General features: G+C 64.6%; 46 protein-coding genes and 2 tRNA genes (2 of these 48 cut by a window edge). 27 read left to right on the top strand and 21 right to left on the bottom strand.

Annotated elements, in window-relative coordinates:
- The 3 genes in view from HNR05_RS07520 to HNR05_RS07510 are tightly spaced (at most 49 nt apart) and all read left to right on the top strand, a layout consistent with a single transcriptional unit that may run on beyond the window.
- Nucleotides 1–715, top strand: partial view of an ABC transporter substrate-binding protein gene (locus HNR05_RS07520; RefSeq protein ID WP_179578454.1) — the 3' portion only. 218 nt of this gene lie to the left of the window's left edge; the window shows 715 of its 933 coding nt (coding positions 219–933); the start codon falls outside the window, past its left edge; the stop codon is at nt 713–715.
- A gap of 49 nt (nt 716–764) precedes the next feature.
- Nucleotides 765–1,700: an amino acid ABC transporter permease gene (locus HNR05_RS07515; protein WP_343062506.1), complete on the top strand. Its 936-nt coding sequence runs from the start codon at nt 765–767 to the stop codon at nt 1,698–1,700.
- Complete coding sequence (locus HNR05_RS07510) at nt 1,697–2,506, top strand: amino acid ABC transporter ATP-binding protein (protein ID WP_179578452.1); 810 nt, start codon at nt 1,697–1,699, stop codon at nt 2,504–2,506. Before HNR05_RS07515 ends, HNR05_RS07510 begins: the two co-directional genes overlap by 4 nt.
- Before the next feature lie 32 nt (nt 2,507–2,538).
- Here the strand turns inward: HNR05_RS07510 and HNR05_RS07505 are convergent, their stop codons facing one another.
- Entirely contained in the window at nt 2,539–4,089 is a 1,551-nt protein-coding gene (locus HNR05_RS07505) for a succinic semialdehyde dehydrogenase (protein ID WP_179578451.1), read from the bottom strand.
- A gap of 990 nt (nt 4,090–5,079) precedes the next feature.
- Between HNR05_RS07505 and HNR05_RS07500 the strand changes: the two genes are divergently transcribed.
- Nucleotides 5,080–6,753 carry an HNH endonuclease signature motif containing protein gene (locus HNR05_RS07500; protein WP_179578450.1) on the top strand — a complete coding sequence of 558 codons (1,674 nt, stop codon included), beginning with the start codon at nt 5,080–5,082 and terminating at the stop codon, nt 6,751–6,753.
- Nucleotides 6,754–6,990: 237 nt separating this feature from the next.
- Here HNR05_RS07500 and HNR05_RS07495 read toward each other — a convergent pair whose 3' ends face one another.
- From HNR05_RS07495 to HNR05_RS07485, 3 genes are read right to left on the bottom strand one after another with little or no spacing between them, the layout of a single operon-like run.
- Nucleotides 6,991–8,199 carry a P-loop NTPase gene (locus HNR05_RS07495; RefSeq protein ID WP_179578449.1) on the bottom strand — a complete coding sequence of 403 codons (1,209 nt, stop codon included), beginning with the start codon at nt 8,197–8,199 and terminating at the stop codon, nt 6,991–6,993.
- Nucleotides 8,144–8,740 (bottom strand): DUF1003 domain-containing protein, encoded by a 597-nt coding sequence (locus tag HNR05_RS07490; RefSeq protein WP_179578448.1) that lies wholly within the window; start codon nt 8,738–8,740, stop codon nt 8,144–8,146. Before HNR05_RS07490 ends, HNR05_RS07495 begins: the two co-directional genes overlap by 56 nt.
- Complete coding sequence (locus tag HNR05_RS07485; protein ID WP_179578447.1) at nt 8,727–10,088, bottom strand: magnesium transporter MgtE N-terminal domain-containing protein; 1,362 nt, start codon at nt 10,086–10,088, stop codon at nt 8,727–8,729. The genes HNR05_RS07490 and HNR05_RS07485 overlap by 14 nt, the downstream gene beginning before the upstream one ends.
- Before the next feature lie 56 nt (nt 10,089–10,144).
- On the opposite strand from HNR05_RS07485, the gene HNR05_RS07480 reads away from it, so the two are divergent.
- Nucleotides 10,145–10,765: a YflT domain-containing protein gene (locus tag HNR05_RS07480; protein WP_179578446.1), complete on the top strand. Its 621-nt coding sequence runs from the start codon at nt 10,145–10,147 to the stop codon at nt 10,763–10,765.
- Between the two features lie 194 nt (nt 10,766–10,959).
- On the opposite strand, the gene HNR05_RS07475 is transcribed toward HNR05_RS07480, so the two are convergent.
- Nucleotides 10,960–12,501 carry an aminopeptidase P family protein gene (locus HNR05_RS07475; protein ID WP_179578445.1) on the bottom strand — a complete coding sequence of 514 codons (1,542 nt, stop codon included), beginning with the start codon at nt 12,499–12,501 and terminating at the stop codon, nt 10,960–10,962.
- Nucleotides 12,502–12,583: 82 nt separating this feature from the next.
- On the opposite strand from HNR05_RS07475, the gene HNR05_RS07470 reads away from it, so the two are divergent.
- On the top strand, nt 12,584–13,453 hold the full coding sequence (locus HNR05_RS07470) for a PHP domain-containing protein (protein ID WP_179578444.1): 870 nt from the start codon (nt 12,584–12,586) through the stop codon (nt 13,451–13,453).
- On the opposite strand, the gene HNR05_RS07465 is transcribed toward HNR05_RS07470, so the two are convergent.
- A complete protein-coding gene (locus HNR05_RS07465) occupies nt 13,454–14,959 on the bottom strand; it encodes a DUF4127 family protein (RefSeq protein WP_179578443.1) in 1,506 nt (501 codons plus the stop codon).
- Nucleotides 14,959–15,696 (bottom strand): GntR family transcriptional regulator, encoded by a 738-nt coding sequence (locus tag HNR05_RS07460; RefSeq protein ID WP_179578442.1) that lies wholly within the window; start codon nt 15,694–15,696, stop codon nt 14,959–14,961. Before HNR05_RS07460 ends, HNR05_RS07465 begins: the two co-directional genes overlap by 1 nt.
- Before the next feature lie 172 nt (nt 15,697–15,868).
- Between HNR05_RS07460 and HNR05_RS07455 the strand changes: the two genes are divergently transcribed.
- Genes HNR05_RS07455 through HNR05_RS07435 form a run of 5 tightly spaced genes read left to right on the top strand, consistent with a single transcriptional unit; the run spans nt 15,869 to nt 20,563 of the window.
- On the top strand, nt 15,869–17,170 hold the full coding sequence (locus HNR05_RS07455) for an ABC transporter substrate-binding protein (protein ID WP_179578441.1): 1,302 nt from the start codon (nt 15,869–15,871) through the stop codon (nt 17,168–17,170).
- Complete coding sequence (locus HNR05_RS07450; protein WP_179578440.1) at nt 17,157–18,089, top strand: carbohydrate ABC transporter permease; 933 nt, start codon at nt 17,157–17,159, stop codon at nt 18,087–18,089. Before HNR05_RS07455 ends, HNR05_RS07450 begins: the two co-directional genes overlap by 14 nt.
- A complete protein-coding gene (locus tag HNR05_RS07445; RefSeq protein ID WP_343062503.1) occupies nt 18,076–18,984 on the top strand; it encodes a carbohydrate ABC transporter permease in 909 nt (302 codons plus the stop codon). The genes HNR05_RS07450 and HNR05_RS07445 overlap by 14 nt, the downstream gene beginning before the upstream one ends.
- Nucleotides 18,981–19,658 (top strand): N-acetylmannosamine-6-phosphate 2-epimerase, encoded by a 678-nt coding sequence (locus HNR05_RS07440; RefSeq protein ID WP_179578439.1) that lies wholly within the window; start codon nt 18,981–18,983, stop codon nt 19,656–19,658. Before HNR05_RS07445 ends, HNR05_RS07440 begins: the two co-directional genes overlap by 4 nt.
- Nucleotides 19,655–20,563 carry an ROK family protein gene (locus tag HNR05_RS07435; protein WP_179578438.1) on the top strand — a complete coding sequence of 303 codons (909 nt, stop codon included), beginning with the start codon at nt 19,655–19,657 and terminating at the stop codon, nt 20,561–20,563. Before HNR05_RS07440 ends, HNR05_RS07435 begins: the two co-directional genes overlap by 4 nt.
- A 91-nt stretch (nt 20,564–20,654) precedes the next feature.
- On the opposite strand, the gene HNR05_RS07430 is transcribed toward HNR05_RS07435, so the two are convergent.
- Nucleotides 20,655–22,361 carry a DEAD/DEAH box helicase gene (locus HNR05_RS07430; protein ID WP_179578437.1) on the bottom strand — a complete coding sequence of 569 codons (1,707 nt, stop codon included), beginning with the start codon at nt 22,359–22,361 and terminating at the stop codon, nt 20,655–20,657.
- A gap of 334 nt (nt 22,362–22,695) precedes the next feature.
- Between HNR05_RS07430 and HNR05_RS07425 the strand changes: the two genes are divergently transcribed.
- Nucleotides 22,696–23,319 carry a ferritin-like fold-containing protein gene (locus HNR05_RS07425; protein WP_218868839.1) on the top strand — a complete coding sequence of 208 codons (624 nt, stop codon included), beginning with the start codon at nt 22,696–22,698 and terminating at the stop codon, nt 23,317–23,319.
- A gap of 6 nt (nt 23,320–23,325) precedes the next feature.
- On the opposite strand, the gene zapE is transcribed toward HNR05_RS07425, so the two are convergent.
- From zapE to HNR05_RS07410, 3 genes are read right to left on the bottom strand one after another with little or no spacing between them, the layout of a single operon-like run.
- On the bottom strand, nt 23,326–24,408 hold the full coding sequence (gene zapE / locus HNR05_RS07420) for a cell division protein ZapE (RefSeq protein WP_179578435.1): 1,083 nt from the start codon (nt 24,406–24,408) through the stop codon (nt 23,326–23,328).
- A gap of 16 nt (nt 24,409–24,424) precedes the next feature.
- Nucleotides 24,425–24,733: a hypothetical protein gene (locus HNR05_RS07415; protein ID WP_179578434.1), complete on the bottom strand. Its 309-nt coding sequence runs from the start codon at nt 24,731–24,733 to the stop codon at nt 24,425–24,427.
- Between the two features lie 6 nt (nt 24,734–24,739).
- Entirely contained in the window at nt 24,740–24,964 is a 225-nt protein-coding gene (locus tag HNR05_RS07410) for a DUF3107 family protein (RefSeq protein WP_179578433.1), read from the bottom strand.
- A gap of 98 nt (nt 24,965–25,062) precedes the next feature.
- Here HNR05_RS07410 and HNR05_RS17925 point away from each other — a divergent pair, with 98 nt between their 5' ends.
- Together HNR05_RS17925 and HNR05_RS07400 are read left to right on the top strand one after the other, a co-directional pair.
- Nucleotides 25,063–28,413 carry a PD-(D/E)XK nuclease family protein gene (locus HNR05_RS17925; protein WP_179578432.1) on the top strand — a complete coding sequence of 1,117 codons (3,351 nt, stop codon included), beginning with the start codon at nt 25,063–25,065 and terminating at the stop codon, nt 28,411–28,413.
- The gene (locus HNR05_RS07400; RefSeq protein ID WP_179578431.1) at nt 28,410–31,739 is read left to right on the top strand and encodes an ATP-dependent DNA helicase; all 3,330 of its coding nucleotides are present in this window, start codon (nt 28,410–28,412) and stop codon (nt 31,737–31,739) included. Before HNR05_RS17925 ends, HNR05_RS07400 begins: the two co-directional genes overlap by 4 nt.
- Here HNR05_RS07400 and HNR05_RS07395 read toward each other — a convergent pair.
- The gene (locus tag HNR05_RS07395) at nt 31,658–32,977 is read right to left on the bottom strand and encodes a phosphotransferase (RefSeq protein WP_179578430.1); all 1,320 of its coding nucleotides are present in this window, start codon (nt 32,975–32,977) and stop codon (nt 31,658–31,660) included. The genes HNR05_RS07400 and HNR05_RS07395 overlap by 82 nt on opposite strands.
- Nucleotides 32,978–33,074: 97 nt before the next feature.
- Between HNR05_RS07395 and nudC the strand changes: the two genes are divergently transcribed.
- Together nudC and HNR05_RS07385 are read left to right on the top strand one after the other, a co-directional pair.
- Entirely contained in the window at nt 33,075–34,061 is a 987-nt protein-coding gene (nudC, locus tag HNR05_RS07390) for an NAD(+) diphosphatase (RefSeq protein WP_179578429.1), read from the top strand.
- On the top strand, nt 34,058–35,773 hold the full coding sequence (locus tag HNR05_RS07385) for an ATP-dependent helicase (RefSeq protein ID WP_179578428.1): 1,716 nt from the start codon (nt 34,058–34,060) through the stop codon (nt 35,771–35,773). Before nudC ends, HNR05_RS07385 begins: the two co-directional genes overlap by 4 nt.
- Here the strand turns inward: HNR05_RS07385 and HNR05_RS07380 are convergent.
- Together HNR05_RS07380 and HNR05_RS07375 are read right to left on the bottom strand one after the other, a co-directional pair.
- Nucleotides 35,664–36,578 carry a TOMM precursor leader peptide-binding protein gene (locus tag HNR05_RS07380; protein ID WP_179578427.1) on the bottom strand — a complete coding sequence of 305 codons (915 nt, stop codon included), beginning with the start codon at nt 36,576–36,578 and terminating at the stop codon, nt 35,664–35,666. The two genes, HNR05_RS07385 and HNR05_RS07380, sit on opposite strands and share 110 nt — an antisense overlap.
- Nucleotides 36,579–36,662: 84 nt before the next feature.
- A complete protein-coding gene (locus tag HNR05_RS07375) occupies nt 36,663–38,024 on the bottom strand; it encodes a zinc-dependent metalloprotease (protein WP_343062502.1) in 1,362 nt (453 codons plus the stop codon).
- Nucleotides 38,025–38,165: 141 nt separating this feature from the next.
- Here HNR05_RS07375 and HNR05_RS07370 point away from each other — a divergent pair, with 141 nt between their 5' ends.
- From HNR05_RS07370 to HNR05_RS07360, 3 genes are all read left to right on the top strand, one after another.
- Nucleotides 38,166–39,272, top strand: a complete 1,107-nt coding sequence (locus HNR05_RS07370; protein WP_343062501.1) for a YlbL family protein — start codon at nt 38,166–38,168, stop codon at nt 39,270–39,272.
- Between the two features lie 77 nt (nt 39,273–39,349).
- Entirely contained in the window at nt 39,350–42,262 is a 2,913-nt protein-coding gene (locus HNR05_RS07365; protein WP_343062500.1) for a UPF0182 family membrane protein, read from the top strand.
- Between the two features lie 133 nt (nt 42,263–42,395).
- Nucleotides 42,396–42,469 (top strand) — tRNA-Met (locus tag HNR05_RS07360).
- Between the two features lie 160 nt (nt 42,470–42,629).
- Here HNR05_RS07360 and HNR05_RS07355 read toward each other — a convergent pair.
- On the bottom strand, nt 42,630–42,983 hold the full coding sequence (locus HNR05_RS07355; RefSeq protein WP_179578426.1) for a cupin domain-containing protein: 354 nt from the start codon (nt 42,981–42,983) through the stop codon (nt 42,630–42,632).
- A gap of 115 nt (nt 42,984–43,098) precedes the next feature.
- Here HNR05_RS07355 and HNR05_RS07350 point away from each other — a divergent pair, with 115 nt between their 5' ends.
- From HNR05_RS07350 to HNR05_RS07335, 4 genes are all read left to right on the top strand, one after another.
- Nucleotides 43,099–43,431, top strand: a complete 333-nt coding sequence (locus HNR05_RS07350; RefSeq protein WP_179578425.1) for a cupin domain-containing protein — start codon at nt 43,099–43,101, stop codon at nt 43,429–43,431.
- 216 nt (nt 43,432–43,647) lie between these two features.
- On the top strand, nt 43,648–44,382 hold the full coding sequence (locus HNR05_RS07345; protein ID WP_179578424.1) for a succinate dehydrogenase cytochrome b subunit: 735 nt from the start codon (nt 43,648–43,650) through the stop codon (nt 44,380–44,382).
- Nucleotides 44,382–46,325 (top strand): fumarate reductase/succinate dehydrogenase flavoprotein subunit, encoded by a 1,944-nt coding sequence (locus HNR05_RS07340; protein WP_179580662.1) that lies wholly within the window; start codon nt 44,382–44,384, stop codon nt 46,323–46,325. Before HNR05_RS07345 ends, HNR05_RS07340 begins: the two co-directional genes overlap by 1 nt.
- The gene (locus HNR05_RS07335; RefSeq protein WP_179578423.1) at nt 46,322–47,080 is read left to right on the top strand and encodes a succinate dehydrogenase/fumarate reductase iron-sulfur subunit; all 759 of its coding nucleotides are present in this window, start codon (nt 46,322–46,324) and stop codon (nt 47,078–47,080) included. The genes HNR05_RS07340 and HNR05_RS07335 overlap by 4 nt, the downstream gene beginning before the upstream one ends.
- 43 nt (nt 47,081–47,123) lie before the next feature.
- Here HNR05_RS07335 and HNR05_RS07330 read toward each other — a convergent pair whose 3' ends face one another.
- Genes HNR05_RS07330 through HNR05_RS07320 form a run of 3 tightly spaced genes read right to left on the bottom strand, consistent with a single transcriptional unit; the run spans nt 47,124 to nt 50,066 of the window.
- Nucleotides 47,124–47,408 (bottom strand): MGMT family protein, encoded by a 285-nt coding sequence (locus tag HNR05_RS07330; RefSeq protein ID WP_179578422.1) that lies wholly within the window; start codon nt 47,406–47,408, stop codon nt 47,124–47,126.
- Nucleotides 47,409–47,462: 54 nt separating this feature from the next.
- Complete coding sequence (locus HNR05_RS07325) at nt 47,463–48,185, bottom strand: ferredoxin--NADP reductase (RefSeq protein ID WP_179578421.1); 723 nt, start codon at nt 48,183–48,185, stop codon at nt 47,463–47,465.
- A 30-nt stretch (nt 48,186–48,215) separates the two neighbouring features.
- Nucleotides 48,216–50,066, bottom strand: a complete 1,851-nt coding sequence (locus HNR05_RS07320; protein ID WP_179578420.1) for a transketolase — start codon at nt 50,064–50,066, stop codon at nt 48,216–48,218.
- A 168-nt stretch (nt 50,067–50,234) separates the two neighbouring features.
- Between HNR05_RS07320 and HNR05_RS07315 the strand changes: the two genes are divergently transcribed.
- The 4 genes from HNR05_RS07315 (at nt 50,235) to HNR05_RS07300 (ending at nt 56,134) form a co-directional block, all read left to right on the top strand.
- Nucleotides 50,235–53,054 carry an aconitate hydratase gene (locus tag HNR05_RS07315; RefSeq protein WP_179578419.1) on the top strand — a complete coding sequence of 940 codons (2,820 nt, stop codon included), beginning with the start codon at nt 50,235–50,237 and terminating at the stop codon, nt 53,052–53,054.
- Between the two features lie 122 nt (nt 53,055–53,176).
- The gene (locus HNR05_RS07310) at nt 53,177–55,564 is read left to right on the top strand and encodes an ATP-binding cassette domain-containing protein (RefSeq protein WP_179578418.1); all 2,388 of its coding nucleotides are present in this window, start codon (nt 53,177–53,179) and stop codon (nt 55,562–55,564) included.
- Nucleotides 55,565–55,604: 40 nt separating this feature from the next.
- Nucleotides 55,605–55,958 (top strand): GntR family transcriptional regulator, encoded by a 354-nt coding sequence (locus HNR05_RS07305; RefSeq protein WP_179578417.1) that lies wholly within the window; start codon nt 55,605–55,607, stop codon nt 55,956–55,958.
- 102 nt (nt 55,959–56,060) lie between these two features.
- Nucleotides 56,061–56,134: transfer RNA gene (locus HNR05_RS07300), tRNA-Met, on the top strand.
- A gap of 135 nt (nt 56,135–56,269) precedes the next feature.
- On the opposite strand, the gene HNR05_RS07295 is transcribed toward HNR05_RS07300, so the two are convergent.
- The 3 genes from HNR05_RS07295 to HNR05_RS07285 all read right to left on the bottom strand — a co-directional run.
- A complete protein-coding gene (locus HNR05_RS07295; protein ID WP_179578416.1) occupies nt 56,270–56,557 on the bottom strand; it encodes a DUF1905 domain-containing protein in 288 nt (95 codons plus the stop codon).
- Between the two features lie 33 nt (nt 56,558–56,590).
- A complete protein-coding gene (locus HNR05_RS07290) occupies nt 56,591–57,451 on the bottom strand; it encodes a TspO-related membrane protein (protein ID WP_179578415.1) in 861 nt (286 codons plus the stop codon).
- Between the two features lie 77 nt (nt 57,452–57,528).
- Nucleotides 57,529–57,671 carry the end of a DUF427 domain-containing protein gene (locus tag HNR05_RS07285; protein ID WP_179578414.1) on the bottom strand. Its footprint extends 355 nt past the window's final position, so 143 of the gene's 498 nt are visible here — the last part of the coding sequence; its start codon lies beyond the right edge, outside the window; it ends in the stop codon at nt 57,529–57,531.

The following is a 57,671-nucleotide window of genomic DNA, read 5'->3' as shown; positions in this document are numbered from 1 at the left end:
GCCCATGGAGATGTTTGACGCAAACCAGAACCTGACCGGATTCGACTTTGACCTGGCACAGGTTCTCGGGGGCAAGCTCGGCGTGAGGATGGAACTGCAGACGCAGGCCTTCGACAGCATCATCCCTTCGCTGCAGTCTGGCAAGCACGATGTGATCATGTCTGGCATGAACGACACCCCGGAGCGTCAGAAGACGCTGGATTTCGTGGCCTACCTGCACGCTGGATTCTCGATCTTGGTGTTGGCTGGCAACCCCGATGGGATTACGACTGTGCTCGATCTCTGCGGCAAGGATGTCACTGTACAGAAGGCAACGGTGCAGGCTGATATTCTGCACGGCTACGACGCCCAATGCACCGCAGCGGGCCCCGGCCCGATCAAAACCATGGAGCTGCCGATCGAAACCGACGTGCAAACCGCCGTGCGCTCCGGCAAGGCCGTCGCCGACGTCGTCGACTCGGTTGTCGCCGCCTACGCCTCGCAGACCGCGGGCGACGGAAAACTTTTCGACGTCGTCAAAGACCCCGAGAACCCGGCCGGTTACAACCCGGTCTACACGGGCATCGGCGTGCTGAAGAAGGACAACGCACTCGCCAAGGCACTGAACCTCGCCATGGAGTCGGCGATCGCCGACGGCTCCTATGCGCGGGTGCTCAAGAAATACGACATGGTCGACTACGGCATTCCGCAGGCCGGCATCAACCTCGGGTCGTGATGAGATGACGCCAGAGACAATCGCTTCGACGCGCAAGGACCCGCGGGCTGTGACGTCTGACGTCGACCCCGACGACATCGTCGCGGTTCCTCTCCGGCACCCGTGGCGTTGGGTTGTGGCGGCACTGCTCCTGGCAGCCTTCGTGACTCTGGGGGCGTCCCTGTGGGAGAACGAGAATATCCACCACCCGACTATCACCGAGTTCCTGTTCAACCCGCGCATCCTTTCTGGTGTGGTGCTCACGCTGGTGATCACGGTCATCTCAATGGTCGTCTCCTCGGTGCTCGGAGTAGTGCTCGCCGTGATGAGGCTCTCTACCAACCCGGTGTTGAACGTGTTGGCCTGGCTGTACGTGTGGGTTTTCCGCGGTACACCACTACTGATTCAGATCGTGTTCTGGGGCTATCTGGGTTTGCTGTACGCCCAGATTTCACTGGGGGTGCCGTTGACCGACTTCACCATCTTCTCGATCGACACCAACACGTTGATCCCAGCCTTCACTGCCGGGCTGCTTGCCCTCACCCTCAATCAAGCCGCATATTCGGCCGAGATCGTGCGCGCCGGAATGCTCTCGGTTGACCAGGGCCAGTATGAGGCGGCCTACTCGGTGGGGATGAGTCCGTCTTTCACGCTGTTCAAGGTGGTGCTGCCGCAGGCGATGCGGGTGATCATTCCGCCAATGGGCAACGAGACGATCTCAATGCTCAAGAACACCTCGCTCCTGTCGGTGATCGCCGTACTCGAGCTCTACACGGTGGCCACCCAGATCTCGTCGCAGAACCTGCGCCAGGTGGAACTGCTTGTCGTCGTGAGCTGCTGGTACCTGTTCCTCACATCGATGCTGTCGATTCCGCAGTACTACCTGGAACGGCATTTCGGTCGTGGGAATGCGCGCAGCCTGCCTCCCACGCCAATCGGGCGGGTCGCGGCATTCCTGAAGCGTGGACCGATTCGTCATATTCCCGAAAGGCTGGATGTCTCATGAGCGAACCATTGGTATCCGTCGCGGTGGCGGGAGCCGGCCCCACCGACAAGGCGCTGCTCGTGGCGCGCACAGTGCGCAAAAGCTACGGCGGTGTCGACGTGCTCAAGGGCATTACTCTCACGGTGAATGTCGGCGAGGTGATGTGTCTGCTGGGCCCCTCCGGCTCCGGAAAGTCGACGTTCCTGCGATGCATCAACCATCTGGAACGCATCGACGGCGGTCGGATCTCAGTCGATGGGGACCTGATCGGCTACGTTCAGCGACGGAACCGAATTTTCGAGATGAACCCGCGCGAGGTTGCTCGGCAGCGCCGCGGCATCGGAATGGTCTTTCAGAAGTTCAACCTTTTCCCACATATGACGGCCCTCGAGAACGTGACTGCGGCGCCGATCGGCGTCAAGAAGATGGCGAAGCAGCAGGCCGCTCAACGCGGTATGGGGCTGCTCGATCGGGTGGGATTGGCAGATCTCGCGAACTCGTATCCGGCGCAGTTGTCCGGAGGACAGCAGCAGCGCGTCGCAATTGCGCGGTCGCTGGCGATGGACCCGAAGCTGCTGCTCTTCGATGAGCCGACCAGCGCGCTCGACCCGGAGCTCGTCGGCGATGTGCTCGACGTGATGCGCGGGCTCGCCAGGGACGGTATGACGATGATCGTGGTCACCCACGAGATTGGCTTCGCGCGAGGTGCGGCCGATCAGGTCGTCTTCATGGACGCGGGAGTCGTCGTCGAGTCCGGTCCTCCGGCCGGCGTCCTCGACAATCCGCAGAATGCCAGAACGCAGGCGTTCCTTGACAGCGTGATGTAGGGCGCAAGCGAGACGAGGACGAGAGCGGGGTCTTAGCGGCGACGGATCACCTTGAGCGCTCCGACCATCAGCAGCATCGGCATGACCATCGCGCCCCACTCGGGTCCGCGACGCGGAAGCTGGAGCAGCCCGGTTGCTCTCGAGATCGTCACGGCGTCGGCAAAGCGCAGCAGGCCTTCGGGGCCGTTGCGGCGGCCGAGGCCGGACTGTTTGATGCCACCCATGGGAGCCGCGACCGAGGCGAATGAGCCGCGGTAGCCTTCGTTGACGTTGACACTGCCGGCTTCCAGCGCCGCGGCCACGCGCAACCCGCGCCGCGCGGACCCCGAGAAGACCGAGGCGTTGAGGCCGTAGCTGGTGTCATTGGCAGCCAGGATCGCCTCCTGTTCGGAATCGACGATGTAGACCGAGACGACGGGACCGAACGTCTCTTGGGCGAAGCAGTCCATCGCGGCGGTGACCCCGGTGAGGACTGTCGGTTCGAAGAAGTACGGACCGAGGTCGGGTCGGGCCCGACCGCCGGCGAGCACCGTCGCGCCTGCCGCGACGGCATTCTCGACGTGGGCCGTGACCCGGTCGAGCTGGGCCTGGCTGGTGAGAGAACCGATGTCGGTCGAGTAGTCGAAGGCCGCGCCGATCGTGAGCGCACGCGTGGCGTCAACGAACGCTCGGGTGAACTCGTCGGCGACCTTCTGGTCGACGTAGATGCGTTCGCTCGACACGCACAGCTGTCCCATCGACGAGAAGCACGCGGCGACGGCATCCGCTGCTACCTTCGCGGGATTCACGTCGTCGAGGACGAGAAGAGGGTTCTTGCCGCCGAGCTCCAGCGATGCACCGGTCAGGTTTGAGGATGCCTGGGCGGCGACGCGCTTGCCCGTCGCTGTGGAGCCGGTGAAGCAAATGTAGTCGGCGTCGTTCGTGACTGCTCCGCCGATCTCGGCGCCGTCGCCGGTGACGAGGGCCCAGAGGTGTTCGGGTACGCCGGCATCGATGAAGGCGCGGCGCAGGGCGAGGATCGACAGGGCGCCCTGGTTGTCGGCCTTCTGCACCACTCCGCAGCCGGCTGCGAGGGCGGGCACGACATCCATCGCAGCCAGGCTGAGCGGGTAGTTCCACGGAGTGATGACGCCGGCAACGCCCTTGGGACGGTACTTCACCCGGGTGGTGACCACGAGGGGGATTCCGGCACGGCGACGTCCGCCGCGCAGCACTCCGTGCGCGGCCAAGGCGTTGTAGCGGGTGACGGATGCCGCTTGAAAGACTTCTTCGAACGCCTGCCCTCGGGTCTTGCCCGTCTCGGACTGAACGAGGTCGAGCAGCAGCTCGCGTCGTTGCAAAATGAGGTCGTGGGCACGGAGCAGGATCGCGCGTCGCTTCTGGAACCCCGCCCGGGCCCACGCGAGCTGAGTCAGACGGGCGCGCGAGTACGCGTTCTGCACGTCGCCCACGCTGCTTGTGGGCAGGTCATGCAGCACCTCCCCGGTGAAGGGTGCGATGACGGGCACGGTCTGCCCGGAGGTCGAGAGAATGTCGCGATCGAGGTCGGCGATGACGGTGAGATCCAGCGGGGAGGCGGTCATGTCGGCCAGTCTAGTGATCCTTGAGGGCAAGAACTTCGACGTTTGTGGTGAGTTTCGGGCGGCCCTCCCCAGACGTGCCGGGTCGATATACGCATCGCAACCCCTGCCGTTGGTCGAGCCCACGTCGGAGGTCGACCCACCTCCGTTGATCGACCCACCTCCGTTGATCGACCCATCCCGCTGATCGACCCACCCCGCTGATCGAGGGACCCCCGTTGATCGAGCGACCCCCGTTGGTCGAGCGACCCGTTGATCGAGCTCGTCGAGATCCGGCGAGCCACCCTCGAGGGGAGTGTGGTCTCGACAAGCTCGACCGACGGTTCGCTGATCGACCCCGCACCCCTCCCGATGCTCGACCCCTTCCGTTGATCGAGCCTGTCGAGATCCCGGGAGCCGACGTCGAGACCGGGGGAACGAGGTCTCGACACTCTCGACCGACGGTTTGGCAGTCGACCCCGCACCCCTCCCGATGCTCGCACACTTCCGCTGATCGAGCCTGTCGAGATCCCGTGAGCCGACCTCGAGACCGGGGGAACGAGGTCTCGACAAGCTCGACCCACGGTTTGGCAGTCGACCCCGCACCCCTCCCGATGCTCGCACCCTTCCGCTGATCGAGCCTGTCGAGATCCCGTGAGCCACCCTCGAGACCGTGGGCGGGATCTCGACACTCTCGACCGACGGTTTGGCAGTCGACCCCGCACCCCTCCCGATGCTCGCACCCTTCCGCTGATCGAGCCTGTCGAGATCCCGGGAGCCGACCTCGAGACCGGGGGAACGAGGTCTCGACAAGCTCGACCCACGGTTCGGTGATCGAGGCGCACCCATCCGTTGATCGAGCCTGTCGAGATCCCGTAAGCCACCCTCAAGACCCGTGGGCGAGCTTTTGGCCGGCTCAAGTTCTCGATCCCTCCACAGATACAGCTTCGAGAAGTTATGCACAGATACTGAAAAAAGCTCGTAATCATGTTCGTTCTTTGGGAGAATAGAGCTATGTCAATCACCTCCCCACCCCCCGTCTCCGCACCGGAGCCGACACCCGCCCCGGGTACGTCGGCACCGACCGCGGCCATGGTGCTGGCGGTGCTCGAACAGACGCAGGCACTGTGGGCGGGGCTCGGAACGGTCAGCCCCGACCGATTCACTGACGACGACCTACTCGGTGTGCTCGGTGCGTTCGAAGGCGTGGGCCGGCTGGTCGATGCGGGACGGGTGGCTCTGGCAGCGACGGTCGAGGAACGCTCCGGCCGGTGGCTGGGCCGGGACTCCCTCGCGGCGAAGCGGGGCTGCACGAGTGGCATCGACCTGATCACCCGGGTCACCCGCATTTCCGGCCGGGAAGCGAAACGACGTAGCGCCCTCGGCCTGCGGATGCGCGACACGCAACACGTCGGAACGATCATCCCCGCACTGTTCCCCACGGTCGGTGCCGCGGTCGCTTCGGGCTTGCTGGGGGTGGATGCGGCGGAGGTGATCATGTCCGGTCTGGCCGAGATCTCCCCGCGCGTTGCCCCCGATGATCTTGCGGCTGCGGAACGCGCTCTGGTGGGAGCGGCGACGGGCACGATCACGGCCGAGAATGAGGGTGAGCCGGGCGCGGGCTTTGCGTTCTCGGCGGACTCGATGCGGGTGCAGATGTTGCAGTGGCAGGCGGCGCTGGACCCCGACGGGGTGGCGCCGAATGAGGTCGAGGGTGAGGCGACGAGCACGATCAGTTTCGGCCGCTTCAAAGACGGCATCTACCCGGTGCGGGGCGGGGTGACTCCTGATCTGTACGGAATCATGAACCTCACCTTCGACGCGTTCATCGCGGCCCGCAAAACCCCCGCGTTCCCCACCGCCGCCGAACAAGCCCGCGATGAGGCCCGCGACGACCGCGCCGAGCAGGACGACCGTGCCGAGCAGGACCCCCACGAAGGTCCCGACGGACACGACTTGAACGACGAGCGCGACCGCGAGCACGACGACCGTGACCACGAACGCGATGACCACGACCACGACCATGACGACCACGGTCAGGGTTCAGCCTCAGCTGAGGTGCCTCTTCCCGGGTCGGCCGGGCACGAGTTCGATGATGTCGACACCCGTACGGCTGGTGAGAAGCGGGCCGATATTCTGCGCGGCATGTTCACCCAGTTCGCTCAAGCCGACAGCACTCCCAGTATTGGTGGTGCACCGCCGACGGTGGTGGTGCATGTGAACGTGAACGATATTGAATCCGGGCGCGGTGTCGGCTGGATCGACGGCGTCGACGCCCCCATTTCGCTTCGTACGGTGGATCAGATGATGTGTGCCGGAGGCACCCAAACGGTTCTGTTCGGTCCGAACGGTGAGGTTCTGACGCTGACCGATCCGCAACGACTGTTCAACCGTGCCCAACGCCGGGCGATCCTCGCCCGCGACGGCGGCTGCGGCGTTCCCGGCTGCGATGCCCCCGCACAGTGGCTCGAGTTTCATCACGTGATCCCCTGGAGTAAAGGCGGCGTCACTGAGGTCGACAATGGTGTGGCGTTGTGTTGGCGACATCATCACACCATCGAAACCTCCGGCTGGGAGATCCTCATGGTCAACGGCCGACCGCAAGTCAAAGCCCCGGCCTGGATCGACCCGAGCCGCACCTGGCGCGACGCCAACCGCCACCGCACCGACACCCACCGCCGCGACTGACCCGCCGCGACTGGCTCACTCTGCGACTGACTCACGCCGGTACTGGCTCGCGTCGCGACGAACACGGCGCGACTGAACCTGTCGCGACTGAACCTGTCGCGACTGAACCTGCCGTGCCGGCACCCGCCACGGCTGACGCCCGCCACGGCTGACGCCCGCCACGGCTGACGCCCGCCACAGCGTGGGGCGCTGAAGAGTGCGCGCGCTGTTCTCCGCCAGGCGCACCGCCGGGGCGGCTCAGATACGCGGAGAGATTCCAAGACTGAGCCCGGCGAGGCCACGCGCTCGCGTCGCAAGCCGTTGCGCGACGGCCTGAATGGCGACGGCGGCCGGGTCGGTCGGGTCCGAGAGCACGACGGGTGTGCCGGCGTCGCCACCACTGCGCAGCGACACGCTGAGCGGCACCTGGGCCAGCACGGGCACGGGGGAGTCCTGGCCGGCCGAGAGCCGGCGGGCCACTTCGGCACCGCCGCCCGAGCCGAACAGGTCGAGCACACTGCCGTCGGACTGCGGAAGTCCCGACATATTCTCGATGACGCCATAGATGCTTTGACCGGTCTGGCGGGCGACGATTCCACTGCGCTCGGCGACATCGGCTGCTGCCGGCTGCGGAGTCGTGACAACGAGCACGTCGGCGTGCGGCAGAAGCTGGCCCACTGAGATCGCCACGTCACCGGTTCCCGGCGGCAGGTCGAGCAGCAGAATGTCGAGGTCGCCGAAATAGACGTCGGTGAGGAACTGCGAAATCGTGCGGTGCAGCATCGGCCCGCGCCAGGCGACGGCTGCAGCGGGGTCGTCGATGAACATACCGATCGAAATGACCTTCACGTCGTGCGCGACAGGGGGCAAGATCATCTCGCCCACCTGAGTGGGCTTGACCGCGAGCCGACTGCCGCCCACTGACGTGTCGACGAGGCCGAGCAGACCCGGAATCGAAAAGCCGTACACGTCGGCGTCGATGATGCCGACCCGCAGGCCCCGATGAGCCAGCGCAACACCGAGATTCGCGGTGATCGTCGACTTGCCGACGCCGCCCTTGCCGCTTGTGACCGCATATACGCGAGTGAGCGAATCGGGACCGAACGGATTACTGCGCGCAGCCGCGCCACCGCGCAACTTCTCGGTCAGAGCTTGGCGCTGCTCGCGCGTCATCACGGTCACCTCGACAGTCGCGTTTCCGACGCCGGTCACCGATTCGGCGGCGTGCAACACATCGGCTTCGATGCGGGCCGCGGCCGGACAGCCGGCAATCGTTAAACGGATGCCGACCGTCGCGTGGCCGTCGGCCACCGTGACGCTGTCGACCATGTCGAGCTCGGTGATGGGCTTGCGAATCTCAGGGTCGATCACACCGGCGAGTGCAGCCAGGACGCGCTCGTTCACTCGTGCGTCACTCACTCGGCGCCTCGGGCTGGCGCGTCTCCGAATCGGCCTCGGCCGGTGCATCCGTCGCCGTCTCGGTCTCCCTGTCGCGCTCGTCGAGGTGCTCGAGCAGACTGCGCAGCTCGGCACGAATGAAGTCCTTCGACGCCATATCCTTCACCGCAAGGCGCAGTGCCACGACTTCGCGGGCGAGATACTCGGTGTCGGCGAGATTACGTTCCGCGCGCTGACGGTCCTGTTCGATTTGCACCCGGTCACGGTCATCCTGACGGTTCTGTGCGAGCAGAATCATCGGGGCGGCATACGAGGCCTGAAGTGAGAGCACCAGGGTCAGCGCGATGAAGCCGAGTGAGATGGAGTCGAACCGCAGCGACTCGGGGGCGATGGTGTTCCACAGCATCCAGGCGAGCGCGAAGACCGTGAGGCCGACGAGGAACCACGGCGTGCCCATGCCCCGGGCGATGGACTCGGTGAAGCGTCCGAATTTATCGCCGCGGGCACCAGCGCCTGCTCCGCCGCGACCGCGCCGACGACCCGGGAAGGCTCCGGTGCGGAGCCCCTTGGGCGAGTCGAGGCGGAGATCTGATTTGTTAGCTCGTGCCACGTCCGCGCCTCCTCCCGCCCGGAACCGGGCTCTTTTCGTCTGTGCCGCCGGGCAGCGGAATGCTGCCGGTGGCGAGTGTGATGCGTGCGGCGGCACGCCGCCTCACATCGTCGTTGCCGTCTTGGCTGCGCCAATCGTCGGGTAACAAATAGTCAAGAACGTCGTCGATGGTGACCACACCGACGAGGTGATGATTGTCGTCGACGACGGGTACCGAGACCAGGTCGTAGCTGGCCAGGATGCGTGACACCTCGGCGGCCGACGTGTCGGCGGTGACCGGCTCGAGGCCCGCGTCGAGCAGCGTGCCGAGGCGTTCATGGGGCGGATAGCGCAGCATCCGTTGAAAGTGAACCATGCCCAGGAACCGCCCGGTCGGCGGTTCAAAGGGCGGCAGGGTGACACAGATCGCGGCACCGAGCGCGGGGGCCAGATCGTGCCGTCGGATCAGGGCCAAGCCTTCGGCGACAGTCGCGTCGGCCGACACGATGATGGGCTCGGTCGTCATCAGCCCGCCCGCCGTGTCTGGCGCGTAGGAGAGCAGAAAACGTACGTCTTCGGCCTCTTCGGGCTCCATCAGATCCAGCAGCTGCTCACCGCGTTCTTCGGGCAGCTGGGCGATCAGGTCTGCGGCGTCGTCGGGCTGCATGTGGTCGAGTACGTCGGCTGCGCGGGCGTCGCCGAGGGTGGTCAGGATGCCGACCTGGTCACGCTCGGGCATCTCTTCGAGAACGTCGGCGAGGCGATCGTCGGACAGCTCGCCGGCCACTTCGTACATGCGTGTTTTGGGAAGATCGAGCAGCGTGTTGGCGAGGTCGGCCGGCTTGAGGTCGGAGTATGTGGCGATGAGTTGCTCGGCGGACTGCGCCTCTCCCGCGGTCAGCTTTTCGCGCACCTCACCCCACGTGGTGAAGGCGGTCGGGCCCTTCGCGAACGGGGACGCGCTGGTGCGCGGTCGGCGCACGAACAGTTGGCTGATCGCCCACGCACCCTGTGCGGTCTCTTCGATGGCGACATCCTCGACGGTGGCCAGGCCGGAGCCGTCGTTGAACAGCACCTTGCGACCGAGCATCTCGGCGATCACGCGGACTTCTCCGCCGCGCTGTTCGAAACGGCGCACGTTGATAAGGCCTGTCGTGATGATCTGGCCGCTGCCGATGCTGGTCACCCGGCCGATGGGCAGGAAGACTCGACGCTTGCCGGGAATTTCGACGATGAGTCCGACGACCTTGGGCGGATCACTCTTGCGGTAGACCACGAGCACATCGCGCACCTTGCCCACCCGATCTCCGGCGGGGTCGAAAACGGTGCAACCGGCCAGTCGGGCGACGAAAACTCTTGATGCACTCACAGTACAAATCTAGGCCACTCACCGGTGAATTCCTGCGGACGTGGAAGAATGGCTGCATGAGCAACATGAGCCCGTTCGGCGCCCGTCGACCTGCACTGTTTCCCGTCTTGCCCACGGGGGATGTCGTGGCGACCTACGCCACCTACGCCGAGGCGCAGGCCGCTGTCGACGTGCTGGCGAAGGCCGATTTTCCGGTACGCCAATTGTCGATCGTCGGTAACGACTTGAAGACCGTCGAACGGGTCACCGGCAAGCTGAGCTGGGGCCGTGTCGCCCTCGGCGGCGCAGCATCCGGCGCCTGGCTCGGCGTGTTTTTCGGGCTGCTCTTCTTTATCTTCTCGCCGAGCGGATCGAGTCTGCCGCTCGTGGTCGCGGCCGTGCTGATCGGCGCCGGCTTGGGCATGATGTTCGGACTGGTCAGCTATTCGATCAACCGTCGTCGCCGTGATTTCACGTCGACCATGCAGGTGATCGCCACCAACTACCAGGTGATCGCCGACAACGCGCTCGTGAACAAGGCCCGCAATCTCCTCGCGGGACAGCGCGTCACGGCCGAGGAATTTGCGCCGGCCCCGCATCCGTCAGACCCGCCACGCTCGTTCGAGCCGCCGGTGGCCCTGCCCGTGCCGCCGACTGACCCCGATCAGACGCCGGGGTCAGAGCACCACACGCCGTAGCGCCTGGCTTCCACGGCCTACCAGGTGTCGGCGCTGCGCCTGCGGTGAAAATGAGGCCGGAGCTTTTCGTGAGCACAGGCTAACGGCCATGAGGCTCTGTCAGCATCTCGCGCAGAGCGCGCACGATAACGATTCGGCAGCGGCCATTTCGATGTCGTGCGCGCTCTTCACTCAGGCGCGTTCCCGGAGCGGGGCTATTTGGTGAGCGACGCGATCCAGGCTTCCACGTCACTCGAAGTGCGGGGAATGGCTGCCGACAGGTTCTCGGCACCATCCGCGGTGATGAGAACGTCGTCTTCGATGCGCACGCCGATGCCGCGGTACTCGGCCGGAACCGTGAGGTCGTCGGGCTGAAAGTACAATCCGGGCTCGATGGTGAAGACCATGCCGACCTCGATCACGCCGTCCATGTACATGTCGCGGCGGGCCTGGGCGCAGTCGTGCACGTCGATGCCGAGGTGGTGGCTGGTTCCGTGCACCATGTAGCGACGGTGGTGGCCGTTGGCCGGCTCGAGCGCCTCTTCAGCGGTCACGGGCAGCATGCCCCACTCGGCGGTGCGCTTGGCGATGACTGCCATGGCTGCGGCGTGAACTTCGCGGAACACCACGCCGGGGCGGGCGACGGCGAATGCGGCATCCGCGGCTTCGCAGACGGCGTCGTACACGCGGCGCTGCACGGCGCTGAACGTGCCGTTGACGGGCAGCGTGCGCGTGATGTCGGCGGTGTAGTAGCTGTCGAGTTCAACGCCGGCATCGACCAGGATGACATCGCCCGGGGTGACGGGGCCGTCGTTGCGGGTCCAATGCAGGATGCAGGCGTGGGAACCGGATGCCGCGATCGTGTCGTAGCCGACGGTGTTGCCATCCGCTCGGGCGCGCGTGTTGAAGACACCCTCGACGAGCCGTTCGCCGCGCTGGTGGGCGCTGGAACGGGGTAGGTCACGGATGACGTCCTCGAAGCCGCGCGCCGTCGCGGCCACGGCGAGGCGCATCTGCTCGATTTCGTAGGAGTCCTTGACGAGACGCAGTTCTGAGAGATCGCGGGCGAGCGCGTCGTCGGGGTCGTGCTCGCCGTTGATCTCGATGCTGAACGGGCTGTCCGAGGCGTTCGTGCTGAGTGCCTTCTCGGCCGCAAAGCGCAGGCGGGCCTCGTCAACCTTGAGGGTCAGCGCCGGGTCCGCCTCGCGCAGCACGAGGGTGGAGCTGTCGACCGCAGTGAAAACCGCGGCGAGGTCGGCGATGCCGCGCACGGCGAGCCCGAGGTCGCTGGCAACCTGCGCGATCGACGGGCGCGGGCCGATCCAGAACTCGCCGATCTCGGCGTTGGCGTAGAACTCGTCGGAGTCGCGGCCGGCGCGCTCACGGAAGTAGAGGGTGGCGTCGTGGCCGGTGGCTGTGGGTTCGAGCACGAGCACGGCGCCTGGCTCGCTCTCGCTGCCCCAGCCGGTGAGGTGGGCGAATGCCGAGTGAGCGCGAAAAGCGTAGTCGGTGTCGTTGGAACGCTGCTTCATGCGGCCGGCCGGAATGATCAGGCGTGCCCCGGGGTAGAGACGCGAGATCGCGTCACGACGGGTTGCGGCAAACGACGCCTGCTCGCGAGCGACCGGAAGCGCATCGGTACGCTCGGCCCAGCCGGTGGAGATGAAATTCTTAAAGCCATCAGAGCTTGGGGTGGTCGAACGGTTCGCGTTCGAGCGGGGAGCGGATTCGATTCCGGTTTCAGTGCTATCAGCCATGCCTCCATTCTTCCATTGCTGACCCCGCTCTCGCTGAATGCGCAGGGCCGTCGCCGCCGCATTGCCCAACTAGCATGGAGAGATGACTACTGCGCGGCGTTTCACGGGGCCGATCGATCTGCACACGCACTCGCGTGTCTCCGACGGCACCGAGAGCCCCGCCGAGCTTATTCAGGCCGCGGCCGTGGCCGGGCTCGGCACCGTCGCGCTCACCGATCACGATTCGACCGCGGGCTGGGCCGAGGCCACGGCTGCCGCCCGGCTGGCCGGAATCACGCTGATTCCCGGCATGGAATTCTCGACACTGCACGGCTTCTCGAGCGTGCACCTGCTCGCCTACCTGTTTGATCCGACGGATGCCGGCATCGTCGACGAGACCGCGCGCATCCGTGAGTCCCGCCTCACGAGGGCCGAGCTGATGGTCGCGCGCATCGGCGTCGACTATGCGTTGACCTGGGACGACGTGCTCGCCCAGACGACGCCCGGCGCCACGATTGGCCGTCCACACATCGCGGATGCCCTCGTCGCGCACGGATTTGCGCCCACCCGGAGTGACGCGTTCGCCGGGATTCTGCACTGGCGGTCGGGCTACAATCAGCCGCACTATGCGCCCGAGCCTCTTCAGGCGGTGCGCCTGGTGCGTGCGGCCGGGGGAGTACCCGTGCTGGCGCATCCGGCCACGCGGGGAGTGGAGGATGTGGTCTCGGAGCGTCATTTGGCCGAGCTGGCGGAGGCAGGACTGTTCGGACTCGAACTGGATCACCGTGAAAACAAGCCGGAGGCGAAGGCGCGCTTGGCCTCGTTGGCGGAGGCCTACGGTTTGGCCGTCACGGGCTCCAGTGACTATCACGGCGACGGAAAGCTCAATCGACTGGGCGAGAACACCACGGCACCCGAGGTTCTCGACGCCCTCATCGCACAGGCGAGTGGCTCGGAGCCCGTCTACGCCTGATCAGGGGTGAGTTGCACCGTCTGCCAGCGAGATCTCGACCTCAAAGCTCCGGTTCCAGGGCAGACCGACACGCTCGACGACCAGGGGGGTGGGGAGCCCGAGGGTATCGAGTTCATTTTGAAGCAAGCGTGCAATCGCTGGTTCCGCGTGACGGGCTTGGGCAGCGGCGACAGGTCGGATGGTCGAGTTGAAGAGTGTGGGGGCCAGCCGCGCGCGAAGCACCGATTGGTAGGCATGATCATCGAGAAGGCGGCGGATCAGGGCACGGTGGGTCGCTGCCTGGTTGAGGGTGCCGGTCTGGTCGGCGACAGCGGCCGCTACGGCCTGGGCGAGAGCGCTGCCGAGCGCGTTGCCAGCCGTATTCCAGCCCGAGTAGGCCGTGAGGTGTTCCAGCAGGCTCGCGGCCGCGAGGGCAGTGATCAGGGCGGGATCGGATCCGTTGGCGTAGCGAACGTCGGCGATAGTGACGGCGCTGCCCGCACTCAGGGCCTCGCGAACGGCGGTGACGGTGCCGGCCACGGCCGACCGGTCGGTCGCCGGCGTGGTGTGTGAGAACATGTCTCCGCGCTGCGGATCGGGCGTGTGTATGACAAGCACGATGTCGGCGTGGTCCGTGGCAGGCTGTGCGCCCGAAGCGGCGATTTGACGTCGGATCGAAGTAGTGAGGGGTTCATTCTCGTACGGAGGGACGAGCGAAAGTCCGGTCGGGTCGGCCGCGACGACACGGACGGTGGGTGAGATTCCGCGCTGCGCGGCAATGGTTCGGGCGACCAAAACGGCGCCGGTCTCGTCAGCACCCGGGTAGGCGGCGACACCGGAACTAGGCCGGAGAAGCTGCCAGTAACGGATCCAGTTCTGTTCGGCGGAGCCGGAGGAGTGCGGGGCGGTGTCGTCGGCCGTGATGGCCAGGTAATCGATGACTCCCTCCCAGCGCAGGCCGAGAGCGGCCAGATTGATGAGATGGTTGCGCAATCGACGCGCAGCGAAGTCGGCTCGAACCGTTTCGGGAAGCTCGGGCGGGTCGGGCGTCACTCCCGAATCGGCCCAGGATCTGTGAGTGAGGGCACCCAGATGATGAAGTTCACGACCGAACTGGTCCCAGTATTCGGGTTCTTCGACGTTCGAGTAGGAGTCGCTGGCGCGCGTGATGAGAGAGACCGCGGAGAGGGCGACATTGGGGTTGCTGTCTTTGATAGCGCGGAGCCGGTCAAGTTTCGAGATGGCACTGGCTGTTGTCTCGGTCGAAATCCGTGCGGGGATCAGTCCGCCGTGCACGAGGGTATCGATTGAGACGATGGCCGCGGCTGTGTTCGGTTTCTGGACCTCGGCGGTGAGCCAATCGGCCAGACGATCGGGATTGCCGGCCTCCCGGAATCGGGGGAGAGCGTCGGTCGGGGGCAGAACGAGTTCGAAGCCGGCAATCGCAGCGACATCCGCCGGAAGCTGGGTGTTGACGGGTCTCTCGTCGAGTGGAAGGAGAGCAATTCGGGTGCGTGTGTCGTGCATCAGCTCTCCCTGTGTGAGCCGGGGCGGAGTACGGAGAGCTCATACGAATAGCGGTCGCCACGGTAGAGGGTCTCGGCGAACTCGATGGCCCGACCGCGGCGGTCGTAACCGGTGCGGGTGACGAGGAACGAGGGGCTGAATGGTGGGGCCTGGAGCAGCGTTGCTGTTTCGGGGTCGAGCACGGTGGCGTTAATGGTCTGGTCAGCGCGTTCGAGGCGGATCGAGAACTGCTCCTCGAGCACTTCGTAGAGCGACCGGGTGCCCAGGTGTTCCGTGAGTTCCGGGACGAGGGCATCGGGCAGGTATGAGTTTTCAAAGCACATTGGAGCGTTGTCCGCGGTGCGAATCCGCCGAATGTGAACGACAGGCTCGGCAGGGCTGAGTTTGAGTGCATATCCGATGCGAGCGCCGGCCGGAATGGTCGCGACGGTGACCGAGAGTGACCCCGGAGTCAGACCGCGCGCACGCATGTCATCGGAGAACGACGTGAGCTCGAATGATTTCGATATCCGTTGTTCGCTGACGAACGTACCGGCACCGCGAACCCGGTAGACAACGCCGTCGTTCTCGAGCTGATCGAGCGCGCGCCGCACTGTCAGACGGCTGATCTCGAACTCGTCGGCGAGGTCGCGTTCCGTCGGTAGTTTTTCGTGAGGGGCCAGCCCCCCATCGATCACTGAGACGAGGTGCTGTTTGACCAGCTCGAACTTCGCCGGTCTCGTGGTGGGATTCATCATTCCGTCAGCATATTGCCTTTGGTGTGTACCAGGAAAGAGCACTGTGCCGAATTTTTGAGCATTTTCAGGCATTTTTGCGGAAAAGATTGCGCAGTTCGAAATAATTGGGCAATACTTACGGCCAAGCACCGAGTGCCGCACTGCCTCACATACTTTGATTGGAGTAGCTTCTATGAACGTCAACCGCAGGTTTCTTGCACGGAAGGTCCTGGCTGTCGGTCTGGTCACGGGCCTCACCGTCGCAGCACTAACCTCGTGCTCCACCGATTCCTCTGCCGGAACCGGGGCGGGCGGAGCGACCGAGATCACGTTCTCCTATCTCTGGGGAGGTGCCGAAGCGAAAGCGATCGAGGAGATCATCTCGACCTACAACGCGAGTCAGAGCGAAGTCACTGTCAAGGGAATCTCGAGCCCCGACTTCCAGAAGCAGATCACCTCGATGTCGGCCAGTCAGGGTTCATTCGACATCTCCGACCACTTCGGCAACTCGGTCGGTTCGTGGGCGTCGAAGGGAATCATTGCGCCGCTGGATTCGTATCTCAAGGCGGAGAACGTTGACCTGAACGACTTCGTTCCGGCGGCGCTGGACCAGATGAAGTTTGACGGCAAGATCTATTCCATGCCGATTGCCGTGCACAGCTTCCAACTGCTCTACAATAAGACGCTCCTCGCCGAGGCCGGCGTCGCTGTGCCCACGACGATGGACGAACTTGCGACGGCGATCGCGGCTTTGACCAAGCAGGGAGCGGATGGCGGGATCACGCAGTTGGGGCTAGGGGACCCGTCGGTCAGCACGACGCTCACCACGCTCGGCTACAACTTCGGCGGAACCTGGGATGCCGACGGCGCCCCAACCCCGACCGAATCCGGCAATATTGCCGCGGCCGCGTGGTACCAGGACAACATCACCACCAAGTTCGGCGCGAACAACATCGCGACGTTCAACTCCGGTCTCGGCGAGTACATGTCGGCTCAGGACCCGTTCTACATTGGAAAAACAGCGATGGTCATCGACGGTGAATGGCGCGCGTTGAACATTCCAACTACCGCTCCGGATCTCGACTGGGGTGTCACGGCGATTCCGTACGTGTCGACCGACCACAAGGACACCACTCAGCTGACCGCCAGCACCCTGTTCATCCCAACAAATTCGAAGAAGAAGGAAGCGGCCGGCAAGTTCCTGTCCTACCTGGTCAACCCTGAAGGGATGACGGCGTTCACCCTCGCCCTCGGAAACCTTCCGGCGCGGACGTCGCTTCTCGACAGCACCGCGTATGACGGAATCACGAACTTCTCCGCCTGGTTGGGCGCGTTGAAGAGCGACAACGTTTACGCTCTGAGCAGCATGCCGTATAGCGCCGAGTATTCAACGGACCTCGGCAAGGCATTCGACGACATCACGCGGGACGTCGCAACTCCGCAGGATGCCCTGGATGCCGTGCTGGCGAATTCCAGCAGCTATGCAACGAAGTAGCGTCGTCACTCGACGATCGCCGGTTGCGCGGCGACGCCAGGCCCTCACTGGCCTGGCGTTCGCCTCACCCTTCGTCGTCGGGTTCGTCATTTTCATCGCGTACCCTGTCCTCGCGTCGGCGTTCTACAGTTTCACCGACTTCAACCTGTTCCAGGCTCCCGAGTTCGTGGGTTTCGACAACTACGAGCGGATGGCCACGGATTCCAGTTTCTGGACAGCGCTGGCCAACACCCTCGTTCTGACCGCCATTGGCGTTCCGCTGGCTATCGTCATCGCAATCAGCGGGGCACACCTGTTGAACCTGCCGGTTCGCGGCCAACCGTTATTCCGGGCGCTGGTCTATCTGCCCTCGATCGTGCCCGTGGTCGTCGGCGGTTACCTGTGGCGGTGGCTCCTCAACGGTCAGTACGGCTTCATGAACTACTTTCTCGGACTGGTCGGCATTGACGGTCCCGGGTGGCTTCAGGAGCCCGCATGGGGCAAGCCCGCCATCATCATCATGTCGCTCTGGACCGTCGGCGGCACCATGATCATTTACCTGGCCGCACTCAAAGACGTGCCGGCTGACCTGTACGAAGCTGCCGCTCTCGACGGCGCCGGGCCGTTCGCGCGTTTCCGGCACATCACCTGGCCGGTGCTCTCACCGGTGACCCTGTTTCAGATCATCGTCAACATCATCGCGTACCTCCAAATATTCACTCAGCCGTATTTGCTGGCCCAGACCCGACTGAACAACGCGGGATCAGGGCCCGGACAGTCATTTTTGACCTACGCGATGTATCTCTACCAAAATGCATTCAGCTTCTTCAAGATGGGATACGCCTCTGCCATGGCCTGGGTACTTTTCTTGATCACGCTCGTCATCACGCTCGTGGTCCTCATCAGCTCGCGACGGTGGGTTCACAGTGACTCTCGTTGACCGGCGGGAAGCCGCGACGGCGAGTGCGGAACCTGACGAGATAGTCGGTCGCTCACCGGGCCGCCGCCGTGTGCGGCGTCACCCGTGGCTAACGGGGTGGCGACTACTCCTGGTGTCGCTCCTCGCCCTGGTCTTTGTCTTCCCGTTCCTTGTGATGCTCTCAACGGCCTTCAAAGAGATGACCGATATCTTCAGCGTTCCGCCTCGGCTCCTGCCCCAGAATTGGACCTTCGAGAATTTCGGGGCGGCTTTCGACGGGATGCCGTTCTGGCGCTACCTCGGCAACACATTCCTGGTGTCGGGACTGTGCGTGCTCGGCACAATCATCGCCTCCCCGCTCGTTGCCTACTCGCTCTCTAAAGTCAAATGGCGAGGGGCACGGCCTCTGCTCATCATCGTGTTGACGACGATGATGCTCCCGCCCCAGGTCACCCTCATCCCAATCTTCCTAATCTGGAACGGTCTGGGAGCAATGGGAACGTATCTGCCGCTGGTGGTGCCGGCGTTCCTGGGCACACCGTTTCTGATCTTCATGATCCGCCAGTTTCTTCTGAACGTGCCCGATGAATTGATCGAGGCCGCTCGAATCGACGGTGCATCCGAGCTGCGTACCTACCTCACCATCGTGGTGCCGATCGCCCGCCCCGCAATTGTGACCGCTGCGGTGTTCCAATTCGTCTGGACCTGGACTGACTTTCTCAACCCCCTGATCTACCTCACTGATCCCAACCAGTACACTCTCTCGATCGGGCTCTACTCGTTCTTCGGCCAGAACGACGTTGCCTGGGGGCCATTGATGGCCGCCTGTGTGCTGTTCACAGTGCCCGCCTTGTTCGTGTTTCTGATCGGGCAACGATTCTTCATCGGCGGTATCAGCGCGGGAGCACTCAAATGAGCGTCATCGATCAACTCAGAGGCGGCTTGATCGTCTCGTGCCAAGCACCGCAGGAGAGTCCGCTGCGCAGTTCAGCGCTGATGGCACGGATGGCGGAAGCGGCGATCCTGGGCGGAGCGGTCGCACTTCGCGTCAACAGCCCCGAGGACATCGCGGAGATTCGTGCGTTCACCGATCTGCCGATCATCGGCCTGCATAAAGTCTTCGGCGTTCGGCGCAACATCATCACCCCGACGTTTGAACTCGCGGCCGGACTCGTTGAGGCCGGCGCCGATATTATTGCCATCGACGCCACCGATGAGGTGCTCGGAGACTCATTCGAGCTTCTCCGCCGCGTGCGTACAGAGTTGGGGTGCAGCATAATGGCCGACGTGTCGACTCTCGATGAGGGTGTGCGCGCCTGGAACGTGGGCGTGGATATTGTTGGAACGACGCTGTCGGGCTACACGCCCTACACGCTGCCGGCCGATGACGAACAACCCGACATTCAGCTCGTGAGAGATCTGCGAGAACGCGACATCCTGGTTGTAGCGGAAGGACGGTACCGCGCCCCCGAACAACTTCAGGACGCATTTCGAGCGGGAGCGCATGCCGTCGTCGTTGGGGCCGCGATCACCGATCCGGTGGCCATTGCCCGACGTTTTGCTGCGCGGACACCGCGGCTGACGCGATGACGGGTCTGAACCTCGGAATCGACATCGGGGGAACCAAGATCGCGGCCGCCACAATCGATGAGTGGGGTGAGGTGGTCGGCGCTGTACTCCGAGCCGCGACACCAGCGGAAGCGGGCCCCGATTCGATTCTTGCCACCGTCGTGGAGATGGTCCAGGCGCTCCAACGTCGCGGAGAGCCGGTCAGCTCGATCGGTATCGGATCAGCGGGCACGATCGGTAGCGACGGCACCGTCACCCATGCGACCGATATCCTCCCAGCGTGGACCGGGACTCGCATCAGCGACTGCATTGCCGCGTCAACCGGTTTGCCCGTCACGACACTCAATGACGTTCACGCCGCGGGGTACGGCGAAGCTCGAGCCGGGGCCGCGTGCGGTGTGCAGTCGGCTCTCGTCGTTGCAGTCGGTACTGGCGTGAGTGGCGCCCTGATCTCCTGCGGAACACTCGTGCTCGGCCGCACCGGATCGGCGGGATCAATCGGCCACATCCCACTGGGACGCGGTGACCGGCTGTGCTCGTGCGGCGCCGCCGGCCATGTCGAGGCGTACGCGAGCGGGCCGGCCATGGAACGCGCACACCGTAACGGGGGTGGCCACAGTGTGGGGCTTCGTGAGATCGCAGCTGCGGCGCGCAGCGGCGACGCCCACGCGATCACTACCATCCGTGACGGCGCGAACGCTCTCGGCCACGCATTGGCGACCGGATCAGCCCTGATCGATCCCGACATCATCATTCTCTGCGGTGGAGTCGTCGACATCGGCGATCTCTATCTCGACAGTGTTCGGGCGAGTTTCCGGGCATACGCGATGATGGGCCTCGCCGAGACCGCTATCGTTCCTGCCAGACTTGGCACGACTGCCACGATGGTCGGCGCCGCGCTCTATGCCCGTTCGCTGGGCGTGTAGACACCGATTGGCCTGTTCTAGACGCTCGGCCCCCACGACGCACACGGCCCGCCGCATCCTGAGATGCGGCGGGCCGTGTGCGTTGTGCGTGTTACTCCTGAATGCCGGTTTCGGCAGAGCGGTGACGCACCTGGTGACGCACTGAGCTGTTGCCGTCGCGGTGCTCGATGCCACCGCCGTCATGCGTGCCAGCGGCGGAGATCGGTGCGGCGGCGGCCGGGTTCGTCGTGCGGCCAACGCGGTTACGCGTGCGGGTGCGACCCGGGCGAATCTCAGGCTCGCCGGAGGTCGATGCGATCGAACGGTCGGCCTCAGCGGGAGTCGTCGCGGTGCGCGGGGCGTCCGAACGGCCCGAGCCGGAGCGGCTCCGCGACCGGCTGTTGCGGCTACGTCCGGAACCGGTGGCGGCTTCAGCGGATACGTCGGTGGCGGCTGTCTCGGTGCCTACCGCAGCCGTGCGACCGGCGTTGGAACGGCCGGAGTCAGAACGGCCCGAGTCAGAACGCGCTGCGCCCGAACGGCCCGAGTCAGAACGTGCTGCACCCGAACGGCCCGAACCGGAACGGCCCGCATCTGAGCGACCGGAACCGACTGGAGGGCCGTCCTTGATCGGTGTCGCACGCAGGCGGCCCTTCGAGCCGGCGGGGATGTTGAGGTCGGTGAAGAGGTGCGGTGACGACGAGTAGGTCTCCGTCGGTTCCGGCTGGCCGAACTCGAGCGCCTTGTTGATCAGGGCCCACTTGTGCAGATCGTCCCAGTCGACGAACGTCACGGCGATACCGGTCTTGCCCGCGCGACCGGTGCGGCCCACGCGGTGCAGGTACGCCTTCTCGTCTTCGGGGATCGTGTGGTTGATCACGTGCGTGACGTCGTTGACGTCGATGCCGCGAGCGGCGACATCCGTTGCGATGAGGATGTCTTTTTTACCGGCTTTGAACGCAGCCATGGCGCGTTCGCGCTGTTCCTGGTTCAGGTCGCCATGCACCGCAGCGGCATTGAAGCCACGGTCATTGAGCTCTTCGACGAGCTTGGCTGCGGCACGCTTGGTGCGCGTGAAGATGACGGTCTTGCCGCGGCCCTCGGCCATCAAGATGCGGCCGATCACCTCGTCTTTATCCATGTTGTGCGCACGGTAGACCAGGTGTTCGATGTTGGCCTGGGTGAGGCCCTCGTCGGGGTCGGTCGCACGAATGTGAATCGGCTTGGTCATGAAGCGTCGCGCGAGGGCGACGATCGGGCCGGGCATGGTGGCCGAGAACAGCATGGTGTGGCGGCCGGCCGGCGTCTGAGCGAAGAGCTTCTCGATGTCGGCCAGGAAGCCGAGGTCGAGCATCTTGTCAGCCTCGTCGAGCACCATCTCGCGCACATTCTTCAAATTGAGCAGGCGCTGGCTGGCGAGGTCGAGAAGGCGACCCGGGGTTCCGACGACGATCTGCGCGCCGGCCTTCAGCGCTTCAACCTGACCTTCGTAGGCCTTGCCACCGTAAATGGAGACGATCTTGGTGTCGCGGTTCTTGGCGGCGAGCTCGAGATCTTCGCTCACCTGCACGCAGAGTTCACGCGTCGGAACGACGATGAGCGCCTGCACGCCTGGCTCGGGGTTCAGGCCGAGGCGCTGGATCAGCGGAAGGCCGAATCCGAAGGTCTTGCCGGTACCCGTCTTGGCCTGGCCGATGATGTCTTGGCCGGCGAGAGCGAGCGGAATGGTCTGAGTCTGAATGGGGAACGGCTCAAGGATGCCCTTGTCGGCGAGAGCCTCAACCATGTCCTGGTCGATATTAAGTTCGGAGAAAGTCACGAATGTATGCCTGCCTGTGCTGAAGAAGAGGGTTGCGCCCGTCTTCTGCTTCAGGCGCATCGTCACCGATCCGATGCCGGTGACGTGAGTCCAGCTTACCGGGCGCGGCTGTAAACCTGTCGGCAGCGACATCCGTTTCTCTAACGGACTGCATGAACTTCTCTGACGGACTGCGCACAGCGCGATTCCGAGGCGCATCGGGGCAACACCCTAAGCTGGGCTTGTGGTGTCATGGTTTGAGCGACGTGCAAAGCGCGTGGAGGTTCCCCGGTTGCGTGCCAGAGGGCATTCACAGCCAACGACGAAAGTCGACATCAGCACTCTTGTTCCGCCAATGATGCAGCTTCTCGGTCAGTCGGCGTACTTCCAGCTGACCGTGTTCAACAGCCTCGCTCGCTCGGCGGGAATCGCCCCGACGCTGGCGGCACGAGAATCCCTGAGCCGCGTCGCCGGGAACGCACTGGCCACGCATCAGGCTCTCGCCGCCGAGATCCGTCGGGTGGGCGGCGAACCGGCTGAGGCAATGGCGCCCTTCGCCGCGGATCTCGAATCGTTCAGCCGGATGACGTACGGCGCGACCTGGTACGAATCGATTCTCGGCTGTTACCTGACCACGGGGCTGCTGGAGGACTTCTTCGCGAGTCTTGCGGCCGGGTTGCCCCACGAATCTCGCCAGCGCATTGTGCCGATCATCCGGCGCACGGCGGGCGTGGCTAGCAGCGCCGACACCGCGGCGATCGTGCACGAGATCACTCGTGGAATCGCTGCCGACAGCACGTTGGATTCGTCGTTGGCGTTGTGGGGGCGTCGACTTGTCGGCGACACCCTGCTCATCGCTCGGTCGGCCTTGCACGTGACGGGTGATCTCGGCTCAGACGAGTCCACACTCGAACCCGTCTTCACCGAAATCATCGCTGCCCACACGCGACGCATGGACGCGCTCGGTCTGACCGCCTGAGTCAGCTCAGCGAAGCGGACGCAGCAGAGCAAGTCTGCTCGCGGTGCGCACCAGGTCGAGCGGACCGAGTGCGGGCGGGGGGATTTCGCGGGGTGCCAGGTGCGGGGAGACCGGTTCTGGTGCCAGTACCTCGTCAACTGTGTGGTTGCTGCGGATGTGCAGGGTCACGTCGGCGTCGCAGAGAACGTCGATGAGGTGGGCGAAGCGTTGACTGCTCGACGGCGTCGTGGTCGCCAGTTTGGGCACAGCGTCGAGCACCCAGACGTCGGATTCGGCCGACCAGGCCAGGTAGTCGTTGACCGAGGTGTGCGCCTCGCACAGGTCGGCGAAGTCGAACCAGAGCTCGCCGCCGGATGCCCGGCGGGCGTTGAAACGATGGCCGCGGGAATCAAGGCTGGTGCGTTCGGACTCGGCCGGTTCCACCAGCCCAGCCTCGTCCAGCAGACCGGCGGGCGACGCCGCGATCCAGCGACCCGCCGCGAACCCTGCGGCCCGGGACGTGCCGTCGGTCAGCCGGTAGTCGTGATCGCCGCCGAGTTCGACGACATCGAAATGCGCCTCGATCAGGGCGATCGCGGGCTCCATCATGTGGTGAAAGTCGGGGCTCGGCAGCAGGTCGCTCGGCGCGTAGTTTGAGGTAGCCACCAGCGTGATACCGCTGTCAATGGCCGCTTGGAGTACCTGGGTCAGAAGCACGGCATCCGCCGTGTCGTGCACATAAAACTCATCGAAGTACAACAACTCGACGCCATCATAGAGATCAGCGATGGCCTGGCCAACCGGGTCGGGGTCGGGCGTGCTCGGTGTGTCGAACTCGACCGGCTCCTCGATCGGATGCGTGCGGTAGAGCCAGATTGTCTCATGCAGCCTGCGAAAGAAATCGTGAAAGTGCACTCGACGCTTGGCCGTTCCCGGCCACGCGTCAAAGAAGGCGTCGCAGAGCCAGGTCTTTCCCCGCCCGACGGAACCGTGCACGTACACCCCGCGAAAAGGGGCGTCCGTGTCGCGGTGAGTGAGCAGGCTCAATCGAGCGGCACAGCGTGATTGTTCCGCATCGAGCACGCCGTGAATCGCCGGAAATGCCGCCATCACGGTGCGATCGCCGTCATGAGGTGTGCGGTGCCGCAGACCTCAGCAGGCTGTGCAGACGCTGGTTGTCGCTGTGTGCGCGTCGGCGCGCCACGACGATGTTCGCCGCGACGGCGATGACTGCGGTGAGCGCGAACGTGATCCACCAGATCCAGCCGCCATCCCACTTCATGCCCAGCCAGGTCAACGCGACCCAGATCAGTGCGGCTACACCCGTGCCGATGGCGGGAACGAGCACGGCGCCCTGGGTTCCGCGGTTCGGCAGCGCGTAACGGGCCACGAGGCCGATCAGTGCGCCGCCGAGGGCGACAAACAGAAGCTCCATCAGTGCTTACGCGACGAAGCCGACGCGACGCGACTCTTCGGAGCCGATCTCGACGTAGGCAAGCCCGCTCGTGGGGACCACGTAGATGCGACCCTTGTCGTCGCCCAGCTTGAGGTAGCCGGTGGGGTCTGCGAGAGCGGCAGCGACAGCCGCCTCGACCTCAGCAGCGGGCTGGGAGGTCTCAAAACCGATCTCGCGGGGAGAGTTGAAGATGCCAATGCGGATGTCCACCAGGTGCGCCTTTCGTTGACTACTCGCCCAGAGTACGACAGAACGGGCGCAGCCTCGAACACCGTTCACTGTCGGCGCAACCCGGTACCGTGTAAAACGTGACACCTACCGCACCAGAAATTGCCCTCGACCCCTCGCAGCAGGCGGTTCTCGACCTCGCCGACGGTCAGTGTGCGTCGGTGCTCGGCGCTCCGGGAACCGGCAAGACGGCCGTGGTCGTCGAGGCCGTCGCCGAGCGAGTGCTGGGGCGAGGGTATTCCCCGAGCGAGGTGCTCGTGCTTGTTCCGACACGCTCGGGCGCCACCGAGTTGCGCGACCGTGTGTCACTTCGACTGGGGATTCCGACAAACGGACCTCTGGCTCGAACCGCGAATTCAGTGGCATTCCAAATCGTGCGGGGGACTGAAACGCGCGAGGGACGCGCCAGCCCGACGCTGCTGACCGGCGGCGAACAAGATCAGATCATTGCCGAGCTTCTGCAGGGGCATCTCGATGAAGGCTCCGGGCCGGTCTGGCCACCCACACTCGGCCCCGAGGTGCGCCGGCTGCGCGGATTCCGCACCGAACTGCGTGACCTCATGATGCGCGCCGTTGAGTACGGGGTGACGCCCGCGCAGCTTGCCGCCTGGGGCAGAGAAACGGGGCGCGTCGAATGGGAAGCCGCGGCAGACTTCATCCGTGGCTATGAAGAGGTGAAAGACCAGACCCGTCCGGGGCACTACGACTCCACCGAACTGTCCCAATTTGCCGCAGCACTCGTGCGTGCGGCACCCGCTGGGGCGGCGGCGCAGGGCGAGCTCGGACCGCTCGCCGGCCTGCGCTTGATTGTGCTCGACGATGCCCAAGAGGCCACCCAAGCCACCCTGTCATTGCTTGCCCAGTTCGCAGCCCGCGGCGTTGCGATTCTCGCGGTCGGCGATCCCGACCTGTCGACGGGCTCGTTCCGTGGTGCCCACCCCGATTCGTTGGGTCGACTCGACTCCTACCTCGGCGTCGAGCGGATTCAGAGCTTCACCCTCGGCACGGTCTATCGCCATGGCCCGGAGGTGCGTCGGCTCGTCGGCGAGGCCACACACCGCATCGGTGCGGCGGCGGCCGGAACGCAGCGGGCAGCGACGGTGGCACACCAGCCCGCCGCTGTCGAAGCCGACCACGCAGCCGTCGAGGCTGACCGCGCAGCCGTCGAGGCTGACCGCGCTGACCACGCCGCTGGCGATGTTGCTGCAGTCGATGCCGCTGCCGACCCGGCCCCATTCGATGCTGTGCAGAGCATGGTCGTGGGCAACCCGGCCGAACAGCTCGCGGTGATTGCCCGGCGTCTGCGTGAGCGCCACATTTTGGGCCAGGTTCCGTGGGGACAGATGGCGGTGATCGTGCGTACCGGAGCACTGGTTCCGGCTCTCTCCAAGGGATTGGCAGCTCTCGAAGTCCCCACCCAGGTCGCCAGTGCCCAGACTGCGCTGCGTGATGAGGGCGCCGTCGCCGCATTCATTCTCGCGCTCGAGGTGACTCTCGGGCGTCGTGCCCTTGACGCCGAAACCGCGACCGCACTGCTCGGCGGTCCGCTTGGCGGTCTCGACCCCATCGCGCTTCGCCGCTTGCGCGCCGCCCTGCGCCAGCGTGAACTGAACGCTGACGGAAACCGCACGGCAGACGCACTGCTCGTGAGCGCACTCGTCGAGCCGGCGACCCTCGAAACCCTCGACAACCGCATCGCCCGCAAGGCGTTGGCGTTCGGGCGCAGTCTGGCCGAGGCATCCGCCGAATACGCTGCGGGCGCCACGATCGAAGAACTTCTGTGGGGGCTTTGGCAGCGCAGCCGCCTCGCCGACATCTGGCATGAGCAATCCACCGCAACAGGAATCGTGGCCGACGAAGCCAATCGCAACCTCGACGCCGTCGTGGCGTTGTTCTCGGCTGCCCAGCGCTTCGTCGAGCGCACGCCCGCCGCGCCGCCCGTGCAATTCCTGGCCCATCTGGTCGACACCGACGTGCCGGAAGACACCCTGGCCCCCCGCGCTCAGGGCGATGCGGTGATCGTGGCGACGCCGAGCGCCGTGATCGGCCGCGAGTTCGATGTCGTCGTGCTGGCCGGCCTGCAAGAGAACGTCTGGCCCGACCTTCGCGTGCGCGGCTCCTTGCTCGGCGCCGGCGACCTGGCGGCCCGGGCCGGCCGACAGGACTCGGCCTCGACGGATGCCCGCACCGCGGTGCTCCACGACGAATTGCGCATGTTCGCCCAGGCGGCCTCCCGGGCGCGGCATGAAGTGCTCGCGACGGCGATCGCCAACGAAGACAATCAGCCCTCGGCGTTCTTCCGAATGCTGCCCGACCCCGAGCCGGCCGAGGCCGCGGCGAACCGGTTCCCGCTCTCGCTCCGCGGCTTGGTCGGCCGATTGCGACGCGACCTCACCGGGGCGCTCGGACGGTCGCACCCGGACGACGAGTTCGCGAAGCGTCGAATCAGCGATGCCTCGGCGGCCTTGGCCCGACTGGCCGGCGCGGGGGTTGCGGGCGCGCATCCGAGCGAGTGGTACGGAATCGTGCCGCCGAGCACCACTCGCCCCCTCAACGACAATCAGTCGCAGCCTGATGCTCAGTCGCAGCCTGATGCTCAGTCGCAGCCTGATGCTCAGTCGCAGCCTGATGCTCAGCCGCAGCCGGATGCTCAGTCGCAGCCGGACGGTGCCGTGCGCGTCTCGCCGTCGAAGATGGCGTCGTTTGAGGCCTGCCCCCTGCACTGGGTGATCGGACAGGTCGGTGGCGGTGGAACAAACACGGCCGCCAACCTCGGCACGATTGTGCACAAGGTCATGGAAACCGCTGTCGACGTGACGCCGGAGGCACTCTGGAAAGGGGTGGACGAGCGCTGGGGTGAGCTGGTCTTCGACGCCGAATGGCAATCTCGGGTCGCAAAACTCGAGGCTCGGGCGCTCACCGATCGGCTGGCCTCGTACCTGGGCGACTTCTCCCGCTCGGGCGGCAGCCTGCTCAGCGCAGAAGGCGGTTTCACGGTCGCCGTCGGCGATGCCGTTCTCTCGGGCACTGTCGACCGGGTCGAGCAACTGCAGGACGGTCGGGCCGTGATCGTCGATCTGAAAACCGGTAAAGGCGACCCGATCAACGACGCGGGGGTCGCCGATCATCCACAGCTCGGCGCCTACCAGCTCGCCTTTCAAGAGGGCGCCATCGAGGGCATCCCCGACGGTGTCGACCTGGCCGGCGCACGCCTGGTCATCGTGTCGTCGGGCACCCAGAAGAAGAACTACCGCGACCCCACCCAACAGCCGCTCACCGCCGAGCAACTCGACACCTTCCGCGCTCGCGTGCAAGCCGATGCCGCGGGCATGGGCGGCGCCCTCTTCGTGGCCGAACTTGCCACGCACTGTCTCGATCCCTGGTCGTTTGGATCGTGCCGACTTCACATCATCAAGCAGGTCAGTTCATGAGCCCCACGTCGTCGCATCCGCCCATCTCCGCCGTGCAGATCGCCGAGGCGCTCGGCATGTTCCCGCCCACGATCGAGCAGCAAGCGGTGATTGAAGCGCCGCTGTCGCCCACACTCGTTGTGGCCGGGGCCGGCAGCGGAAAGACCGAGACCATGGCCAACCGAGTGCTCTGGTTGTTGGCCAACGGGCATGCACGGCCCGACCAGATTCTGGGTCTCACGTTCACGCGCAAGGCAGCCGGTGAACTGGCGCAGCGCATCAACAACCGCATCGAACAGCTCGACGAAGCCGGACTTCTGCCGACTGCGTCGGCGGGAGGTGCAGAGCCGCACCCCGAGGCTGCGGACCTGTTCAACACTCCGACCGTGTCGACCTACAACTCGTTTGCCAGTCGTCTGTTCAGCGACAACGCTCTCCTTCTCGGTCGAGAGTCGGAATCTGTTCTGCTCACTGAAACGTCGGCCTGGCTTCTCGCCCGTAGCGTTGTGGTGAACCAGGGGGATCACCGGCTCGTCGCGTTCGGCAAGAGTGTCGATGCTGTGACCGACGCCGTGCTGCAGCTCAGTCGCGCACTCGCCGAAAACCCGCCGCCGGTGGATCAGGGCGAGGCACCGACGCACGATCTGGCCGGTCTGGCCGCGAGCTTCGACTATCTGGCCGATTTACCCTACGGATCTACCCGTAAGAAGAAGCCGTACGACTCGGTCATCGATTCCATTGCGGCCGTAGCCCCGTTGCCGGTGCTGGCCGAATTGGCCGACCTCTACCAGACCGAGAAACGTCGACTCGGGCTGATCGAGTTCTCTGACCAGGTGGCGCTCGCCCTGCAGGTCTGTCAGAAGGTCGAACGCGTTGTTGCCGAATACCGCGATCAGTACCGCATCGTGTTGCTCGATGAATATCAAGACACCTCGGTTCTGCAGACCGAGCTGCTGCGCACGCTTTTCGCGCATCACCCGGTGATGGCCGTCGGCGATCCACACCAATCGATCTACGGCTGGCGCGGGGCCAGCTCGGCGAATCTGCTCGGTTTTGCTCGAGACTTCTCCGGCCGCGCCAACCGCGATGCCCCGACCATGTCGCTCTCGTACACCTGGCGCAACCCGGGCGCCGTGCTTGATGTGGCAAACGCGCTCGTCGGGCCGCTCTCCGACGAATTGCGGTCACAACCCGACGGCATCCAGGTCGACACACTCAAGGTGCCGGCCGGCAAAGCAGCGGGGCTGGTCGAGGCCGCCCTCTGCGAGACCCTGGCCGACGAGGCTGCGCTCGTCGCCCGCTGGTTCGCCGCGCGGCTGTCGACCGAGAGCGAGAAGTCCGGCGCCATCCTGTTTCGGGCACGGCGTGAAATGGAACTGTTCGCCGATGCGCTGCGGGCCCAGGGCGTGCCGGCGCACGTGCTCGGGCTCGGTGGTCTGCTGTCCTCACCCGAGATCGCCGATATTGTCAGTGTGCTTCGAGCCGTGCACGACCCCTCCGCGGGCAGCGAACTGATTCGTCTGCTGTCGGGTGGGCGCTGGCGGGTGGGCCCGCGCGATCTGCACACCCTCGCCCGGGTCGCGAGTTGGCTGGCCAGTCATGACTGGGCCCAGCACGCCCTGAGCGACGAGTTGAAGGCGAAACTGCGGGCTTCGGTTGCCGGTGACGACACCAGTTCACTCGTTGACGCCCTCGATTTCGTGTCGACGGCATCGCGAGCGCACGGACAGCTGGCCGGGTTTAGTTCCGACGGCCTGGACCGCTTGCGTGCGGCGGGCGCCCAGCTCGCCTGGTTCCGCTCTCGGGCCGGTCTGCCTCTGCTCGACTTCGTACGGCTCATCGAGCAAGAGATTCTGCTCGACGTCGAACTCGTCGCGAATGAGACGAACAGTCTGGGCCTGGCCAATCTCTACGCCTTTCATGATGCGATCGCGGCCTTTCTCGACAGCGACGAGAACGGCTCGCTGGGCGGGTTTCTGCGCTGGCTCAGCCGAGCCGAACGGCAGGACGACATGGGTCCGCGCGGCGAGGCCGCTGAGGCCGGGGCGGTGCAATTGCTCACCATTCATGGGGCCAAGGGCCTGGAGTGGGACTATGTCGCCATTCCGAACCTGGCCGAGAAGAGCCTGCCGGCCCAGGCTCGCGACGGCGCCGGCTGGCTGCGGTTCGGCGAACTGCCGTATCCGCTGCGTGGCGACGCCGCCGAATTGCCCGAACTGCGCTGGCGCCAGCATGACAGCCAGCTCGACTTCGACGAGGAGTTCCGCGCCTACAAGGCTGCGTTGACGGCTCGTCACGATGCCGAAGAACGCCGACTGATCTATGTTGCAACGACTCGGGCACAACACGAACTCTTGCTGACGGGGGCCTTTTGGGCGAATGGCACCACCCAGCGCGTCCCCAGCCGGTATCTGACCGAACTCGTCCAGGCGGGGCTGATTCCGGCGCTGCCCGAGGCCAGCGAGCATGAGGAGAAGCCCGAGTCGAACCGGGGCGACGCGCCGAGCTGGCCCTTCGATCCGCTCGGCACTCGTCGCAGCGTCGTCGAAGCCGCGGCGGCTGCGGTTCAGCAGTCAGTAGACGCGCCGACGGATACTGTCACGCCGTGGTCGCGCGACATCACCCTGTTGCTGCACGAGCGGGCACAACGCCTCGCCGGCGCCACAGCCGCCACGGTGCCGCCCCGCATTCCCGCGTCGAGGTTCAAGGACTACGTCGACGACCCGCACGCGGTGGCTGCAGCGCTGCGCCGGCCGATGCCGGAGCGGCCGTATCGGGCGACGCGGCTGGGTACCCTGTTTCACTCCTGGGTTGAACAACGTTCGGGCGGCGGGGCTCCGCTGGAGTACATCGACGCGTCAAGAGACGAACTCGATCTCGACGTCGACGATCTGGCGGCTGACGGGGTTGTGCCGGGCGGAGAGCACGACTCCGCGCGCGAGCTCGCCCGATTGCAGGCCACTTTTGAGCGGTCGGCGTGGGGGAGCCTGCAGCCCGAAGAAGTCGAGATCGAGATTCATTATGTGCTGGCCGGTCAGGTGTTCATCTGCAAGCTCGATGCGGTCTATCGCACCCCGACGGGCTATCAAGTCGTCGATTGGAAGACCGGGAAGGCGCCAAAAAACGCGGCAGACCTCGAACTCAAACAGACGCAGCTCGCGCTGTACCGCTTGGCCTACGCGACGTGGAAGGGCATTTCGGCCGACCTCGTCGACGCGGTGTTCTATTTTGTTTCCGACGACACCGTGATCGCACCGGACCGGCTTTACTCCGCCGACGACCTGGTTGCGGCCTGGTCGTCGGTCGAGGTCGCACTCTCGCGGGCACGCTCGGCCTCGATCGAGTAGGCAGCCGTGGCATTCGGGTCGAAAGGCTCATCGGACGCGGCGGGCATGACGGGCGTGACGCGCTCGACGGGCTCATCGGGATCGGCAAACGGGTTGGACGCCGGGTAAACGTCGCCGTCCGATCCGTCTGCTGAATCGCTTGACGGGGCGTCATCGGACTCAGATCCGAACATCGCCGCGAGCTCCGCGCGGTCGAAACTATCGGTGTGCATGGCCGAACCGTGCGGTGTGGCGCCGCGGGAGGCGGCATCGCGCGGCGTCGCATCCAGCAGCGTCTCGACGTCGTCGACATCAAGAACCACGCCGGTGTCAGTCGAGAGCGAGTCTGACGTGTTGCTGTGCACCGTATCGACGAGACCGTCGAGCATGGCGACGGCATCGTCGACGATCTCTTGATTGCGGGTGTCCGAGCCGTGCAGCAGCCACCGAGCCAACTCCAGTTCGGCATAGAGCATGGCGCGCTGGGTGAGCCGGGGATCTCCGCCCTGGCGTGCAGCCAGATACGACGAAATCGCGGTCTCCGCGGCCTCACCGCGGGCGGCGAGCAACCAGTTCAGGTCACGTGCCGGGTCCCCGACAGCCAAGGCGGCCCAGCCGAGCACGCCCGATACGGCATCGTCGACGATCAGGAACGATTCGTCAGAGAGTGAGCCGTGCACCACCGTGGGAGCGAACTGCCAGAGGGCGTCGTCATCGGTCGCCTGCTCCCACCGGCGCAGCAACGCGGCGGGCAGATAACCGGTGCTCGCCGCCCGATCGATCAGGGCGATCGTGGCGGTGCGACATTCATGGGCGGTCTGCTGGGAAAGCCCGGCATCGGCGATGAAGGCTGTGGGCAGGCCGTGGATGGCGGCAATCGCACGCCCGATCGAACCGGAGACACCGACGTGGCCGGTGAGGGCATCCGTCTCGAAGGAATCGCCGGGCAGCAGCTCATAGACGATGGCGCGGGTGGGGCCGGTCGGTGTCTGGCCGAGGAACTCTGGAATATCGAAGGGCAGTCTGCTGCGATTTCCGACGGTGAGTGCGCGCAGCGCCACCAGGTCTGCCGACTGCTCGGTCTCTGCCGACTGTGAGCGGGGAACCCGGATGATCAGCTCGCGACCGTCGCGGTCGATGATCAGCGCGGAGTCGAACAAACCATGGGAGCGCTGGCTGTGCATGCGCGCCTGGGCAACGTCGAGCCCCGGAAGAGCAGAGGTGGCCAACGCGGCTAGAGTGAGATGGGATCTGGCCATGCCTTCTAGGTTAGGTCGAGTTCGGTTCCTCGTGGTTGTTCGCCACGCCATCACAGAAATTCGAGAAGCGCAGAGCTCGACTTGAGAAGGGGCCTTCGTGTCGTTCGCCTTCACCGCACATTTGCCGTTGTCCAGACACGAGATCGACAGGGACGGTGTAGCACGGGCCAACCCTGCGCTCTTCGACCAGCTCTGGCAGGACGAGGCCACGCGGCTTCTCCCGGTGTGGGGCGGGAAGGTGCTGCTGGCACCGGCGGAGCAGGGTATGCCACGACTTGCGCTCTGTGCCCCGAGCCAGGTGCCCACGGCATCCGTGCGCGTTTATTTGGGCCTGTCCCTGGCGACGGATGCCGCCGAGCCGGTGGGTACCCCCCTCGTCGCGGTCAGCCTCGACAACGCGGCTGCGGCAGAACTGGAGCCCGACGAGTCACGATGGGTCTCGCCGCGCACCGTCGTCGCAGAACTCGCGGATCGCGACGCGGGTGCCTGCGCTGAGGCTCTGGGAGTGCTGAACTGGCATGCCTCGCACATTCATTGCCCGCGCTGCGGCAGCACGACCCGGATCGAGGACGCCGGCTGGACGAGGCGCTGCCCGAACGACGGTAGTCAGGTTTTTCCGCGCACCGACCCCGCGGTGATCGTTCTCATCACCGATCAGAGCGATCGGATTCTGCTCGGCTCGAATGCTATGTGGGAGCACAACCGGTATTCGCTGCTGGCCGGCTTCGTCGAACCGGGCGAATCGCTGGAGGCGGCGGTCGTGCGCGAAATGGAGGAGGAATCGGGGTTGCGGGTCACTGACGCCCAGTACCTCGGGTCGCAGCCGTGGCCGTTTCCGGCCTCGCTCATGTGCGGTTTCACCGCGCGACTGGCCGACGACCAGTCGCCACACGATCTGGTGCCCGACGGCGAAGAGATTCTCGACCTGCGGTGGTTCAGCCGCGACGAACTGCGCGCGGAAGCCGAGCGCATCCTGTTGCCCGGTGCCTCCTCGATCGCCCGAGCAATGATCGACCATTGGCTCGCGGGCCACGGCCACGGTGACGACCAGGGCGTTGAGGCCGCGTCACCGGTTCCTCGATGAGCGCCAGCGCGGCATCCCTGCTCGCCGGACTCGATGATCAGCAGCGAATCGCAGCCGAAGCCTTGACCGGGCCGGTCTGTATGCTCGCCGGCGCGGGCACCGGAAAGACCCGGGCGATCACCCACCGCATTGCGTACGGGGTGACGAGTGGCGCGTACGCGCCCAACCGGGTGATGGCGCTCACCTTCACCTCGCGTGCGGCCGCGGAATTGCGCGGCCGACTGCGTCAGCTCGGTGCCGGCGGGGTCGCCGCACGCACCTTTCACGCCGCGGCGCTGTCGCAGCTGAACTATTTCTGGCCGCACGTCGTCGGAGGCCAGGTGCCGCGTCTTCTCGATGGGAAGGGTCGCTTGCTCGGGCATGCCGCCGAGGTGCTGAAGCTCAAACTCGACACTCCCACCCTGCGCGACCTCGCCGCCGAGATCGAATGGCGGAAGGTCTCGGGGCTCAGCATCGAACAGTATGCCGCCGGCAGCGCACAACGCACTCTGCCCGGACGCCTCACCATCGATCAGGTCGCGGCCCTGCACGAGACCTATGAACGGTTGAAGGACGACCGTAAGCAGCTCGACTTCGAAGACGTGCTGCTGGCCATGGCGGGCATGATCGAGAATGAACCGTCGGTGGCCTTTCAGGTGCGGGAGCAATACCGCTTCTTCGTCATCGATGAGTATCAGGACGTCTCGGCACTGCAACACGATCTGCTTGCTTTGTGGCTGGGCGACCGCCGTGACCTCTGCGTCGTCGGCGACGCGAGCCAAACCATCTACTCGTTCGCGGGCGCGCGCAGCGACTATCTGCTCGACTTTCCGAAGCGTTACGAAGACGCCACCGTGGTGCGGCTCGAGCAAAATTATCGCTCGACGCCCGCCATTGTCGCCACGGCCAATCAGCTCATGCGTGGTCGGCCCGGCGCGCTGTCGTTGCACGCAGCGGCGCGCACGGTCGGCCCGGAACCGAGCGTGCGCGACTACCCGTCCGATCTGGCCGAGGCCCGCGGTGTGGCACAACAGATCCTCGAACTGATCGAGGCGGGCACCCCGCCGGAACATATCGCCGTGCTCTACCGGCTCAACGTGCAGGCCGCCGCACTCGAAACCGCGCTCGGCGACGTTGGCGTGAGTTTCAAACTTCACGGCTCGAAGCGGTTCTTCGATCTGCCGGAGGTGAAGCAGGCGGTGATGTCGCTGCGTGCGGCATCCGTTTCGATCATCGGCGAACCGCTCTTTAAATCTGTGAGCGACGTGCTGCGTTCGCTCGGCTGGAGCCAAAGCGCACCCGAGGCGCCGGGTTCGGTGCGTGACCGGTGGGAATCGTTGAACGCACTGATGGGGCTCGTGGATCAGGCTGCGGCGGGCACGACGTTCCGCCAGTTCACCGACGACCTGATGGAACGCCAGGCGGGCCAGCACGAACCGACGGTCGCCGCGGTGACCCTGGCCACACTGCACTCGGCGAAGGGCCTCGAATGGCAGGCGGTCTTTGTGATCGGGCTCTCCGAGGGACTCGTGCCGATCAGCTACGCGACCGGCTTTGAGCAGATCGATGAGGAGCGCCGCCTGCTCTACGTCGGTATTACTCGGGCTAAACGGATGCTGGCGCTCAGCTGGTCGGCATCGGGTCGCGATCAGCGCGCCCCGCGCGAACGGTCGCGTTTTCTGACAGAGCTCGGCATCCGCACTGCTCGTGCGAGCGGTGGGCGTACCGCGTAAGGCGTGCGGTTGCCGGGTCAAAGCCGAGTGACGTGGCCGTCAGCTCTGATCTGCCTCGGTGCAGGCGATCCTGCACCAGGCCGGCCACCCTGCACGCCACATCCAGCGATGATCGCGCCGTCTCGGTCGGGGCGGTCTGCCCAGCGAGCTGGTAAGCGATGGCCGGCCAGGCCGAGTCACTCTCAACCCGATGCAGTTCGATGCAGCGCAAGCACGGTCCGGCGCCGGGCTCGACCAGCGGGCCGATGCGAACTTCTTGGTCGCTGAAGACGACGGGCAGGTGCGGGATATCGCGGCGCAACCAGTGCGCGTGGCGACGGGGATCGAGGGCGTAGTGGGCGACCAGCACGGCCAACGCCGGGCCAGAACCGGGACGCTTTTTCGGCGTGGCACTGTGGGCGGCGTCATCGTCGGGAAGAATGTGGTCGACGCCGTAGCCGAGGTCGGCCAGGCACCGTGTGATCAGCGCAGCGGTCGGCCCGACCCCGTCGACGCAGACGCGGAGGGTCGGGGGAGTGGGCACGGGGAGGCTGCTGCCAACCGCGCCGGGTCGATCCTCGCCGGTGACTTCGAGTACCGGTCGCAAGGCACGAAGCAGCGCGGCGAGTTCGGCGTCTGTGGCCCCGCACTCACGGCTCATCATCACGACCGCGGAACGGGGCACTCCGCTGCGCAGCAGCGACAGCACTCGTTCGAGTGCGACACCGACAACTGGAATGACCGCGAGGGGCTGGTCGATTCCACACTGGATGCTGGTGGGCGTGCGCCACACGAGCGGGTACCGGGGGTTCAAGCGGATGACCATGCGCCGATGATGCACCCATCGGCCCGGGCCGCGTGCGTCTTTTCCACAGGCGCGGCCGGGTCGGGCCCCCGGGCCGGTGACCCGCTACTGCTCGTGCGGCCTGTCGGTTCCTTCGTCGTTGAGCAGGTCTTCCAGCGCCTGATCGACTTCGTCGAGCACCGGCTCGTCGCCGGCCGCCGCCGACTGCAGGCGCGCGACGAGTGACTGGGGGTCATCGAGGTCTGCACTGGACGGCAGGATGTCCGGGTGGGCCCAGAGGGCGTCCCGGGCGTCGTTGCCAACGGCATCCGTCACGGCTTGCCACATTGCTGCGGCATCGCGCATGCGGCGTGGTCGCAGATCGAGGCCGACGAGAGTGGCGAAAGCCGATTCCGCCGGTCCGCCTGACGCCCGACGTCGGCGCACGGTCTCGGCGATCGCGTCGGCCTTGGGCAGACGGCTGGTGGCTTCGAGGGTGACGACATCGACCCAGCCCTCAACGAGGGCAAGCATGGTCTCGAGGCGGGCCAGGGCGGCAAGCTGTGCATCGGTCTTCGGCGGAATGAGCGAACCGTTCGTCATCGCATCGCGCAACTCTTCGGGGTTGGCCGGGTCGAAACCCTCGGCCAACTCTTCGAGTTTGCTCGAATCGATGCTGATTCCGCGGGCGAAGTCGGTGATGGAACTGATGAGGTGCAACCGCAGCCAGCGGGAGTGCCGGAACAGGCGGGCGTGGGCGAGCTCACGCACCGCCAGGTAGATCTGCACCTGATCGGCGGGCACGTCGAGTCCGTCACCGAACTCCGCGACGTTCTGGGGGAGAAGCGCAGCCTGCTGCTCGCTGAGCAGAGGGATTCCCACATCGCCGCCGGAGACGACCTCGCTGGAGAGCTGGCCGATCACCTGGCCGAGCTGCATTGCGAAGAGCGTTCCGCCCACGCTGCGCATCATCTGGCTGGCGCCGGCGATCATGCTCTGAAGTTCTTCGGGAGCCTGCTCGGTGAGCACGCGGGTGAGCGAATCGGAGATGCTGCGTGCAACGGGTTCGGCAAGCTGGGTCCAAATCGGCGTCGTCGCGGCGACCCACTCCGTGCGTGTCATCAGGCGCGGGGGTGCGGTGAGTTCGGCGACGGCGATCACGTCATCGAGCCAGAGCGCGGCGATATTGAACGCCGCATCGAGCTGAGTCCGCTGCTCAGTCGTCACGTTCAGCTGGCCGGCCAGGGCGCGATCCCGACCCTGCTTCAGCGTGATGTCCCAGTTGATGGCGCCGTCTTCGCTTCCGCGCAAGGCGCCTTGAAGCTGGTTCATGAGCGCAGCGACGCTCGCCGGGTCGTTCGGCAGGCCGGCTGCGCCGGCGAGCTGGCTCGGGTCGATTGAGGACTTGCCACTCAGGATGTCGCGGAGCATGTCCCGGAACTCGTCTTCGGGATTCTGACCTTCATCGGGTCGGGGGTCGTCGGCCACTTCAGGCACCTCTCAGTTGCGTGCTTCTACGCTAGTCCGAGATTCCCGTGTATGACTGAGAAATGTCCTAGGCTTGAACGCTTCGGTGTGCGCTGATCGCGAACATCCGATGCATCCGATGAATTGCAGGGAAGGAGCACGGTGGCTCTCTTCACCGACGACCAGACCACCGGTGGAAAACCGACACGGCAGGGTCCCCGCGCGGGCTGGATCGTACTGGGGGTTGCGGTTGCATCCGGACTCATTCTGGGCCTCATGCCCGCGCAGTATGTGATCGAACAGCCCGGTCCGGTGTTCAACACGCTGGGAACCGCGGCCAATGCCGACGACAAACAGGTTCCATTGATTTCGATCCCCGACGAAACGACGTATCCGACCGACGGCACACTCAATCTGCTCACCGTCTCGGTAGTCGGAAATCCCGACAATCGCCTCAACTGGCTGCAGGTGGCCGGCGCCTGGTTCGACACGAGTAAAGCGGTGGTTCCGCTCGAGAGCATCTTCCCGGCCAACGTGACGTCGGCCGAGCGTGACGCCGCGAACGAGGTGGCAATGGTGAACTCGCAGCAGGATGCCGTCGCCGCGGCATTCACCAATCTGGGCATCGCCTACACCGACACCGTCTCGATCGTGTCGCTGCTCGACGGATCCCCGGCCACCGGCATCTTGAAGCCGGGCGATCAGGTGGTCGCCGTCAACGGCGCGCCGGTGACCAGCGTGACCGAGCTACGTTCCGCACTGAAAGCGAATGGGGCCGGCACTCCGGCGCAACTCGACATCGTGCGCGACGGAGCCACGAGTACCGTCGCGGTGACCCCGGTCGAGAAGGATGGCGCCGTCGTCGCCGGCGTGAATGTGCAGCTTCAGTATCAGTTCCCGTTCGACGTGAAGATCGAGCTTGACCGGGTCGGCGGCCCGAGTGCCGGAATGATGTTTGCGCTGGGGATCATCGACAAACTCTCACCGAGCTCGCTGACCGGCGGAGAGAACATCGCGGGAACGGGCACCATCGACTCGGCGGGAACCGTCGGGCCGATCGGCGGTATTCAGCAGAAAATGGTGGGGGCGAAGGATGCGGGCTCGAACTGGTTCCTCGCACCGGCCACGAATTGCAGCGAGGTGACCGGCCACATTCCGGACGGACTTCGAGTGTTCGCCGTGAAGACGCTGGACGATGCGCTCAACGCACTCACGGCAATTCGTTCGGGCAACGGCATCGACGCCCTGCCCACCTGCCCGACAAACTGAGAAAAGCTGGGAATTCTCTCAGGGCCTCCTGTCTAGGATGGTGACGACCCTGATTCAGCAGAACAAGAGGCCAATTCGTGACATCAGCACCCGCAGCAGACACTCCACGACGGAGTCGAGCCCCATTTGCCGTAACGGCAGCAATCATTGTGGGACTGGTGGTGGTCTTCTTCATTGCCGCCGGGTTCTACACGGACGTCCTCTGGTTCAACCAGCTCGGCTTTCTCGGAGTGCTGACCACCCAATGGCTGGCCAGTAGCGTTCTGTTCCTGATCGGGTTCGTGGGCATGGCAGTGCCGGTCTGGGTGAGCATTCAGCTGGCCTATAAGCTGCGGCCCATTTACGCCAAGCTGAACTCGCAAATCGACCGCTACCAGCAGGTCATTGAGCCGCTGCGTCGCTTGGCCATGTGGGGGCTTCCCGCCCTCCTCGGCCTGTTCGCCGGTGTTGCCGCGTCAACTCGGTGGGAAACCACACTCATGTGGCTGAACCGCACCGAGGTTGGCAAGACCGATCCGCAGTTCGGCTTCGACATCTCGTTCTACCTCTTCGACCTGCCGTTCTATCAGTCTCTTCTGGGCTTCGCGTCGGCCGTCGTTCTCATTTCAGCGCTCGTCGCCGTGGCCACGAGCTACCTGTATGGCGCCTTGCGCATCAGCGGGCGCGAGGTCTTGATCTCGAAGTCGGCGCGCATCCAGATCGCCGTGACGGCAAGCCTCTACCTGATGCTGCAGGCCGTCAGTATCTGGCTCGACCAGTACGCGACGCTGACCGACACCAACAGCCTCATCACGGGCGCCGGTTACACCGATGTGAACGCCACGATTCCCGGCCGGGCGATCCTCGCCGGTATCGCCGCCGTGGTGGCCGTGTTGTTCCTCGTGACCGCGATCATCGGCCGCTGGCGTCTGCCAGTCATCGGCACCGTGCTGCTCATCGTCTCGAGCCTGCTGATCGGCTCGCTCTACCCGTGGGTCGTGCAGCGTTTCCAGGTCGACCCGAGCGCGAAGGCACTCGAAGCGCCATACATTCAACGCAACATCGATCTCACCCGCGACGCATTCGGGCTCGCCGGTGTCAAGGAAGTTCCCTATAACGCCTCCACCGCGGCCGAGCCGGGAGCGTTGCGTGCCGATGCAGAGACGACGGCCAACATCCGTATTCTCGACCCCGCCCTCGTCAGCGACGCGTTCGCGCAGCTCGAGCAGTTCAAGCAGTACTACCAGTTCCCGTCAAATCTCGACGTCGACAGGTACGAGATCGATGGCAAGTCGCAAGACACTGTTGTGGCGGTGCGCGACCTGAACCTCAAGGGACTCGGCAGTGGCAACACCTGGGTCAACTCGACGACCGTCTACACACACGGTTACGGTGTTGTGGCCGCTTACGGCAACCAGCGTTCGGTCGACGGCCAGCCGGTGTTCCTCGAATCCGGAATCCCCTCGACCGGAGCGCTCGGAGAATACCAGCCTCGTGTCTACTTCGGTGAGACCTCGCCGGCCTACTCCATCGTGGGTGCGCCGAAGGACTCGAAGCCCGTGGAACTCGACTATCCGTCGGGCACCGAGGGCGCACAGCAGACCTACACGACGTTCACGGGCGACGGCGGCCCGAAGCTCGACAACGTGTTCAACAAGTTGGTTTACGCGCTGAAGTTCCAGTCCGAGCAGATCTTCCTCGCGGATTCGGTGAACAAGGACTCGCAGATTCTGTACGACCGCGACCCGGTGACGCGTGTGCAGAAGGTTGCGCCGTATCTGACGCTCGATTCCGACGCCTACCCGACGGTGGTCGATGGTCGCATCAAATGGGTCGTTGACGGCTTTACGACCTCGGACCATTACCCGTATTCCACCCCGGTCGGTCTGAGCGACTCGATCGCCGACACCGAGACGCCGGCACAACCCTTTGCGCTCGATCAGATCAACTACATGCGGAACTCGGTCAAGGCAACGGTCGACGCCTACGACGGTTCGGTCACTCTGTACGCCTGGGACACCGAAGATCCGATTCTGAAGACCTGGCAGAAGATCTTCCCGACGACCGTCGAGCCGATGAGCAATATGAGTGGCGATCTGATGAGTCACGTGCGCTACCCGGCCGACTTGTTCAAGGTGCAGCGCGCGGTTCTCGGTCAGTACCACGTGACCGATCCCGGCTCGTTCTACTCGCACGATGATGCCTGGACGACCCCGAACGACCCCGTGTCGCCGGCTGCGTCGCCCACACGGCAGCCCCCGTACTACCTGACGATGCAGATGCCGGAGCAGACGAAACCGTCATTCTCGCTCTACTCGACCTTCATCCCCGACGCCACCGGGCCCACGAGCCGCAACGTGCTCACGGGTTACTTGGCCGTAAACGCGGATGCGGGATCGATCAAGGGCAAGGTTTCCAAGGACTTCGGCACGCTGACCCTGCTGAACTTGCCACGTGACACGACGGTTCCGGGCCCCGGCCAGGTGCAGGCCAAGTTCAACGCAGACCCGACGGTCTCGGCCCAGTTGAACCTGCTGAAGCAGGGCCAGTCGAAGGTGATCAACGGAAACCTGCTCACCCTGCCCGTGGGTGGCGGTTTGCTCTACGTGCAGCCCGTCTACGTGCAGTCCACCGGTGAAACCGGGTATCCGCTGCTGCAGAAGGTGCTCGTCGCCTTCGGTGACCAGATCGCGTTCGAAGACACTCTGAACGCGGCGCTCGACACGCTGTTCGGCGGAGACTCCGGAGCAGTGACGCCTGACGTCAACGTGCCGCCGTCGACGGGAACCACGCCCGGCACCGGATCGGCTCCCGGCAACGGCACGGGCACCGGAACGTCGACCGGCAACGCGGAACAGGATGCTCAGCTGAAGTCCCTGCTTGAGCAGGCCAAGCAGGCGATGGCCGAGAAGCAGGCGGCGTTGACCGCCGGTGACTTCGCGGCGTACGGCGTCGCGGATGCGAAGCTGTCCGGCATCATTCAGAGCATGCTCACGCTGCTGGGCGGCTAGGCACTCACTCACCAGAGAGAAGCCCGGCAGGGTGGGATGTTCCCACTCGGCCGGGCTTCTGTGGCGAAAAGTCCCCGAATGGGGGAGAAGTGGTCAGCGGGTTCGTCAGGCTGTGGTAAATTTGTTCTTGTAGCGCGGGGTGGAGCAGTTCGGTAGCTCGCTGGGCTCATAACCCAGAGGTCGCAGGTTCAAATCCTGTCCCCGCAACGAAAACAGAAGTCCCGGTCTCGTATGAGACCGGGACTTCTGTGGTTTTACAGCCACTATCGGGGTTGAGAAGTAAGAACTGGTTATCGGCACAAGCGTGGAGAAGAGCGTGGGCGTGGCATACCCGAGAAGTCGATCTCTACACTCTCGCTGACCTCAGTCACGTCGAGCGGGTCTGTGGGCCGAGTGGCCCATCCGAGATCTCGCCCGCGGCTGCACCCTTCAACTCGACCAGAATTGTGTGTGTGGGCGTCCCGCCGGTGTTCGTGCCCGCGTGGCGCTGGGCCGGCAGCCAGACGGCCTGACCCTCCTGCAGGTTGGTTTCAAAAACGCGGTCGCCGGCCGACAGCCTTCGTGAGAACGAACTCAGCGTGACCATCACACTGTTCGGATGATCGTGCGCCGTGGTGCTCTCGCCGGGCTCGTCAGCGTACTCGAGGACTCGAACGAATTCGTTCTCCCAGAGGATGCGGTAATGGTCAGGATTCGTCCGTACCGGATCGTCGTTGATCATGCCGTGACTATACCCCCGCACACGCGATCGTCGGCGACGCGGTATATCTGCACGCCACAGACGATCCAGGCTTAGGCTGGCGTTCGTCTCCCGTGATCGGCAAGGAAGTGACGACATGCAAAAGGTTTCGTTAGTGGCACTCGCCCGAACTGAGCTGGAACTGGCGGTGCGTGCCGCAAGTGGGCGCAGTGCTAAAACGGTGTTCGGAGGTCATGAGCATCAGCTTCGGCAAACGCTGATGGCGTTACGCGCGGGCGAACGTCTCTCGGAGCACGAGAATCCCGGTGAGGCGACGGTGCATGTGTTGGAGGGACGGGTGCTTCTGCGGTCGGGAGAATCGTCGTGGAATGGTTCGCCGGGAGACTTGATGACTGTTCCGGATGGGACCCACTCCCTGGAAGCCATCGAGGATTCTGCGATCCTGCTGACGGTGTTCAAGAAACGGTAAGGGGTGCGCGGTTCCCGGCGCCGCGTTGACAGTTTCGTCAAGACGGCGCACCATGGCGTGAAACCGTAGACCGAAATGAGAGATTCCTCTGGGGGTCTCGAATCTCCACCGGGCTGCGTTGACTACTCAGGGAAGAGTGGCCCGATCCATGACAGCCTTCCGCGCATCTGCTCCGACGGACCCGAATCCGCAGCACGTCCAGAACCGGGTGCTGCCATGACGATCAGTTCCAAAGATCGAGAGGATGCGACGCTTGAACGCCGAGCGGTGTGGCGTTCGACGGCTGTGTTACATGCCGCGGCTGCAGTCACCGGGCTGATCATGGTGCTCTTTCTCCTTGCACACATGTATGGCAACTACAAAGTGTTCCTTGGCCAGGAAGCGTTCGACGGATACTCGGCTTACCTGCGCACGATCGGCGAACCCCTCTTGCCCTGGTCCGGAGCATTGTGGATCATCCGCGTCATCTTGTTGGCCAGCGTGCTGGTTCACATCTACGCCATCGTTCTGCTGTGGCGTCGGATGAGAATGGCGACAGGAGGCAATGGGAGCAGGCGATATCTGAGTCGCCAGAACCCCCGCGGCGTCCAACGCACGTATTCCTCGTTCACGATGCGCTGGGGCGGAGTCATCATCGGCCTCTTTGTGATGTATCACATTCTGCATTTGACGGCGAACGTCATTGCACCGGGTGGGGCCTCCCCGAGCCCGTACGGACGCATGATCAACGGCTTCTCGATCTGGTGGGTTTTTGTCACGTACGCGATTGCGATGATTGCACTTGGCTTCCACCTGCGTCACGGGTTCTGGGCGGCCCTGGCGTCGCTGGGAGCCAATACCAGCGTCGCGCGGCGGCGGCGCTTGAACCAGGTCGCCATTCTCGTCGCTGCTGTCATCACCGTCGGGTTCCTGATCCCGCCGGCCGCGATTCTCATTGGATGGGTCGGATGATGAGCATCTTCTATACCGAGGGCGCCCCGCTGCATGACACCGTCACGCCCGCGGGGCCGATTCACAATCGCTGGGATGCTCGCCGATTCGACGCCAAGCTGGTGAACCCGGTCAACCGCCGCGCGTTGTCGGTGATCATCGTCGGGACAGGGCTTGCGGGAGCCTCGGCAGCCGCGACCCTCGGCGAGGGAGGCTATCGGGTGAAGAGTTTCTGTTATCAGGACAGTCCCCGACGCGCACACAGTATTGCCGCACAGGGGGGAATCAACGCCGCGAAGAACTATCGCAACGATGGCGACAGCGTGCGGCGTTTGTTCTACGACACCATCAAAGGCGGCGATTTTCGATCGCGGGAATCCAATGTGTACCGTTTGGCACAGGTGAGCACAGCGATCATCGACCAGTGCGTTGCGCAGGGGGTCCCGTTTGCCCGCGAGTACGGCGGTCTGCTGGATAATCGCTCATTCGGCGGCGTGCTCGTCTCCCGAACGTTCTACGCGCGCGGACAGACCGGAGAACAACTGCTCCTGGGGGCGTATCAGGCGTTGGAACGCCAGGTCGCTGCCGGGACGGTTGAGGTATACACCCGTCACGAAATGCTGGACCTTATCGTCATCGACGGTAAGGCCCGCGGCATCGCGGTGCGCAACATGATCACCGGTGAAATCGAGACGCATCTTGCCGATGCGGTGGTACTCGCTTCGGGTGGCTATAGCAACGTGTTCTACTTATCGACCAATGCGATGGGATGCAATGTGACGGCCAGCTGGCGCGCCTACCGCCACGGAGCATTGTTCGCCAATCCATGTTTCACCCAGATCCACCCCACCTGTATTCCGGTCAGCGGCGACTACCAATCGAAGCTGACGCTGATGAGCGAGTCGTTGCGTAACGACGGCCGGATCTGGGTGCCGACCCGGCCGGGAGATCAACGCGCTCCACGGGATATTCCCGAGGCGGAGCGAGACTACTTCCTGGAACGTCTCTACCCCTCCTACGGAAACCTGGTCACGCGTGATGTCGCGTCGCGCGCCGTGAAGAACGTGTGCGACGGCGGTCTCGGAGTCGGGCCGGGTGCGCGGGGCGTCTACCTCGATCTCACCGAGGCGATCAGGCGGTTGGGCAAGGCGGCAATCGTGGAGAAATACGGCAACCTGTTCAACATGTACCAGCGGATCACGGGGGAGGACCCGTACGAGGTTCCGATGCGGATCTATCCGGCCGTGCACTACACGATGGGCGGGCTGTGGGTCGACTACGATCTGCAATCCACAATTCCCGGACTCTTCGTGGTCGGTGAAGCCAACTTCTCCGACCATGGCGCTAACCGTCTGGGCGCCAGCGCCCTGATGCAAGGATTGGCCGACGGATACTTCGTGTTGCCCAATACGATCGCCAACTATCTTGCAGGCAACCCGATGCCGACAGACATTGATGAATCGCATCCGGAGGCCGTCCGCATCGTTCACGCGCTGCGGGAGAGGATTCAGACGCTGCTGGCGATCAACGGGCAACGCACTGTCGATTCCTTTCACAAGGAGCTCGGACACATTCTCTGGGAGAAATGCGGGATGGAACGCACCGCGGCAGGCCTCACCGAGGCGATTGGGCAGGTGCGCACACTCCGTGAAGAGTTTTGGAGCAACGTGAAGGTCACTGGCGAGGGTGAGGATCTGAACCAGACTCTTGAACGAGCGGGCCGGGTCGCGGACTTCTTCGAGCTCGCCGAACTGATGTGTATCGACGCACTGCACCGCACCGAATCATGCGGCGCCCATTTTCGCGCCGAAAGCCAGACCGAAGACGGTGAAGCGCTGCGTGACGACGAGAACTTCGCTTACGTCGCGGCCTGGGGATTCACGGGCGATGGGAATCCGCCCGTGCTGCGCAAAGAAGACCTCGAATTCGGTTCAGTCACACTGACGCAACGGAGCTACAAATGAACATCACCCTACGAATTTGGCGGCAGAAGGAGGGCGACGATACGGGGCGCATGGTCACCTATGGTGTTCCGGATGTATCGCCCGATATGTCGTTTCTGGAGATGCTGGACGTGCTCAACGAGCGGCTGACTCTGTCCGGAGACGACCCCGTCGCCTTCGACAGCGATTGCCGCGAAGGGATTTGCGGAATGTGCAGCCTGGTCATCAACGGGATAGCCCACGGCCCCGAGGCACTGACCGCCGTGTGCCAGTTGCATCTGCGCCATTTCGGCGATGGCGATGTGATCGACGTCGAGCCCTGGCGTGCCGGCCCGTTCCCGATCGTGAAAGACCTCATTGTCGACCGCAGCGCACTGGATCGCATTATCCAGGCGGGTGGATACATCAGCGCCACAACCGGAGCGGCTCCCGACGCGCACGCCACCCTGGTGCCGAAAGACGACGCCGACCGTGCCTTCGACGCCGCCGTCTGTATCGGCTGTGGTGCCTGTGTCGCAGCCTGCCCCAACGGGTCGGCGATGCTTTTCACCGGAGCAAAGGTAACCCATCTCGGTTCCCTGCCCCAAGGCCAACCCGAACGGGACTCCCGCGCCGTGGCCATGATTGGTCAGCATGATGCCGAAGGATTCGGCGGCTGCACGCAAATCGGTGAGTGCACAGCTGTCTGCCCGGTTGGAGTCCCGCTCTCTGTCATCTCTCAGCTCAACAGTGACGTGCTCTCCGCCCTGACCCGGGGCAGAACCGACCCCCGATAATTCGACCCCCACTCAATCGACTGGCGCGTCGACTGGGTTCAGATCAACGGAGGCGAGCAGTCTTGATCTTTGCCCTGTCGACGCGACCGTCGTGGAACGGAACTCCTTCCGCTTCGAGCAGGATTCGAGCTGTGCCCCCATGGCACGTCGCCGGTGTGCCGTCGGCGTAAACGACCCGCCACCACGGTACGTCGTCGTCAAGGCGCGAGACCGCCCGTCCCGCTTGCCGGGGGCCGATTCCCAGTGTGCGCCCGATCTCGCCGTAGCTGGCGACGCAGCCCGTCGGAATCGCCAGAACCAGGAGGCGAACTGCTGCTGCCGCGTCCATGACTATCCTCTTCCTCAGTCCGCGGGTGGTGCGCTGTGCATCAACGTCATCCGTTCAGTAGCCCGTGAATTCCTCGGTGCGGATGTCATCGTCGTCGACACCGGCAGCGTTCAGGAGGGTGCGCATCGCCGTGACCATGCGTGCCGGACCGCACAGGTAGTAGATGGGTGTGGTCAGGTCGCCGAGGTGACGGGCAAGCATTGCTTTGTCGATGTATCCCGTCTCGCCGTCCCAGCCATCCGAGGACCGTTCGGGTTGGGTCATTGTCGGCACGAAAGTAAGGTTCTCGTTCGTCGCAGCGGCAACGCCGAACTCAGTCAGGAAGGCAGCGTCTTCGGGTCGGTGGTGGGAGTAGAACACGACGATGGTGTGTCCGGTTGCGTCGTGAGTGGATTGCAGGGCGATGCTGCGCACCGGTGTAATTCCGATCCCGCCCGTGAGGAAGACGGCCGGCCGATTGGTGTTGTTGTGGAGGGTGAAGGATCCGTAGGGGGCGTCCAGTTCGAGTTCGGTGCCGATCGGCATGGTCGTGAGGACGCGTTTGAACGCGGTGTCGCGGAGTCGCGTTGTCGCCATCAGAGTGGGTTCAAACGGTGCACTGGACAAGGAAAAGCCGCGAATGTTGCCCTCGCTATCGGTTTCCCGAGGCGACAGCAGTGTGTAGTCAGCGAATTGTCCGGCCGTGTAGTGAAAACCGCTCGGCTTCTCGAAATGGAACGACATCGTCCCCTCGGCAGCTTCCACTTTCGCAACCAACCTCGTGCGTGGCAATGCCATGGATAAAACCCTCCTTCGCGTGTCACCGGCCTAGCGACCGGCCAACCGTTCTGCGGCGGCGACGATATGCCGCGACGAGATACCGGCGACATCCAGCAGCTCCGCCGGGGTTCCCGATGTGGGGAGGCCCCGGACGGCGAGATGGGTCAGGTGCAGGGCGTGCACGTCGGCGTCGGCGAGCGCTTCGAGCACGGCGCTGCCGATGCCACCCTCCGGGTAGTGGTCCTCGACCACGACCAGACGACTTCCGGTGACCCGGCACGCCTCGATCAGATTCTCCCGGTCGAGAGGTTTGATGCTGTAGAGGTCGATGACCCGCGCCGAGATCCCCGTGTTGGCGAGCTGATCCGCGGCGGCCAGACACTCATGGAGAGTGACTCCGGCCCCAATCAGGGCGACCTGGTCTTTCGGGGTGGATCGCAGAGTTTTCGACCCGCCGACGGGGAATTCCTCGTCGGGCCCGTAAATAACCGGGTAAGCGCCGCGGGTGGTGCGCAGGTAGACGATTCCGGCGGTGTCAGCCATCACCGCTGTCAGTCGGACCGCCGAGGCGGCGTCACTCGGGTAGAGGATGACGGAACCGTGCACTGCGCGCACCGAGGCGAGGTCTTCCAAAGCCATCTGGGACGGACCGTCTTCACCGATCTCGACACCAGCATGGGAGCCGACCAGACGAATGTTCACCTGGGAGATTCCGGCCATCCTGATGAAATCGAAAGCACGGGAGAAGAACACAGCGAACGTGGAGGCGAACGCCACATAACCGCGCACCGCCAGCCCGACCGTCGTCGCAATCAGTTGCTGCTCGGCGATGAACATCTCGAAGTACCGATCGGGGCAGACCTTCTGGAACTCGTCCGCGTGCGTGGAGTTGCCCACTTCCCCGTCAACCACCACAATCTCGGGGCGAACGGCCAACGCGGCGATTGCCGCACCGAACGCGACACGCGTTGCCACCTTCTCGCCCACCTCATAACGGGGCAGAGTCACGTGTGCTGTCGGGTCGGCGGTGATTGCCGACGCCAGCCGTTGAGGCGCGTCGGTGCTGATGAGGAGGTCGGTCACACCGCCCAGAGCGGAGATGGCGCGTTCCGCCATCTCTGGAGGCAACGCCTTGCCATGCCAGCCGTTTTTGTCCTCGATCTCGGGGACACCCTTGGCCTTGATGGTGCGTGCCAACACGACCGTGGGCTTGTCCGTTGCCAAACGCGCCTCGGTCAGGGCCTGGTCGATGGCATCCAGATCGTGCCCATCGATGATCAGCGCACGGCAGCCAAAGGCTTCGACCCTTGCTGCATAGCGCCGAAGATCCCATTCCAGTTCGGTGGGCCCGCGTTGGCCGAGCCGGTTGACGTCGATGATCGCGGTGAGGTTGCCGAGTTTGTAGAAGCTGGCCTTGTCCAGCGCCTCCCAGACGGATCCTTCTGCAGTTTCGCTGTCCCCGCACAGTACCCAGGTGTGAAAAGGCAGGTGATCCAGATACTTACCGGCCAAAGCCACACCGACCGCATCGGGCAGTCCTTGCCCGAGCGACCCCGTCGCCACATCGACCCACGGCAGTACCGGAGTGGGGTGGCCTTGCAAACGAGCCCCGAGCCGACGGTAGGAGTCGACCAGTTCAGCGTCGCCGATCACTCCGACGGCTCGGAACATCGAATACAACAACGGGGATGCATGGCCCTTGGAGAAGATTAGATGATCGTTGTTCGCCTGCTCGGGCTGATCCCAGTCGTAACGCAGATGGCCGACAAGCAGCACGGCCATGAGATCGGCCGCCGACAACGAGGAGGTGGGATGTCCGGAGCCAGCCCGGGTGCTGCAGCGAATGGAGTCGACCCGCAGCTGGGCGGCCAGCTGGCGGACGCGGTCAAATTGGTTCATGGTTCATGACCCTTCGTGGTCCAAAGATCCGGTCCGCTCGCCACGCTACTCGTCGCCCTCTCGGAGTCAACGGGGATCGGTGAGCAGTTGACAGTGGCGCAGCCTCGCCAGACGATGAGGCGGAAGCGGTTTCCGTGTGCGAAGCCGGGATGTCCGTGGAGGAATCTGATGAAGAACAGTTTCGGTGCCCGCAGCACGCTGACCGTTGCCGGTGAGGACTATGAGATCTTCCGAGTGGATGCTCTCGACGGCTCAGCCCGGCTGCCGTACAGCCTGAAAGTTCTGTTGGAGAATCTGCTGCGCGGCGAGGATGGCGTGCACGTCACCGCCGACCAGATCCGGGCCCTTGTGGCATGGGATCCGACGGCCCCACACGGTGTGGAGATCCCGTTCAGACCGGCTCGGGTGCTGTTGCAAGACTTCACCGGCGTTCCCTGCGTGGTTGATCTGGTCGCGATGCGCGACGCCATGGCTGAGCTCGGCGGCGATCCGCAGAAGATCAACCCACTGATCCCCTCCGAGCTGGTGATCGATCACTCGGTCATCGCCGACGCCTTCGGCAGCCCGGAGGCATTTCAGGTGAATGCCGAACTCGAGTTCTCGAGAAATCGGGAACGGTATCAGTTGCTGCGCTGGGCACAGCAGGCTTTCGACGACTTTCTGGTCGTGCCGCCGGACACCGGCATCTGCCACCAAGTGAACCTGGAATACCTCTCCCGTGTGATCTTCACTACGCCCCCGCGGGGGCCGGATGGCGTGGGGCCGATCCAGGCGTACCCCGATACCCTGGTCGGCACCGACTCGCACACTCCGATGGTTAACGGGTTGGGCGTGCTGGGCTGGGGCGTGGGCGGGATCGAGGCGGAGGCGGCGATGCTCGGCCAGCCGATGAGCATGCTGATTCCACCGGTTGTCGGGTTCAAGCTTTCGGGCGCTCTGCGCGAGGGCGTCACGGCGACCGACCTGGTGCTCACGGTGGCCCAGCAGTTGCGCCGGACCGGTGTGGTCGGCACGTTCGTCGAGTTCTTCGGCCCCGGCGTGGGGAGCATTTCGTTGGCCAACCGAGCAACCCTCGGCAACATGAGCCCGGAATACGGCTCCACCTGCGCCATCTTTCCGATCGATGCGGTGACCCTGGATTACCTGCGTCTGACCGGGCGGCCCGAGAAGCAGATCCGGCTCGTTGAGGCGTATGCGAAAGAGCAAGGGATGTGGCACGACTCGGAGCGCGAAGCGGTCTACTCTCAGACGATCGAGTTCGACCTGGCAGCCGTGGAGCCATCGATCGCGGGGCCGAAGCGGCCGCAGGATCGCATCCCGCTGGCCAACGCGCGGCGCTTGATCGGCGCGATTCTGAACGAAGGCTCGAAAGTTCCCGCAGAATTGTCGGGGCTGGATGAGGCTTCCGCGGAGTCGTTCCCGGCCAGCGACTCGATCGCGTATGGGCAGAACGGTGTTACACCGACTCAGCTTGAGCCCGACGGACCGGCGCCGGAGCACGACTTCCCGTCGAACCCGGTGATCGCGACGGTGCCGGGTGCTGGACCGGTCACGGTGGATCACGGGCATGTGGTGATCGCGGCGATCACGAGTTGCACCAACACCTCCAACCCGGCGGTGATGATCGGCGCCGGCCTGCTGGCGAAGAAGGCGGTCGAAGCCGGCCTGCGCTCAAAGCCATGGGTGAAGACCTCTCTCGCCCCCGGCTCACGGGTAGTCACCGACTATTTCGAGAAGGCCGGCCTCAGCCCGTACTTGAATCAGCTCGGCTTCAACCTGGTCGGCTACGGCTGCACCACCTGCATCGGCAACTCCGGGCCACTCATCCCCGAGGTCAGCCAGGCGGTGACCGCGGGCGACCTGAACGTCAGCGCGGTTCTGAGCGGTAACCGCAACTTCGAGGGCCGCATCCACGCCGAGACCCAGATGAATTTCCTCGCCTCGCCGCCGTTGGTTGTGGCCTATGCGCTGGCCGGCACCATGAACATCGACCTGCTCACTGCTCCGCTGGGTCATGACGCATCCGGCAAGCCGGTCTTCCTACGCGACATTTGGCCGAGCGATCAGGAAGTCCAGTCCGTCGTCGACTCCTCGGTGCAGGCGGAGATGTTCGCCGCGGGCTATGCGAACGTCTTCGACGGGGACGATAACTGGAAGAATCTGCGCATCCCCACCGCCGACATGTTCGCCTGGGACGACACGTCGACCTATGTGCGCAAGCCGCCCTACTTTGACGGACTGCGACGGGAGCCGGAGCCGCTGACCGACATCATTGGCGCACGCGTCTTGGCTCTCTTGGGTGACTCGGTCACCACCGACCACATCTCACCCGCCGGCGCCATCAAACGTGATTCCCCGGCGGGTCGTTACCTGATTGAGCAGGGGGTGGCGCCGGGCGACTTCAATTCGTACGGGTCTCGTCGCGGCAACCATCAGGTGATGATCCGCGGCACGTTTGCCAACATCCGTTTGCGTAACCAGCTGGTGCCGGGGATCGAGGGCGGATTCACACGGCATTTGCCCGCCGGCGACCAGCTCAGTATCTTTGACGCCGCCGAGAAATATGCTGCCGAGAAGGTGCCCTTGATCGTGATCGCCGGTGCCGAATACGGGTCGGGGTCCTCGCGGGACTGGGCGGCCAAGGGCACTCTGCTGTTGGGGGTGAAAGCCGTTTTGGCCACCTCGTTCGAGCGGATTCATCGCTCCAACCTGATCGGAATGGGTGTGCTGCCCCTGCAATTCGATGCGGGAGAGAGCGCGGACAGCCTGGGCCTGACCGGCGAAGAGGTCTATTCGATCGTCGGCCTGGCCGGGGTGACCGACATCCCGAGCCGGGTGACGGTGCGGGTCGCCGCGTCGACGGCATCCGGAGCCCCGACGACACGCGAGTTCGACGCAACCGTGCGCATCGACACCCCGGCGGAGGCCGCCTACTTTCAGCACGGCGGCATCCTGCAGTACGTTCTGCGCCAACTCCTGAATGGCTGAGTACGCGTGGTGTGCCAAGAGTGTGGCACCGAGGGAGAAGGTCCCGTGCTGGTCAGCTCGCCGGGGCGCGCCGTCGATACAGTAGTCCACGCGGGCGCTTCCGCCGCGCAGAGGGAGACACGATGAGCCGGGCCACGACATCCAGCGAAAAGTTGGAGTCACACGTTGCCGACAGCCACGATGTGATTCGCGTGCAGGGCGCGCGCGTCAACAATCTCAAGGACGTGAGTGTCGACATCCCGAAGCGTCGTCTGAGCGTGTTCACCGGTGTCTCGGGCTCGGGAAAGAGCTCGCTGGTCTTCGGCACCATCGCGGCCGAGTCCCAGCGCATGATCAACGAAACCTACAGCGCCTTCGTGCAGGGTTTCATGCCCACGCAGGCGCGGCCCGACGTCGACGTGCTCGAAGGTCTGACCACGGCGATCATCGTCGACCAGGAGCGTCTCGGCTCGAACCCGCGCTCGACCGTCGGTACCGTGACCGACGCCAATGCGATGCTGCGCATCATCTTCAGCCGCATCGGCCAGCCCTACCTCGGCTCGCCTCAGGCGTTCTCGTTCAACGTGCCGTCGGTGAGCGGAGCGGGAGCGGTCACCCTGGAACGCGCAGGACGCACCGTGAAGGAGCGGCGAAGCTTCAGCGTCACGGGTGGGATGTGCCCGCGTTGCGAGGGCAAGGGCAGCGTGACCGACCTCGACCTGACCCAGCTCTTCGATGCCAGCAAGTCACTCGATGAGGGGGCGCTCACTGTTCCCGGCTACAACGCGGGTGGCTGGAACATGCGGCTGTACCGCGAGTCTGGGTTCGTCGATCCGGCCAAGCCGATTCGCGACTACACGAAGAAGGAGCTCTCCGACTTTCTGCACCACGAGCCGACCCGCATGAAGATCGCGGGCATCAACATGACCTACGAGGGGCTGATCCCGCGCATCCAGAAGTCGATGCTCGCGAAAGACAAGGAGTCGATGCAGCCGCATATTCGGGCGTTCGTCGACCGGGCTGTCACGTTCACCACCTGCCCCGACTGCGCCGGCACCCGGCTAAACGCGGGCGCGCGGTCGTCGCGCATCAACGGGCTGAACATTGCGGATGTCTGTGCCATGCAGATCAGCGACCTGACCGAATGGGTGCGCGGGCAGGGCGACCCATCGGTCGCGCCGGTTCTCGAGTCGTTACAGCAGACGCTTGAATCGTTCGTGAAAATCGGGTTGGGCTATCTCTCGCTCGATCGCCCGTCCGGCACGATCTCCGGTGGCGAAGCGCAGCGCACCAAGATGATTCGCCACCTGGAATCGTCGTTGACCGATATCACCTACGTGTTCGACGAGCCGTCGATCGGGTTGCACCCGCACGACATCCAGCGTATGAATGCCCTGCTGTTGGAGCTGCGTGACAAGGGCAACACGGTGCTCGTCGTCGAGCACAAGCCCGAGATGATGGCGATCGCCGATCACGTCATCGACCTCGGCCCACACGCCGGAACGGCCGGCGGCACCGTCTGTTTCGAGGGCAGCATCGAGGCGCTGCGCACCAGCGGCACCCTCACCGGCAGACACTTCGACGACAGGGCCTCGCTCAAGAAAACCGTGCGGACACGCACGGGCACGATGGAGATTCGAGGGGCGACCGAGCACAACCTGCGCGACGTCGACGTCGATATCCCGTTGGGCGTGCTGGCTGTCATCACCGGTGTCTCCGGCTCGGGCAAGAGCTCACTCGTGCACGGGTCGATTTCCGCCGGGGATGACGTCGTGACGATCGATCAGGGTGCTATCCGTGGCTCGCGGCGCAGCAACCCGGCGACCTACACGGGCTTGCTCGAGCCGATTCGCAAGGCGTTTGCGAAGGCCAACGGTGTGAAGCCGGCGCTGTTCAGCGCGAACTCCGAAGGGGCCTGCCCGAACTGCAACGGATCGGGCGTGATTTACACCGACCTTGGCATGATGGCTGGCGTCACCACGGTCTGTGAGGTGTGTGAGGGCAAGCGGTTTGAGGCATCCGTGCTCGATTATCACCTGGGTGGCCGCGACATCAGTGAGGTGCTCGCGATGTCGGCGGTGGAGGCGGAGGAGTTCTTCGGCGCCGGCGAGACACGTACCCCGGCCGCACACGCCATCCTGCGCCGGCTCGTCGATGTGGGACTCGGCTATCTGAGCCTGGGTCAGCCACTCACGACGCTTTCCGGGGGTGAGCGCCAGCGGCTGAAACTGGCCACCAGTCTGGCCGAAAAGGGTGGCATCTACGTGCTCGACGAGCCAACCACGGGTCTGCACCTGGCTGATGTCGAGCAGTTGCTGGGCCTGCTCGATCGGCTTGTCGACTCGGGCAAGTCGGTCATCGTGATCGAGCACCACCAGGCGGTGATGGCACACGCCGACTGGATTATCGATCTCGGCCCGGGGGCGGGCCACGACGGCGGACGCATCGTCTTCGAGGGAACGCCCGCCGACCTGGTCTCTGGCGGCTCCACCCTCACTGGCGAGTACCTCGCGGCCTACGTCGGCGCCTGAGCCCACGCCAGCTCGACTCAGCACGACCAACGGAGGTTCCATGAACGTGACGATCGACGCCCACTCGACCATTCCGCCGTTCGAGCAACTGCGCGTGCAGGTCATCGAATTGATCTCGACGGGAGATTTGGTGGCCGGCACGCGGCTTCCGACGGTTCGGCGGCTCGCCGCCGATCTGGCGCTCGCGACGAATACTGTTGCGCGGGCTTTCAAAGAGCTTGAAGCCGCGGGCTTCATCGAGACCCGGGGGAGGGCCGGCTCTTTCGTGCGCCCGCAGGATTTCCCGGAACGAGCGGCACTCGAAGCCGCGGAGGCATATGCGGAACGGATTCATGAGCTGGGTGTCACTCGCGAGGCCGCGCTCGGCTACGTCGAAGCGGTGCTGCGCCGTTGAGCCGAGCTCGTGCGTTTGGGGGCAGGTGTGGGGCGTCGACACGCCCGGCTGCAAAGCCGTGGACTTCGGCCCGCACAACGTCGGCTACTATTGATCTTGTAGCGCGGGGTGGAGCAGTTCGGTAGCTCGCTGGGCTCATAACCCAGAGGTCGCAGGTTCAAATCCTGTCCCCGCAACGAAAACAGAAGTCCTGGTCTCCTTTGAGGCCGGGACTTCTGTGGTTTTACCGGCACAGCCACCGGGGCCTTCGGGACAAAACGTCTCTGCGGTGAAGGCGCTGCCGTTGGGCGCAGGCTAGCGCGGGCCGAGGGTCAGCTCAGTCGCTCCGAAAGATGCACGGCCACGACATCACCGATCTCCTTGCCCAGCTTCTTTCGAAGTTTGGCGCTGATGGAGAGCATATGACCGCCGGTGCCCGTTGGCATGAAGGCCGCGGTGAGTGGCACCTCGTCGACCGTCGCGACGACCTTGACTGATCTGCCCGTGCCGAAGAACGCCACCGAATCGGGCATCTCGACGCAGGACCAGACCTCTTCTTTCACAATCACGCCGATCGGCGCAGAGAATGTGACGTCGAGCGGACGCGGGAATTCGGCCATGACTGGTCCTCTCATTAAGACGGAATACCCACGCTATACCGGCTCGATGAGCTGCGGTGCGACGTCGCTCGACCGCTGGGCGACGATTCGCAGAGCAATTGCTGCAACGAGCACGACCGCCGCCGCGATGACGGCGGCAATGCCGACCGCGTGTGATTCCGGCTCACCGGTGAGCCGAGCGACGGCGAGCCAGGCGAGACCCCACGATAGCGAGAGTGCCGGCGTGAGACGCCCGCGTCCCGCGATCGCCGTCGCAACGCCGACCGCCGCGGCAATGGCAACGATGACCACTCCCCACACGTCCGGTTGGATGCCCCATCCGGTGAAGCCGAGATCCGTCAGCCAGGCCGTGACGTTTGCGGCCGTGGCGATGGTCACCCACCCCAGATAGAGGCCCATGGTTCCGTCGAGCACGATGGACTCCGCGACACGCGCTCCCTGAGTCGTGGTGTTTCGTTGTGTCCGCAGCAGCAGTGCAAACGTGATGCCCAAGACGACAAGCAGCAACACGATCACCAGCACCGAGAGCCCCACATTGCCGAGCTGAACGCTTCCGATCCACGCCGCGTTGAGCAGCATGGACAGGGCAATGAGGTAGCCGACTCGGCGATGCACCATGCGTGCGGCTTGGCTCGGGAAGAGCTGCCAGATCGCATAGGCAAGCAGCCCGAGGTAGATGACGGACCAAATGCTGAACGCCGGGCCGGCGGGCGCGATCAGGGTGGCGTCGGCGGCAAGGGCGCCACCCGCAGCCTGCTGGATCGGAGTTCCGCCAAAAGCACCGGAGCCGAACGTCGCTCCGGCGATCGCCAGCAGCGAGAGAACGAAGACGACGGCTTGCCTGACGCGGTCAGCGGTCTGGGGCGAGGCGGTCAGAGGGATCGTGACTGTCATGCTGCCACGTTACGGGGCGAGACCCTCGATGTCACGGCGATCACAATCACGGATGCCGCGGTTGTGCTCCTCGCACCTCACCAACCCCACGTTCCGGGTGCCCCCTTGAATGGGCCGACGATGCGAGACGTGATCCATCCGCCGTAAAAGTCGCCGTCCTGCGCAGTGACGCTCTCCCCGTCGACCGTGCAGCGCTCCATCGCGCCGGGGTAGACCGCGA

It is taken from the genome of Leifsonia psychrotolerans (genome assembly GCF_013410665.1).
In the GTDB taxonomy this organism is placed as follows: domain Bacteria; phylum Actinomycetota; class Actinomycetes; order Actinomycetales; family Microbacteriaceae; genus Cryobacterium; species Cryobacterium psychrotolerans_A.
Note: the sequence above shows the minus strand (reverse complement) of the source record. Positions and strands in the feature narration are given on the sequence as shown.

Excerpts from the sequence above, each read along its gene's own strand:
- HNR05_RS07510 (WP_179578452.1), top strand. The coding sequence starts at position 1,697 with ATGAGCGAACCATTGGTATCCGTCGCGGTGGCGGGAGCCGGCCCCACC.
- HNR05_RS07505 (WP_179578451.1), bottom strand. The coding sequence starts at position 4,089 with ATGACCGCCTCCCCGCTGGATCTCACCGTCATCGCCGACCTCGATCGC.
- HNR05_RS07500 (WP_179578450.1), top strand. The coding sequence starts at position 5,080 with ATGTCAATCACCTCCCCACCCCCCGTCTCCGCACCGGAGCCGACACCC.
- HNR05_RS07495 (WP_179578449.1), bottom strand. The coding sequence starts at position 8,199 with ATGCACCGGCCGAGGCCGATTCGGAGACGCGCCAGCCCGAGGCGCCGA.
- HNR05_RS07480 (WP_179578446.1), top strand. The coding sequence starts at position 10,145 with ATGAGCAACATGAGCCCGTTCGGCGCCCGTCGACCTGCACTGTTTCCC.
- HNR05_RS07475 (WP_179578445.1), bottom strand. The coding sequence starts at position 12,501 with ATGGCTGATAGCACTGAAACCGGAATCGAATCCGCTCCCCGCTCGAAC.
- HNR05_RS07470 (WP_179578444.1), top strand. The coding sequence starts at position 12,584 with ATGACTACTGCGCGGCGTTTCACGGGGCCGATCGATCTGCACACGCAC.
- HNR05_RS07465 (WP_179578443.1), bottom strand. The coding sequence starts at position 14,959 with ATGCACGACACACGCACCCGAATTGCTCTCCTTCCACTCGACGAGAGA.
- HNR05_RS07460 (WP_179578442.1), bottom strand. The coding sequence starts at position 15,696 with ATGATGAATCCCACCACGAGACCGGCGAAGTTCGAGCTGGTCAAACAG.
- HNR05_RS07455 (WP_179578441.1), top strand. The coding sequence starts at position 15,869 with ATGAACGTCAACCGCAGGTTTCTTGCACGGAAGGTCCTGGCTGTCGGT.
- HNR05_RS07450 (WP_179578440.1), top strand. The coding sequence starts at position 17,157 with ATGCAACGAAGTAGCGTCGTCACTCGACGATCGCCGGTTGCGCGGCGA.
- HNR05_RS07440 (WP_179578439.1), top strand. The coding sequence starts at position 18,981 with ATGAGCGTCATCGATCAACTCAGAGGCGGCTTGATCGTCTCGTGCCAA.
- HNR05_RS07435 (WP_179578438.1), top strand. The coding sequence starts at position 19,655 with ATGACGGGTCTGAACCTCGGAATCGACATCGGGGGAACCAAGATCGCG.
- HNR05_RS07425 (WP_218868839.1), top strand. The coding sequence starts at position 22,696 with ATGATGCAGCTTCTCGGTCAGTCGGCGTACTTCCAGCTGACCGTGTTC.
- zapE (WP_179578435.1), bottom strand. The coding sequence starts at position 24,408 with ATGGCGGCATTTCCGGCGATTCACGGCGTGCTCGATGCGGAACAATCA.
- HNR05_RS07415 (WP_179578434.1), bottom strand. The coding sequence starts at position 24,733 with ATGGAGCTTCTGTTTGTCGCCCTCGGCGGCGCACTGATCGGCCTCGTG.
- HNR05_RS07400 (WP_179578431.1), top strand. The coding sequence starts at position 28,410 with ATGAGCCCCACGTCGTCGCATCCGCCCATCTCCGCCGTGCAGATCGCC.
- HNR05_RS07395 (WP_179578430.1), bottom strand. The coding sequence starts at position 32,977 with ATGGCCAGATCCCATCTCACTCTAGCCGCGTTGGCCACCTCTGCTCTT.
- HNR05_RS07385 (WP_179578428.1), top strand. The coding sequence starts at position 34,058 with ATGAGCGCCAGCGCGGCATCCCTGCTCGCCGGACTCGATGATCAGCAG.
- HNR05_RS07380 (WP_179578427.1), bottom strand. The coding sequence starts at position 36,578 with ATGGTCATCCGCTTGAACCCCCGGTACCCGCTCGTGTGGCGCACGCCC.
- HNR05_RS07355 (WP_179578426.1), bottom strand. The coding sequence starts at position 42,983 with ATGATCAACGACGATCCGGTACGGACGAATCCTGACCATTACCGCATC.
- HNR05_RS07350 (WP_179578425.1), top strand. The coding sequence starts at position 43,099 with ATGCAAAAGGTTTCGTTAGTGGCACTCGCCCGAACTGAGCTGGAACTG.
- HNR05_RS07345 (WP_179578424.1), top strand. The coding sequence starts at position 43,648 with ATGACGATCAGTTCCAAAGATCGAGAGGATGCGACGCTTGAACGCCGA.
- HNR05_RS07340 (WP_179580662.1), top strand. The coding sequence starts at position 44,382 with ATGAGCATCTTCTATACCGAGGGCGCCCCGCTGCATGACACCGTCACG.
- HNR05_RS07335 (WP_179578423.1), top strand. The coding sequence starts at position 46,322 with ATGAACATCACCCTACGAATTTGGCGGCAGAAGGAGGGCGACGATACG.
- HNR05_RS07330 (WP_179578422.1), bottom strand. The coding sequence starts at position 47,408 with ATGGACGCGGCAGCAGCAGTTCGCCTCCTGGTTCTGGCGATTCCGACG.
- HNR05_RS07325 (WP_179578421.1), bottom strand. The coding sequence starts at position 48,185 with ATGGCATTGCCACGCACGAGGTTGGTTGCGAAAGTGGAAGCTGCCGAG.
- HNR05_RS07320 (WP_179578420.1), bottom strand. The coding sequence starts at position 50,066 with ATGAACCAATTTGACCGCGTCCGCCAGCTGGCCGCCCAGCTGCGGGTC.
- HNR05_RS07315 (WP_179578419.1), top strand. The coding sequence starts at position 50,235 with ATGAAGAACAGTTTCGGTGCCCGCAGCACGCTGACCGTTGCCGGTGAG.
- HNR05_RS07310 (WP_179578418.1), top strand. The coding sequence starts at position 53,177 with ATGAGCCGGGCCACGACATCCAGCGAAAAGTTGGAGTCACACGTTGCC.
- HNR05_RS07305 (WP_179578417.1), top strand. The coding sequence starts at position 55,605 with ATGAACGTGACGATCGACGCCCACTCGACCATTCCGCCGTTCGAGCAA.
- HNR05_RS07295 (WP_179578416.1), bottom strand. The coding sequence starts at position 56,557 with ATGGCCGAATTCCCGCGTCCGCTCGACGTCACATTCTCTGCGCCGATC.
- HNR05_RS07290 (WP_179578415.1), bottom strand. The coding sequence starts at position 57,451 with ATGACAGTCACGATCCCTCTGACCGCCTCGCCCCAGACCGCTGACCGC.